Annotated in this window: 53 protein-coding genes (1 of these 53 cut by a window edge); 26 read left to right on the top strand and 27 right to left on the bottom strand. The window is 69.3% G+C overall.

The annotated features are described in order from the left end of the window. Window positions 1-124: 124 nt before the first annotated feature. On the top strand, window positions 125-817 hold the full coding sequence (locus AQY21_RS17995; RefSeq protein ID WP_065169955.1) for a GntR family transcriptional regulator: 693 nt from the start codon (window positions 125-127) through the stop codon (window positions 815-817). A 125-nt stretch (window positions 818-942) separates the two neighbouring features. Here AQY21_RS17995 and ychF read toward each other — a convergent pair whose 3' ends face one another. Further along, the gene (gene ychF / locus AQY21_RS18000; RefSeq protein WP_058098995.1) at window positions 943-2,040 is read right to left on the bottom strand and encodes a redox-regulated ATPase YchF; all 1,098 of its coding nucleotides are present in this window, start codon (window positions 2,038-2,040) and stop codon (window positions 943-945) included. 128 nt (window positions 2,041-2,168) lie between these two features. Between ychF and trpA the strand changes: the two genes are divergently transcribed. From trpA to AQY21_RS18020, 4 genes are all read left to right on the top strand, one after another. After that, on the top strand, window positions 2,169-2,966 hold the full coding sequence (gene trpA / locus AQY21_RS18005) for a tryptophan synthase subunit alpha (RefSeq protein WP_058098996.1): 798 nt from the start codon (window positions 2,169-2,171) through the stop codon (window positions 2,964-2,966). A gap of 113 nt (window positions 2,967-3,079) precedes the next feature. Continuing rightward, entirely contained in the window at window positions 3,080-3,697 is a 618-nt protein-coding gene (locus AQY21_RS18010) for a glutathione S-transferase family protein (protein ID WP_058098997.1), read from the top strand. Window positions 3,698-3,709: 12 nt separating this feature from the next. Beyond that, entirely contained in the window at window positions 3,710-5,239 is a 1,530-nt protein-coding gene (locus AQY21_RS18015) for a VOC family protein (protein WP_058098998.1), read from the top strand. Window positions 5,240-5,489: 250 nt separating this feature from the next. After that, window positions 5,490-6,083, top strand: coding sequence for an NADPH-dependent FMN reductase (locus AQY21_RS18020; protein ID WP_058098999.1), 594 nt, complete (start codon window positions 5,490-5,492; stop codon window positions 6,081-6,083). Window positions 6,084-6,114: 31 nt separating this feature from the next. Here the strand turns inward: AQY21_RS18020 and AQY21_RS18025 are convergent, their stop codons facing one another. After that, a complete protein-coding gene (locus AQY21_RS18025) occupies window positions 6,115-6,516 on the bottom strand; it encodes a DUF1801 domain-containing protein (protein ID WP_058099000.1) in 402 nt (133 codons plus the stop codon). Between the two features lie 154 nt (window positions 6,517-6,670). Next, window positions 6,671-7,615: a ring-cleaving dioxygenase gene (locus tag AQY21_RS18030; protein WP_058099001.1), complete on the bottom strand. Its 945-nt coding sequence runs from the start codon at window positions 7,613-7,615 to the stop codon at window positions 6,671-6,673. 121 nt (window positions 7,616-7,736) lie between these two features. Here AQY21_RS18030 and AQY21_RS18035 point away from each other — a divergent pair, with 121 nt between their 5' ends. From AQY21_RS18035 to AQY21_RS18045, 3 genes are all read left to right on the top strand, one after another. Further along, on the top strand, window positions 7,737-8,711 hold the full coding sequence (locus tag AQY21_RS18035) for a LysR family transcriptional regulator (RefSeq protein ID WP_058099002.1): 975 nt from the start codon (window positions 7,737-7,739) through the stop codon (window positions 8,709-8,711). Next, window positions 8,708-9,727 carry an LLM class flavin-dependent oxidoreductase gene (locus AQY21_RS18040; RefSeq protein WP_058099003.1) on the top strand — a complete coding sequence of 340 codons (1,020 nt, stop codon included), beginning with the start codon at window positions 8,708-8,710 and terminating at the stop codon, window positions 9,725-9,727. Before AQY21_RS18035 ends, AQY21_RS18040 begins: the two co-directional genes overlap by 4 nt. A gap of 70 nt (window positions 9,728-9,797) precedes the next feature. Further along, window positions 9,798-11,570: a monovalent cation:proton antiporter-2 (CPA2) family protein gene (locus tag AQY21_RS18045; RefSeq protein ID WP_065169956.1), complete on the top strand. Its 1,773-nt coding sequence runs from the start codon at window positions 9,798-9,800 to the stop codon at window positions 11,568-11,570. Here AQY21_RS18045 and AQY21_RS18050 read toward each other — a convergent pair. From AQY21_RS18050 to AQY21_RS18080, 7 genes are all read right to left on the bottom strand, one after another. Then, a complete protein-coding gene (locus AQY21_RS18050; protein ID WP_058099005.1) occupies window positions 11,567-12,130 on the bottom strand; it encodes a HutD family protein in 564 nt (187 codons plus the stop codon). The two genes, AQY21_RS18045 and AQY21_RS18050, sit on opposite strands and share 4 nt — an antisense overlap. Window positions 12,131-12,173: 43 nt before the next feature. Then, window positions 12,174-13,208, bottom strand: coding sequence for an AbrB family transcriptional regulator (locus tag AQY21_RS18055; RefSeq protein WP_058099066.1), 1,035 nt, complete (start codon window positions 13,206-13,208; stop codon window positions 12,174-12,176). A 79-nt stretch (window positions 13,209-13,287) separates the two neighbouring features. Further along, window positions 13,288-15,054: a biotin carboxylase N-terminal domain-containing protein gene (locus AQY21_RS18060; protein ID WP_152988264.1), complete on the bottom strand. Its 1,767-nt coding sequence runs from the start codon at window positions 15,052-15,054 to the stop codon at window positions 13,288-13,290. Beyond that, on the bottom strand, window positions 15,051-16,604 hold the full coding sequence (locus AQY21_RS18065; RefSeq protein ID WP_058099006.1) for an urea amidolyase family protein: 1,554 nt from the start codon (window positions 16,602-16,604) through the stop codon (window positions 15,051-15,053). The genes AQY21_RS18060 and AQY21_RS18065 overlap by 4 nt, the downstream gene beginning before the upstream one ends. Window positions 16,605-16,606: 2 nt before the next feature. Further along, complete coding sequence (locus AQY21_RS18070) at window positions 16,607-17,398, bottom strand: putative hydro-lyase (protein ID WP_058099007.1); 792 nt, start codon at window positions 17,396-17,398, stop codon at window positions 16,607-16,609. Continuing rightward, complete coding sequence (locus AQY21_RS18075; RefSeq protein WP_058099008.1) at window positions 17,395-18,168, bottom strand: LamB/YcsF family protein; 774 nt, start codon at window positions 18,166-18,168, stop codon at window positions 17,395-17,397. Before AQY21_RS18075 ends, AQY21_RS18070 begins: the two co-directional genes overlap by 4 nt. A gap of 56 nt (window positions 18,169-18,224) precedes the next feature. After that, window positions 18,225-19,460 carry an NRAMP family divalent metal transporter gene (locus AQY21_RS18080; RefSeq protein ID WP_058099009.1) on the bottom strand — a complete coding sequence of 412 codons (1,236 nt, stop codon included), beginning with the start codon at window positions 19,458-19,460 and terminating at the stop codon, window positions 18,225-18,227. A gap of 302 nt (window positions 19,461-19,762) precedes the next feature. Here AQY21_RS18080 and AQY21_RS18085 point away from each other — a divergent pair, with 302 nt between their 5' ends. From AQY21_RS18085 to AQY21_RS18100, 4 genes are all read left to right on the top strand, one after another. Continuing rightward, the gene (locus AQY21_RS18085) at window positions 19,763-20,452 is read left to right on the top strand and encodes a GntR family transcriptional regulator (protein ID WP_238986821.1); all 690 of its coding nucleotides are present in this window, start codon (window positions 19,763-19,765) and stop codon (window positions 20,450-20,452) included. A 106-nt stretch (window positions 20,453-20,558) separates the two neighbouring features. Continuing rightward, on the top strand, window positions 20,559-21,743 hold the full coding sequence (locus AQY21_RS18090; RefSeq protein WP_058099010.1) for an HPP family protein: 1,185 nt from the start codon (window positions 20,559-20,561) through the stop codon (window positions 21,741-21,743). An 88-nt stretch (window positions 21,744-21,831) separates the two neighbouring features. Then, the gene (locus AQY21_RS18095; protein ID WP_058099011.1) at window positions 21,832-22,794 is read left to right on the top strand and encodes a glycosyltransferase family 2 protein; all 963 of its coding nucleotides are present in this window, start codon (window positions 21,832-21,834) and stop codon (window positions 22,792-22,794) included. A 9-nt stretch (window positions 22,795-22,803) separates the two neighbouring features. After that, complete coding sequence (locus AQY21_RS18100; RefSeq protein ID WP_058099012.1) at window positions 22,804-24,888, top strand: NAD-dependent epimerase/dehydratase family protein; 2,085 nt, start codon at window positions 22,804-22,806, stop codon at window positions 24,886-24,888. On the opposite strand, the gene AQY21_RS18105 is transcribed toward AQY21_RS18100, so the two are convergent. The 5 genes from AQY21_RS18105 to AQY21_RS18125 all read right to left on the bottom strand — a co-directional run bounded on the left by AQY21_RS18105 (window position 24,889) and on the right by AQY21_RS18125 (window position 29,896). After that, on the bottom strand, window positions 24,889-25,401 hold the full coding sequence (locus tag AQY21_RS18105) for an AmiS/UreI family transporter (RefSeq protein ID WP_058099013.1): 513 nt from the start codon (window positions 25,399-25,401) through the stop codon (window positions 24,889-24,891). Between the two features lie 143 nt (window positions 25,402-25,544). Beyond that, a complete protein-coding gene (locus AQY21_RS18110; protein WP_058099014.1) occupies window positions 25,545-26,480 on the bottom strand; it encodes a hypothetical protein in 936 nt (311 codons plus the stop codon). An 89-nt stretch (window positions 26,481-26,569) separates the two neighbouring features. Continuing rightward, window positions 26,570-27,664 (bottom strand): DUF475 domain-containing protein, encoded by a 1,095-nt coding sequence (locus AQY21_RS18115; RefSeq protein WP_058099015.1) that lies wholly within the window; start codon window positions 27,662-27,664, stop codon window positions 26,570-26,572. A gap of 133 nt (window positions 27,665-27,797) precedes the next feature. Continuing rightward, complete coding sequence (locus tag AQY21_RS18120; protein ID WP_058099016.1) at window positions 27,798-29,228, bottom strand: sensor histidine kinase; 1,431 nt, start codon at window positions 29,226-29,228, stop codon at window positions 27,798-27,800. Beyond that, a complete protein-coding gene (locus tag AQY21_RS18125) occupies window positions 29,225-29,896 on the bottom strand; it encodes a response regulator transcription factor (protein WP_058099017.1) in 672 nt (223 codons plus the stop codon). The genes AQY21_RS18120 and AQY21_RS18125 overlap by 4 nt, the downstream gene beginning before the upstream one ends. Before the next feature lie 79 nt (window positions 29,897-29,975). Here AQY21_RS18125 and AQY21_RS18130 point away from each other — a divergent pair, with 79 nt between their 5' ends. From AQY21_RS18130 to AQY21_RS29390, 5 genes are all read left to right on the top strand, one after another. Further along, complete coding sequence (locus AQY21_RS18130; RefSeq protein WP_238986822.1) at window positions 29,976-31,055, top strand: ABC transporter substrate-binding protein; 1,080 nt, start codon at window positions 29,976-29,978, stop codon at window positions 31,053-31,055. Window positions 31,056-31,227: 172 nt separating this feature from the next. Further along, complete coding sequence (locus tag AQY21_RS18135; RefSeq protein ID WP_058099019.1) at window positions 31,228-32,169, top strand: tripartite tricarboxylate transporter substrate binding protein; 942 nt, start codon at window positions 31,228-31,230, stop codon at window positions 32,167-32,169. Then, window positions 32,166-32,660 carry a tripartite tricarboxylate transporter TctB family protein gene (locus AQY21_RS18140; protein ID WP_058099020.1) on the top strand — a complete coding sequence of 165 codons (495 nt, stop codon included), beginning with the start codon at window positions 32,166-32,168 and terminating at the stop codon, window positions 32,658-32,660. The genes AQY21_RS18135 and AQY21_RS18140 overlap by 4 nt, the downstream gene beginning before the upstream one ends. A 3-nt stretch (window positions 32,661-32,663) precedes the next feature. Further along, a complete protein-coding gene (locus AQY21_RS18145; protein ID WP_058099021.1) occupies window positions 32,664-34,181 on the top strand; it encodes a tripartite tricarboxylate transporter permease in 1,518 nt (505 codons plus the stop codon). A 144-nt stretch (window positions 34,182-34,325) separates the two neighbouring features. Then, window positions 34,326-34,481 (top strand): hypothetical protein, encoded by a 156-nt coding sequence (locus AQY21_RS29390; RefSeq protein ID WP_203416558.1) that lies wholly within the window; start codon window positions 34,326-34,328, stop codon window positions 34,479-34,481. A gap of 98 nt (window positions 34,482-34,579) precedes the next feature. On the opposite strand, the gene AQY21_RS18150 is transcribed toward AQY21_RS29390, so the two are convergent. After that, window positions 34,580-34,840, bottom strand: a complete 261-nt coding sequence (locus AQY21_RS18150) for a DUF1127 domain-containing protein (RefSeq protein WP_058099022.1) — start codon at window positions 34,838-34,840, stop codon at window positions 34,580-34,582. A gap of 104 nt (window positions 34,841-34,944) precedes the next feature. Between AQY21_RS18150 and AQY21_RS18155 the strand changes: the two genes are divergently transcribed. Then, window positions 34,945-35,829, top strand: coding sequence for a LysR substrate-binding domain-containing protein (locus tag AQY21_RS18155; protein WP_058099023.1), 885 nt, complete (start codon window positions 34,945-34,947; stop codon window positions 35,827-35,829). Here AQY21_RS18155 and AQY21_RS18160 read toward each other — a convergent pair. Further along, window positions 35,826-36,266, bottom strand: coding sequence for a PACE efflux transporter (locus AQY21_RS18160; RefSeq protein WP_058099024.1), 441 nt, complete (start codon window positions 36,264-36,266; stop codon window positions 35,826-35,828). The genes AQY21_RS18155 and AQY21_RS18160 overlap by 4 nt on opposite strands. A gap of 93 nt (window positions 36,267-36,359) precedes the next feature. On the opposite strand from AQY21_RS18160, the gene AQY21_RS18165 reads away from it, so the two are divergent. Beyond that, the gene (locus AQY21_RS18165) at window positions 36,360-37,265 is read left to right on the top strand and encodes a LysR family transcriptional regulator (RefSeq protein ID WP_058099025.1); all 906 of its coding nucleotides are present in this window, start codon (window positions 36,360-36,362) and stop codon (window positions 37,263-37,265) included. Here the strand turns inward: AQY21_RS18165 and selA are convergent. Further along, window positions 37,262-38,653 (bottom strand): L-seryl-tRNA(Sec) selenium transferase, encoded by a 1,392-nt coding sequence (gene selA / locus AQY21_RS18170; protein ID WP_058099026.1) that lies wholly within the window; start codon window positions 38,651-38,653, stop codon window positions 37,262-37,264. The genes AQY21_RS18165 and selA overlap by 4 nt on opposite strands. Before the next feature lie 248 nt (window positions 38,654-38,901). Next, window positions 38,902-39,111, bottom strand: coding sequence for a molybdopterin-binding protein (locus AQY21_RS18180; protein WP_058099028.1), 210 nt, complete (start codon window positions 39,109-39,111; stop codon window positions 38,902-38,904). 511 nt (window positions 39,112-39,622) lie between these two features. Here AQY21_RS18180 and AQY21_RS18185 point away from each other — a divergent pair. Beyond that, entirely contained in the window at window positions 39,623-40,030 is a 408-nt protein-coding gene (locus AQY21_RS18185; RefSeq protein WP_058099029.1) for a DUF983 domain-containing protein, read from the top strand. Between the two features lie 6 nt (window positions 40,031-40,036). Here AQY21_RS18185 and AQY21_RS18190 read toward each other — a convergent pair whose 3' ends face one another. Then, entirely contained in the window at window positions 40,037-41,407 is a 1,371-nt protein-coding gene (locus AQY21_RS18190; protein WP_058099030.1) for a PLP-dependent aminotransferase family protein, read from the bottom strand. A 413-nt stretch (window positions 41,408-41,820) separates the two neighbouring features. Here AQY21_RS18190 and AQY21_RS18195 point away from each other — a divergent pair, with 413 nt between their 5' ends. Genes AQY21_RS18195 through AQY21_RS18215 form a run of 5 tightly spaced genes read left to right on the top strand, consistent with a single transcriptional unit; the run spans window position 41,821 to window position 46,223 of the window. Continuing rightward, window positions 41,821-42,396 (top strand): carboxymuconolactone decarboxylase family protein, encoded by a 576-nt coding sequence (locus tag AQY21_RS18195; RefSeq protein ID WP_058099031.1) that lies wholly within the window; start codon window positions 41,821-41,823, stop codon window positions 42,394-42,396. Continuing rightward, the gene (locus AQY21_RS18200) at window positions 42,393-43,466 is read left to right on the top strand and encodes an acyl-CoA dehydrogenase family protein (protein ID WP_058099032.1); all 1,074 of its coding nucleotides are present in this window, start codon (window positions 42,393-42,395) and stop codon (window positions 43,464-43,466) included. The genes AQY21_RS18195 and AQY21_RS18200 overlap by 4 nt, the downstream gene beginning before the upstream one ends. After that, window positions 43,463-44,242: an ABC transporter ATP-binding protein gene (locus AQY21_RS18205; protein WP_058099033.1), complete on the top strand. Its 780-nt coding sequence runs from the start codon at window positions 43,463-43,465 to the stop codon at window positions 44,240-44,242. Before AQY21_RS18200 ends, AQY21_RS18205 begins: the two co-directional genes overlap by 4 nt. Window positions 44,243-44,253: 11 nt before the next feature. Further along, window positions 44,254-45,441, top strand: a complete 1,188-nt coding sequence (locus tag AQY21_RS18210; RefSeq protein ID WP_058099034.1) for an ABC transporter substrate-binding protein — start codon at window positions 44,254-44,256, stop codon at window positions 45,439-45,441. Next, a complete protein-coding gene (locus AQY21_RS18215) occupies window positions 45,438-46,223 on the top strand; it encodes an ABC transporter permease (protein ID WP_058099035.1) in 786 nt (261 codons plus the stop codon). Before AQY21_RS18210 ends, AQY21_RS18215 begins: the two co-directional genes overlap by 4 nt. 25 nt (window positions 46,224-46,248) lie before the next feature. Here the strand turns inward: AQY21_RS18215 and AQY21_RS18220 are convergent, their stop codons facing one another. The 7 genes from AQY21_RS18220 to AQY21_RS18250 form a co-directional block, all read right to left on the bottom strand. Further along, the gene (locus AQY21_RS18220) at window positions 46,249-47,409 is read right to left on the bottom strand and encodes an NnrS family protein (protein WP_058099069.1); all 1,161 of its coding nucleotides are present in this window, start codon (window positions 47,407-47,409) and stop codon (window positions 46,249-46,251) included. A gap of 148 nt (window positions 47,410-47,557) precedes the next feature. Beyond that, entirely contained in the window at window positions 47,558-49,609 is a 2,052-nt protein-coding gene (locus AQY21_RS18225) for an ASKHA domain-containing protein (RefSeq protein ID WP_058099036.1), read from the bottom strand. A 16-nt stretch (window positions 49,610-49,625) separates the two neighbouring features. After that, a complete protein-coding gene (locus AQY21_RS18230; RefSeq protein ID WP_058099037.1) occupies window positions 49,626-50,576 on the bottom strand; it encodes a methyltetrahydrofolate cobalamin methyltransferase in 951 nt (316 codons plus the stop codon). A gap of 31 nt (window positions 50,577-50,607) precedes the next feature. After that, window positions 50,608-51,726: a methylenetetrahydrofolate reductase gene (locus AQY21_RS18235; RefSeq protein WP_058099038.1), complete on the bottom strand. Its 1,119-nt coding sequence runs from the start codon at window positions 51,724-51,726 to the stop codon at window positions 50,608-50,610. Continuing rightward, window positions 51,723-52,304, bottom strand: coding sequence for a methylenetetrahydrofolate reductase C-terminal domain-containing protein (locus tag AQY21_RS18240; RefSeq protein WP_082658169.1), 582 nt, complete (start codon window positions 52,302-52,304; stop codon window positions 51,723-51,725). The genes AQY21_RS18235 and AQY21_RS18240 overlap by 4 nt, the downstream gene beginning before the upstream one ends. A gap of 153 nt (window positions 52,305-52,457) precedes the next feature. Continuing rightward, entirely contained in the window at window positions 52,458-53,063 is a 606-nt protein-coding gene (locus tag AQY21_RS18245) for a DUF1638 domain-containing protein (RefSeq protein WP_058099039.1), read from the bottom strand. Window positions 53,064-53,140: 77 nt separating this feature from the next. After that, complete coding sequence (locus AQY21_RS18250) at window positions 53,141-53,836, bottom strand: B12-binding domain-containing protein (RefSeq protein ID WP_058099040.1); 696 nt, start codon at window positions 53,834-53,836, stop codon at window positions 53,141-53,143. Between the two features lie 210 nt (window positions 53,837-54,046). Between AQY21_RS18250 and AQY21_RS18255 the strand changes: the two genes are divergently transcribed. Further along, window positions 54,047-55,183: the 5' portion of a trimethylamine methyltransferase family protein gene (locus tag AQY21_RS18255; protein WP_058099041.1), read on the top strand. The gene runs 435 nt beyond the window's last position; 1,137 of the gene's 1,572 nt are visible here — the first part of the coding sequence; the start codon lies at window positions 54,047-54,049; its stop codon lies beyond the right edge, outside the window.

Below are 55,183 nucleotides of genomic sequence, written 5' to 3' on the forward strand. Positions count from 1 at the left end.
ATAATAATATATTATACTTTCGACAAGCGATGATCCACGAAAGACTGTCCAGCCAGGATGCCGCCGGTTATGCTATGAACCCGGACCCCGCATATTCCTGTAACGACAATCGATGATCCATGACATGAGCAAGACCAAGGAGGACAGCCTCAGCGACCGCGCCTATGCCAAGGTCAAGGCCGACATTCTGGCCTGCCGGCTGGCGCCGGGGCAGAAGCTGAAGATCTCGGACATCGTCGCCGAGCTCGGCTACAGCCTGGGCGCAGTGCGCGAAGCACTGTCGCGCCTGACCTCGGAGGGTTTGGTGGTGCCCGAGACCAACAAGGGTTACCGCGTCGCCCCGATCACCCAGGCCGAGCTGGAGGACCTGACCCGCACGCGCATCCTGATCGAGGGTGAATGCCTGCGCAGCGCCATCCGTAATGGCAACCTAAAATGGGAATCCGGCATCGTGTCGAGCCTGTTCGAGCTGTCGCGGCTGGAACTGACCGATCCCGCCGATCCCCAGCGCGTCAACGCAGTCTGGGCCGAGACCCACAGGCGTTTCCACGAGGCCCTGGTCGCCGCCTGCGACAGCCCCTGGCTGCTGCGGATCCGCGAGATGCTCTATACCCAGTCCGAGCGTTATCGCAACTTTTCCGTGCCGCTGGACCGGGCCACGCGCGACCTGCAAGCCGAGCACAAGGCCATCGCCGATGCGGCCCTCGCCCGTGACGCCGACAGCGCGGTCGCGGCAATGACGGACCATCTCGCCCTGACCACCCACATCATCATCAACGCCAGCACCATTGACGAGGCCATCAAGGCCGCTGGGTAGACGCGCAAAAAAAAAGCGGCAACAGGAAGATGTCGGGCCCCAGGGAAAGCGGGCCCAGGTCAACCGGCGGCTGACCAAGGGCTCGCAAACGGCCGCCGTCCGGCCGCCGAAAACCGCCGGGGCGATCAGGCGTTGAACAGGAAATGCAGAACGTCGCCGTCCTGCACCACATAGGACTTGCCCTCGACGCGGAACTTGCCGGCCTCGCGCGCGCCGGCCTCGCCCTTGCAGGTGACGTAGTCGTCATAGGCGATGGTCTCGGCGCGGATGAAGCCGCGCTCGAAATCGCCGTGGATCACCCCCGCCGCCGCCGGGGCCAAGGTGCCCTTGTGGATGGTCCAGGCACGGGCCTCTTTCGGGCCCACGGTGAAATAGGTCTCCAGGCCCAGAAGCTTGTAGCCCTCGCGGATCAGGCGATCCAGGCCGGCCTCGTGCAGGCCCATCTCCTCGAGGAACATCGTCGCTTCCTCGGCGGGAAGCTGGCTGATCTCCTCCTCGATCTTGGCAGAGATCACCACATGCCCGGCACCCTGCTCGGCCGCCATCTGCGCCACGCGCTCGGACTGGCTGTTGCCGGTGGCGGCCTTGTCTTCCTCGACATTGCAGACGAACAGGACCGGCTTGGCGGTCAGCAGCTGCAGCATGTCCCAGGCTTTCCGGTCCTCGTCCGCGACCTGCACGGTCCGGGCGGGCTTGCCGGATTCCAGCGCCGCCTGCGCGGCCTTGAGCAGCTTTTCCTGCGCCACGGCCTCCTTGTCGCCGCCCTTCAGCTTGCGCTGGATATTGGCCAGCCGCCGCTCGACCGATTCCAGGTCGGCGATCATCAGCTCGGTCTCGATGGTCTCGGCATCGGCGATGGGATCGACGCGACCCTCGACATGGGTGACGTCGCCATCCTCGAAGCAGCGCAGGACATGGGCGATGGCATCGACCTCGCGGATATTGGCCAGGAACTGGTTGCCCAGGCCCTCGCCTTTGCTCGCGCCCTTCACCAGGCCGGCGATGTCGACGAAGGTGATGCGGGTCGGGATGATCTGCTTGGACCCGGCGATCCCGGCCAGCTTGTCCAGCCGTGGGTCGGGCACCGCGACCTCGCCCACGTTCGGCTCGATGGTGCAGAAGGGAAAGTTCGCAGCCTGCGCGGCGGCGGTTTTCGTCAGCGCGTTGAACAGCGTCGATTTGCCCACGTTCGGCAGGCCGACGATCCCCATGCGAAAGCCCATGATGCACCCCTTTTCCCGGATTTTCGCGCTTATTATGGGGCGATGACGCCCAAGTCCAGTGGCGGGCCGTTGATCTTGCCCCTCAAGCCGGGCTAGGGCTGGGCGGTCATGAAGGAGATCCGGGGCGCATGAGCAGAATCGACGACACTTTCGCGCGGCTGGCCGAGACGGGCGGCAAGGCCTTCGTCGCCTATATGATGGGCTGCGACCCGGATTTCGACCGCTCGCTGGAGATCATGCGCGGCCTGCCGGGCGCGGGCGTGGACATCATCGAACTGGGCATGCCCTTCACCGACCCGATGGCCGACGGCGCCACCATCCAGGCGGCGGGCCAGCGCGCGCTGGCGGCCGGCGGCAGCGTCAGCCGGGTGCTGGACATGGTGCGCGCCTTTCGCCGGGACGACGATGCCACCCCCATCGTGCTGATGGGCTATTACAACCCGATCTATGCCCGGCAGGGCGGCGTGGACCGCTTCATCACCGAGGCGGTCGAGGCCGGCGTGGACGGGCTGATCGTCGTCGACCTGCCGCCCGAAGAGGATGCCGAGCTGTGCCTGCCGGCACGCGAGGCCGGGCTGAACTTCATCCGCCTGGCGACGCCGACCACCGACGACCGGCGCCTGCCGGCGGTGGTGCAGAACACTTCGGGCTTCGTCTATTACGTCTCGGTCACCGGCATCACCGGCGGCCCCGCCGCCAATGCCGCCGAGGTCGCGCCCGAGGTCGCCCGCATCCGCGCCGCCGCCAAGCTGCCGGTCGTCGTCGGCTTCGGCATCTCGACCCCCGAGGCGGCGCAGGCCGTGGCGGGCGTGGCCGACGGCTGCGTCGTGGGCTCGGCCATCGTCAAGCTGATCGGCGAGGGCCGCCCGGTGCCCGAGATCCTGTCCTTCGTCGCGGACCTGGCCAAGGGCGCGCATAGCGCCTGAACCGATCCTCAGCCCGGTGCGTTCGACGATGCAGAACGCCGCGTTCCCGCCTTTGACGGTTGGGGAAACGCGGCGTCGCGCTATCTTGGACGCATCGCAAGACGGAGGATCCCATGCCCACCCTGTTCTACCATGCCGGCGCCTGCTCGCTCGCGCCCCATATCGTGCTGGAATGGACCCATGCGCCCTATGAGGCCGTGGCGGTCGAATTCGGCTCGGCCGAGCTTCTGGCCGTGAACCCGGCGGGTGCCGTCCCGGTGCTGCGCGAGGATGACGGCTGGATCCTGACCCAGGCGGGCGCGATCCTGCATCATCTGGCGCGCAAGCATCCCGAGGCCGATCTGGGTGGCGGCGACGACCTGCGGGCGCAGGCGGAACTCGACCGCTGGTCGAGCTTCTTCACCGGCGACCTGCATCCGGCCTTCTTCCCGCTGTTCACGCCGCAGCGCTATACCACCAGCCGCGATCAGGCCGACCGCGAGGCGGTGCAGGAAGCCGCGCGCAAGCTGGTCCGCAAGCGGCTGGCGCTGCTGGACGCACATCTGGAGGGCCGCGACTGGATCCTGGCCCGCCGCTCGGTGATCGACGCCTATGCCTTTCCGATGCTGCGTTGGGCCGCGAAACTGCTGCCCGAGGGGATCCAGGGCTGGGCCAATGTGCAGGCCCTGCATGACCGCATCGCGGCCGATCCGGCCGTGCAGACCGTCCTTGCCCGCGAAGAGGGCGCCTGAGGAGAAAAAACCATGCCCACCGGCATCCATCACGTCACCGGCATCACCCGCCGGGTGCAGGCCAATGTCGATTTCTACGCCGGCTTCCTGGGCCTGCGTCTTGTCAAGCGCACCGGCGGGTTCGAGGATGCCGAGCAACTGCACCTGTTCTATGGCGACGCGCTCGGCTCGCCCGGCTCGCTCGTCACCTTCCTGGTGTGGGAGGACGGGGCGCCGGGCCGGGTCGGCCATGGCCAGGTGGCGGAAATCGCGCTGGCCGTGCCGCCCGAAAGCATCGGCGACTGGCTGACCCGCGCCATGACCGCCCGCCTGCCGGTCGAGGGACCGCTGCGCGAGCGGGGCGAGACGGTGCTGCGCCTCAAGGACCCCGACGGCGTGATCGTCAAGCTGGTGGGGGCCGGCCTGCCCGCCGCGGCGCCCCTGCCCGATCCGATCGCGCCGACGCGGCTGCGCGGCGTCACCGTCCTGACCGAGCAGCCCGCGGTAACGCGCGATTTCCTGACCCGCTTCGGTTATCGTCCCGGCGCGGCCGAGGGCGCGGTGCAGCGCATGGAATCCGACACGGATGTCGTCGACATCCGCGACGCCACCGGCTTCTTTCCGGGCATTCCCGGCACCGGCATCCTGGATCACGTCGCCTTTCGCGCGCCGGATGCCGATGCGCTGCGCCGGATGCGGCTGGCGCTGAAGGATACCGACGCGACCAGCGTGCATGACCGGAAATATTTCCTGTCGCTCTATGTGCGCGAGCCGGCGGGAACGCTGCTGGAATATGCCACCGACGCCCCCGGGTTCACCGTGGACGAGGCGGCCGAGCACCTGGGCGAGACGCTGTTCGTCCCGCCCCATGACGCGGCCCGCGCCGAGGACCTGCGCGTGATCCTGCCGCAATTCGCCCTGCCGGGCGAGGAAAGGAGCCCGATGCGCGATCTGCATTTCATCCACCGCTTCCACCGGCCGGAAAACCCGGACGGCAGCACCATCGTCCTGCTGCACGGCACCGGCGGCAACGAATCCGACCTGATGCCGCTGGCGCATCGGATCGCGCCGAACGCCACGCTACTGGGCGTCCGCGGCCGCTCGACCGAGGAAGGCATCAATCGCTGGTTCCGCCGCTATGACGCGGTGACCTACGACCAGGCCGATATCCGCGCCGAGGCCGAGGCCTTTGCCGGCTTCATCGACGAAGCCGCGCGGGCCTACGCGCTGGACGCCAAGGCGCTGACCTATCTGGGCTATTCCAATGGCGCCAACCTGCTGGGCGCGGTCATGCAGCTGCATCCCGGCCTGATCGGGCGCGTGGTGCTGCTGCGCGCCGTGCAGGTGCTGGAGCAGCCGCCGGCGCTGGACGCGCAGACCCTGGCCGGCAGCCGGGTGCTGATGCTGACCGGCGCCCGCGACCCCTTTGCCCGCATGGCCCCGGCGCTGGAGCACGCCCTGCAGGGCGGCGGCGCGGCACTGGATGCCCGGACGATCGCGGCCGGGCATGAGCTTCAACCCGACGACCTGACTGCGGCCACCGACTGGCTGGCCCGCGACTGAGGGTCGGACCGACAGCGCGGCGCCTGTCCGCGCTGCCGCAGGGGTATTTATGCAACAGAGAAGATGGGCGGGCGGGTCGCGAGACCCGCCCGCTCTTTTCCGCACGCCAGGCAAGCTGTTTCCGATTTTCGAACGCCGCTTCCGATTCCGGTTGGCTTGCCCGAAAGCCCCGCAAGGGCCAGTTTGAGGCCACGGCATTCAACCACGCGGCCGCGACCGGCCCGCAGCACCATCACGAAGGATAAGACCCATGACCAGGAAACCGCATATCGCCATCATCATCGGCTCGACCCGCGCCGCGCGCTTTGCCGACAAGCCGACCGGCTGGCTGCTGGAGAACGCGCAAAAACGCGAGGACATGAGCTTCGAGCTGGTGGACCTGCGCGATTACGACCTGCCGCTGTTCGACGAGGTCGCCTCGAACCTCTGGGTGCCGTCGCAGGATCCGCGCGCGGTGAAATGGCAGCGGAAGCTGGCCGAGTTCGACGGCTATGTCTTCGTGACCTCGGAATACAACCACTCGGTCAGCGGCTCGCTGAAGAACGCGCTGGACCAGGCTTATAACGAATGGAACCGCAAGCCGGCGGCGGCCATGGGCTATGGCGGCGTCGGCGCCGCCCGCGCCATCGAGCACCTGCGCGGCATCGCGGTCGAATTGCAGATGGTGCCGCTGCGCAATGCCGTGCATCTGGGCGGCGGCGATTTCTTCAAGGTCTCGCCGCTGGGCGCCAATGGCGAGATGGCCGAGGTCGAGGCGAACCTGCTGCCGGCGCTGGACGCGATGCTGGACGAGCTGCGCTGGTGGGCCGAGGCGACCATGGCGCAGCGCGCGAAAACCGCCTGAGGCGATCAGATCAGTCAACAGGCGGGGGCGGTCACTTCGACCGCCCCTTTTTCTTGGCCCGGTTCAGCGCCACGGCGGCGCGGATCAGCGCCTTCAGCGCCTCGGCGTCGATCCGATCCCCCTCGCGCAGGTCGATGGCGCGGCGGGTGCTGCCCTCCAGGCTGGCGTTGAACAGGCCCGAGGGATCCTCCAGCGCCGCGCCCCTGGCGAAGGTCATCTTGACCACCTGCTTGTAGGTCTCGCCGGTGCAGAGGATGCCGTCATGCGACCAGACCGGCACCCCGCGCCATTTCCATTCCTCGACCACCTCGGGATCGGCCTCGTGGATCAGGCAGCGCAGCCGCGCCAGCATCTCGCCGCGCCAGTCGCCCAGTTCCTCGATCCGCGCGTCGATCCGTTCCGAGGCGGGCGTCTCGGTTTCCGGCTGGCTCATGCCCTGCAACTCCCTTTCGTCCTGTCGCGGAGCGGAGCATGGGGCGAAAGCCGCAACGCGGCAACAGGCCCGCCGGCTGCGGGCGGATTCCCGCGCGCAGGGAAAAGGCCGCCGGATCGCTCCGACGGCCTTGTTCGTCAGGGGTTGCGGTTCTTCAGCCCAGCGGCTTCAGCCGCGCCTCGATCTGCGCGCGCTGCCCTTCCAGGAAGGGCGGCAGGGACAACGTCTCGCCCAGGCTCTCCAGCGGTTCGTCCACGGCGAAACCGGGATCGTCGCTGGCGATCTCGAACAGGTTGCCGCCCGGCTCGCGGAAATAGAGCGAGCGGAAGTAGTAGCGCTCGACCTCGCCCGAATTGGGCACGCGCATCCCGGACAGCCGCTTGGCCCATTCGTGAATGGCCGGCTTGTCGGGCACGCGGAAGGCGACGTGATGCACGCCGCCCGCGCCCTGACGCGCCACCGGCAGATCGGGCTGGACCGCGACATGCAGTTCGGCCGCAGGGCCGCCCTGCCCCATCTCATAGACATGGACGGTGCCGTGCCCGTCGGGGCTGGCATAGTCCCGCACCTTGCGCAGGCCCATCACCTGGGTCAGCACGATCTCGGTCGGCGCCAGGTCGGGCACCGAGATGGTGATCGGCCCCAGCCCGTGGATCTGGTGCTGCGCCGGCACCGGGCTTTTTTCCCAGGGCGCGGTCACGGCATCGGGTGCATCCTCGGTCAGGCGGAAACGCTGGCCCTCGGGATCTTCGAAGTCGAGGCTGGCACGGGTGTCGATCTCGCCGATCTGCCCCACGGTCAGGCCACGATCCGCAAGCCGGCCGGCCCAGTAGTCCAGGCTGTCGCCCGCGACCCGCAGCCCGGTGCGGCTGATCGAATGGGTGCCGCGCCGCTCGGGCGCCGCCGGCCAGTCGAAAAAGGTCAGGTCGGTGCCGGGACGGGCCAGCCCGTCGGCATAGAACAGGTGATAGGCGCTGGTGTCGTCCTGGTTGACGGTCTTCTTGACCAGCCGCAGCCCCAGCGTGTCGGTATAGAACCGCTTGTTGCCGGGCGCATCGGCGGTGATCGCCGTCAGGTGGTGAATTCCGGTGAGTTCCATGATGGGCCTCCTTTCTCTCTTGGCACCAATATCGGGCATTGCCGGCGTTTCCGCCACCGGAGCGGCCGCGAACATCGCGTTCGGCTATTGCGAACGGCGCGGGACAGGGTAAGTTCGGGCCATGCGCTACGACCTGAACGACCTTGAAACCTTCCTGACGGTGATGGAGCTGGGCACCGTCACCGCCGCCGCCGCGCGGCTGAACCTGTCGAAATCCGTGGTCAGCAAGCGGATCACCGACCTCGAGGCGACGCTGGGCGCGGCGCTGTTTCGCCGCAATGCCGGCCGCATCACCCCCACCGAGGCGGCGCTGCGCCTGGCCGAGCGGCTGCGCCCGGCGCTGGCCGAGCTGGTCGCGGCCGCCGAAAGCACCGCCTGGGACATGGACGGGCTGGCGCCGCTGCGCGGCAGCCTGTCCATCGCCGCGCCGATGAGCTTCGGCGTGCTGCATCTGGGGCCGATCATCGCCCGTTTCGCCGCCCAGAACCCCGAGCTGGAGATCAGCGTCGATTTCGACGACCGCAGCCGCGACCTGGCGCGCGAGGGCTTCGACATCGGCATCCGCATCGGCAAGATGCGCGACAAGGCGCTGATGCAGCGCAAGCTGTGCGAGGATGACAGCATCGCCTGCGCCAGCCCCGCCTATCTGGACCGCATGGGCCGCCCGCAGACCCTGGCCGACCTGCGCGAGCATGAGGTGATCGGCTACAGCCACCTGCCCAACAGCCAGCTCTGGCAGTTCCAGGACCGCGACCGCTTCGTCTCGCCCTTCGTGCAGGGGCGGCTGTCGATGAACAATGGCGAGGCGATCCGCGACATGGCCATCGAGGGGCTGGGGCTGGCCATCCTGCCCGGCTTTATCGTCGCGCCCGCGCTGGCGGACGGGCGGCTGGAGCGGGTGCTGCCCGGCCATGGCACCAGACCGCTGCCCATCGTCGCGGTCTGGCCGCCGGTCCAGCCCATGCCGGCCAAGCTGCGCCGCTTCATCGACCATCTGACCGCGGAACTGCACAGCCCGGCCTGGCAGGCGGGCTGGGGCTCGGGCCGCCGCGATCCCATATCCCAGGAACCCTCAACCCCAAAGGTCGTCCCGTGAAGAAGATCGGTTTCCTGTCCTTCGGCCATTGGTCTGACGAGCTGGCCTCGCAGACCCGCAGCGCCCAGGACGTGCTGCTGCAATCCATCGAACTGGCCGTCGCCGCCGAGGAGCAGGGCGCGGACGGCGCCTATTTCCGCGTCCATCACTATGCCCGCCAGCTCGCCTCGCCCTTTCCGCTGCTGGCGGCGGTGGGCGCGCGCACCAAGCGCATCGAGATCGGCACCGCGGTCATCGACATGCGCTATGAAAACCCGCTGTATATGGCCGAGGATGCCGGGGCGGCCGACCTGATCGCGCAGGGGCGGCTGCAACTGGGCATCTCGCGCGGCTCGCCCGAGCAGGTGATCGAGGGCTGGCGTTATTTCGGCTATTCCCCGGCCGAGGGCGAAAGCGACGCCGACATGGCCCGCCGCCATGCCGAGGTGTTCCTGAACGTGATCGAGGGGCACGGCTTCGCCCGGCCGAATCCGCGCCCGATGTTCCCGAACCCGCCCGGCCTGCTGCGGATCGAGCCGCATTCGCCCGGCCTGCGCCAGCGGATCTGGTGGGGCGCGGCCTCGAACGACACCGCCCGCTGGGCGGCGCAACTGGGCATGCATCTGCAAAGCTCGACCCTCAAGACGGACGAGAACGGCAAGCCCTTCCACATCCAGCAGGCCGAGCAGATCCGCGCCTATCGCGAGGCCTGGGCGGCGGCGGGGCATGAGCGCGAGTCCCGGGTCTCGGTCAGCCGCTCGATCTTTCCGCTGCTGGACGACCGCGACCGGATGTATTTCGGCCGCGGCGGCAAGGAAGCCGACCAGATCGGCTTCATCGAGGAGACCCGCTCGATCTTCGGCCGCGGCTATACCGCCGAGCCCGACCGGCTGATCGAGGAGCTGCGCGAGGACGAGGCCATCGCCGAGGCCGACACCCTGTTGCTGACCGTGCCGAACCAGCTGGGCGTCGATTACAACGCCCATGTCATCGAGGCGATACTCAAGCACGTCGCCCCCGCGCTTGGCTGGCGCTGAGCGCGGCGCTTTGTGATCGGGGCCGCCGGGTATAGGCTTTGCCCCGGAAACCAGCGCGAACGGAGGCCGGATGGCAACAGAGATGACAGCCGCCGCCGAGGCGGCGGGGCATGGCGGCGGGGTGCCGCTGCTGAGCGTGGTCGTGCTGCTGGCGGCGGCGGTTCTGGCGGTGCCGCTGTTTCGCAAGCTGGGGCTGGGCTCGGTGCTGGGCTATCTGGCGGCGGGGCTGGCGATCGGGCCCTTCGGCCTTGGCTATTTCCACGACCCGCAGGCGATCATCCATGTGGCCGAGTTGGGCGTGGTGCTGTTCCTGTTCGTGATCGGGCTCGAGATGCAGCCCTCGCGCCTCTGGGCGATGCGGGGCGAGATCTTCGTGCTGGGCTTTGCCCAGGTGCTGCTGGCCATCGCGGTGCTGACCTGCGTCGGGCTGGCGCTCGGCTTTCCGGTCGCCGCCAGCTTCGTCTCGGGCACCGGCTTCGTGCTGACCTCGACCGCCATCGTCATGCAGATGCTGGCCGAGCGCAATGAAATGGCCCTGCCCAAGGGCCGGCGCATCATCGCCATCCTGCTGTTCGAGGACCTGGCCATCGTGCCGCTGCTGGCGCTGGTCGCCTTCCTGGCGCCGGGGGGCGAGGAGGTCACCCTGCCCCAGCGCCTTCTGGGCATCGCCGTCGGGCTGGGCTGCATCGCCGCGCTGGTGGCGGCCGGGCGCTATCTGCTGAACCCGATGTTCGGCCTGCTGGCGCGGTTCGGCGGGCGCGAGGTGATGGCCGCCGCCGCGCTGCTGGTGGTGCTGGGCGCGGCGCTGCTGATGCAATGGGGCGGGCTGTCCATGGCGATGGGCGCCTTCCTGGCCGGGGTGCTTTTGTCGGAATCCAGCTTCCGCCACCAGTTGGAGGCGGATGTCGAGCCGTTTCGCGGCCTGCTGCTGGGGCTGTTCTTCCTGGGCGTCGGCATGGCGCTGGACCTGCGGATCATCGCCGCCAACTGGGCGCTGATCGCGATCTGCGTGCCGGCCTATATGCTCTTGAAGATGCTGGTGATCTATGCCGTCGGCCGGGTGCTGCGCGCCAGCCGCGCCGAGGCGCTGGAGCGCGCAGTGCTGATGGCGCAGGGCGGCGAGTTCGCCTTCGTGCTGTATTCCAGCGCCATGCAGTTCGGCATCATCAGCGGCCAGGACAATGCCGTGCTGACCGCCATCGTCATCGTCTCGATGGTGCTGACGCCGCTGATGATCATCCTGCACGACCGGCTGGCGCCGAAACCCGCCCCCTCGCTCGACGGGGTCGAAGCGGCCGAGGGGCTGGAGGCGCGGGTGCTGATGATCGGCTTCGGCCGCATGGGCCAGATCGTCAGCCAGCCGCTGATCGCGCGCGGGCATTCCATCTCGATCATCGAAAGCGATCCGCAGACCATCCGCGATGCCGACGAATTCGGCTTCAAGGTCTGGTATGGCGACGGGGCGCGGCTGGACATCCTGCATGCCGCCGGCGCCGGCAATGCCAGCCTGATCGTCGCGGTGCCCGGCGACAGGCAGGCCGTGACCCGCATCGTCGAGCTGGCCAAGCATGAATTCCCGCTGGTCCCGGTCATCGCCCGCGCCTTCGACCGCGAACATGCGCGGGAGCTGATCGAGGCCGGCGCCGACTACCAGCTGCGCGAGACGCTGGAGAGCGCCTTCGCCATGGGGCGCGAGGCACTGTTGCAGCTTGGCGACGACCCCGACGCGGTCGAGGAGGTCATGGCCGAGATCCGCGGCCGCGACATGGAGCGGTTTCAGATGGAATGCGTCGGCGGCATCTTCGCCGGCCGCGACCTGCTGCTCGGCAACCGCAAGGCCTAGGCGCGGCCGATCTCGATCAGCCAGACATCCGGGGCGGGACCGACCGGCAGCGCGGCCTCCGGCCCCTCGCAGAACAGCGCGTCGAGCTGGTCCAGCGCCACGGTCCCGCCGGCGAAATCCAGCACCACCGGCGCCGTGGCCAGCAGCAGCCGCCAATCGGGCGCGCCCTCGGCCACTTCGGTCAGCCGCGCCAGCCGATGGGCAAAGGCGCCCCGCCGGGTCATCACGTTCAGGTCGGTGATCGGCCCCGCCAGCAGCCGCGCCGAGGTCGGCACATCCGCCGGAAAGGCCAGCGGCTCGCTGTCCGGGGTCAGCCGCTGCGTGGGCTGCCCCTGCACCTGCAACTCGACCCCCTCGCCGGTCAGCACCGCCAGCGTGCGGTCGATCTGCGGAAAGATCGAGAAATCGCCGTCCTCGGTCACCCCGGCCATGCTGACGCGCCAGCCGAAATCGGCCAGACCCGCGCCCTCAGGGTGAACGGCAATCTCGACCGTCTCGCCGCGGCCGTTCTTCCACGGCATGCGGCGATGGTCGGCGGCTTTCAGGATGCGATGGCTCATGCGGTTCCTCCTTGGATTCCGGCCCGATCGGGCCGCGGTTGCGTCAGCCGCTGCGCCGGCCCAGCACCTTGCCCACCACCGGCCCCAGCACGATGACGATGATCATACGCAAGAGGTGATGGCTGACCACATAGGCCAGGTCGGCGCCGGCGATCAGGGCGATCACCACCATCTCGGCCTGGCCGCCCGGCAGGAAGGCCAGGAAGGCGTCGAGCGCGGGGGCCAGCCGCAGAAAGACGATCACCTCGATGAAGACCAGGCTGATCGCGGCCAGCAGCAGCGCATAGACCATGCCCGCCGTGACATGCAGCCGCAATTCGCGCAGGGTGATGCCGGCGTATTTCACCCCGACGGCAATGCCGATGAAGAATTGCGCGGCCTGGATCATCTCGGCCGGCGGGCGTTGGGTGATCAGGCCCGACAGCGACAGCGCCGCCGTCAGCACCATCGGCCCCAGGATCGAGGCACCGAAGATGCCCAGCCGCTCGGCCCCCTTCCAGCCGATCAGCCCGGCAGCGACCATCAGCGCGATCTCGGCTGCGCCGGTGGCGCGCATCGGCGTGCCGGGCGGCTGCGACAGGTCCACGCCCCACCAGCCGGTCATGATCAGCGGCGCGACGGTGACGATCACCAGAACCCGCGTCGCATGGATCAGCGACAGCGCGCGGATGTCCCCGCCGGCCTCTTCGCCAAAGACCAGCATGTCCTGCAAGCCGCCGGGCATGGCGCCATACCATGCCGTGGCGTGGTCGAAGCCGAAGGCGCGGCGGAACAAGGGATAGCCGACCAGCGCGATCACGCCGATGAAGCCCGGCACGAAAAGCAGCGATGCCGCCACGTCCGGCAATTCCGCCAGCACGCCGGGCGTAATCGAGGCGCCGACCGCCACCCCCAGGATGGTGCGCATGAAGATGCCGAACTGCCCGGCCCCGGCCAGGGGCGCGCCGGCCAGCGCCGCGATCAGGCAGGCCAGCATCGGTCCCAGCAGCATGGGCAGCGGCAGGTGCAGCAGCAAAAAGGCCGCGCCGCCCAGGGCGGCCAGCGCAAAGGTCAGGAGGCGGCGTTTCGGCAGGTTCATCGTCATTCCCGGCGGGCATCCGGCGCCCACGCGCCGGCAGGCCGAATTGGCACGGCCCGCCGGGGAATGTCAAAGCGGCTCAGCCGATCCGCGCCAGGGCCGCGCCGAAACCCAGCACCTCGCCCTGCGCGGCGATGCGGGTCAGCTTGCCCGCCCGATGCGCCTCGATGCGGGTCTCCATCTTCATCGCCTCGATGACGGCGACGACCTGGCCCGGTTCGACCTCGGCCCCGTCCTCGGCCTGCCACAGCGTCAGCGTTCCGGGGACCGGCGCGGTCAGCACCGCCTCATCCGCCTCGGGCGCGGCCTGCACGGCAGGGGCGCCGCCGGCGGGCAGGGCCGAGAGCAGGTTCGCGGGCAGGCCCAGCTCGTGCCGCTTGCCGTCGATCTCGATGGCAAGGCGCAGCAGTGGCGCCGGCGCGGCCGGCGCGACGCGGGCATGGGGCGCGACCGCCTCGGCCAGCGCCTCGGCGAAATCGGTCTCGATCCAGCGGGTATGGACGCGGAAATCCCCGTCCTCGGCGCGGAAATCCGGCTGGGCCAGCACGGCGCGGGCAAAGGGCAGGACCGAGGCCACGCCCTCGATGCGAAACTCGCGCAGCGCCCGTTCGGCGCGCTGCAAGGCCTCCTGCCGGGTCGCGCCGGTCACGATCAGCTTGGCCATCAGCGAATCGAAGCTGCCCGGCACCACCGAGCCCTGGGCCACGCCGCTATCCATGCGGATGCCCGGCCCCGAGGGCGCATCGAAGACCTCGACCGGCCCGGGAGTGGGGAGGAACCCCCGGGCCGGGTCTTCCGCATTGATGCGGAACTCGATGGCATGGCCGCGCGGCTCGGGCACCGTCTCGTCGGCCAGCCTTGCCCCTTGCGCCACGCGGATCATGCCGCGCACCAGGTCGATGCCGGTGGTTTCCTCGGTCACCGGATGCTCGACCTGAAGCCGGGTGTTCACCTCGAGAAAGGAAATCGTGCCATTGGCGGACAGCAGGTATTCCACCGTCCCCGCCCCCGAATAGCCGGCATGGGCGCAGATGGCGCGGGCGGAATCGTGGATGCGGGCGCGCTGCTCGTCGGTCAGGAAGGGCGCCGGCGCCTCCTCGACCAGCTTCTGGTTGCGGCGTTGCAGGGAACAGTCGCGGGTGCCGATCACCTTGACGGTGCCGTGCTTGTCGGCCAGCACCTGCGCCTCGACATGGCGCGGACGGTCGAGGAACTGCTCGATGAAGCATTCGCCACGGCCGAAGGCGGTCAGCGCCTCGCGGGTGGCGGATTCGAACAGCTCCTCGACCTCCTCCAGCCGCCAGGCGACCTTCATGCCGCGCCCGCCGCCGCCGAAAGCGGCCTTGATGGCGATGGGCAGGCCGTGCTGCTTCGCGAAAGCCAGCGCCTCGGCGGCGCTTTCGACCGGGCCAGGGGTGCCGGCGACCAGCGGCGCACCCACGGCCTCGGCGATGCGGCGGGCTTCGATCTTGTCGCCCAAAGCCTCGATCACCTTCGGATCGGGGCCGATCCAGATCAGCCCGGCATCTTGCACCGCCTGCGCGAATTCGGCACGCTCGGACAGGAAGCCATAGCCCGGATGGATGGCATCCGCCCCGGCCGCCCGGGCGATGGCGATGATCTTGCCGGCATCTAGATAGGTCTCGGCGGGACTGTCGCCCCCCAGAGCGTGGGCCTGGTCGGCCATGCGCACGAAGATCGCGTCGCGGTCGGCATCAGCATAGACGGCGACGCTTTCGATGCCCTCGTCGCGGCAGGCGCGGATCACGCGGACGGCGATCTCGCCCCGGTTGGCGATCAGCAGGCGGCGGATCGGGCGGGTGGGGCCGGTGGCAAAGATGGTCATGCGGGCCTCTCTGGCGTGATGGGGGCGAAATCGGCGCTGGCGGTAAAGCGGATGCGGGCGCCGGGCGGGATCTGCCCGGCCAGGTCCAGCGCCTCGGGGCGCAGGGTGGCGATGACCGGATAACCGCCGGTCAGCGGATGGTCGGCCAGAAACAGCACCGGCTGGCCGGAATGCGGGATCTGGATGGCGCCGGTCTCGGTCCCTTCCGAGGGCAGTTCGGTCGCATCCACCCGCGTCACCGCATCGCCCTGCAAACGGATGCCGACGCGCGAGCTTTGCGGCGTCACCAGCCATTCCTGCGCCAGGAAATGCCGCACCATCTCGGGCGTGAACCAGTCGGCGCGGGGGCCAAGCGTCACCGGCAGCTCGACCAGATCGCCGGGTTTCGGCAGCGCGGGTTCGGCCTCGGCGGCGGCTGCGGCAACGGCGGGACGGCTCAAAGGGGCAAGCACCGTGCCCGCCGTGATCGGCTCCGGCCCGACATGGGCCAGCGTATCGGTGGCGGCCGAGCCCAGGACCGGCGCGACCCGGAACCCGCCGCGCAGGGCGAGATAGCTGCGCATGCCCGCGCCGGGCGGATCGATGGCGATCTCTTCCCCCGCATCGACGGCGAATGCGGCGCCGCGCGGGACGGCATGGCCGGCGACGCTGGCCTGCGCCGCGCCGGTCAGGGCCAGCAGCATCGGCTGGTCGGCTTTCAGGCGGACGGGGCCCAGCGTGATCTCCAGCACCGGCGCGTCCGAAGGGTTGCCGACGGCGCGATTGGCCCGGCGCGCCGCGCCCATGTCCAGCGCACCCGAGGCCGAGACACCCTGCCCGCCCTGCCCCGGCCGCCCCTCGTCCTGAAAGACGATGGGAAAGGCGGTGGACAGGACGCGCAGGCCCTGCTCGGGCTGCGGTTGCGGGACGGCGGCCGAGGCGTGGACTTCGGCCTTGCGCGCCACGAAACGGCAGCGCACGCCGGGGCGCAGCAGCGCCGGTGGGTCGCGGCTCAGGTCCCACATCGGCACCTCGGTGCGGCCGATCAGCTGCCAGCCACCCGGCGTTTCCTGCGGATAGACGCCACAGAAGCGTCCGGCCAGCGCCACCGAACCCGCCGGGATGCGGGTGCGCGGCGCCGGTCGTCGCGGCAGGTCGAAGCGCGGGTCGTCGCAGGTCATATAGGCGAAGCCCGGCGCGAAGCCGCAAAAGGCCACCTGCCAGATGGTTTCCTGATGGGCGGCGATCACCTCGGCCTCGGTCAGGCCCATATGGGCGGCGACATCGGCCAGATCCTCGCCGTCATAGGTCGCGGGCAGCTCGACCGTCTCGCTGGCGCGGGCGGCGGGCGGCGTGCCGGGGGCTGGCCGGCGGGCCAGCACCGCACCGGCCAGCCGCGCGTCTGCGGCGGTGCCGGGCGCTGTGCGGATCATCAGCGTGCGCGCGGCCGGGACGATCTCGGCCACGCCCGGCACCGGATCGGCCAGAAGCGCGTCGAACAGCGCCAGCGTCTGGTCCAGGTCGTCCAGTTCCGCCAGCAGGGTCCGGGGTCCGATGGGCAGGAAGCGCATGGTCACACCTGCCAATGCGTGTCGGGCACGTCGGTGATGAACATGTAGCCCGGCGCATGGGTGATGGCGAAGGGCGGTTTCGACGCCATCAGCGCCGCCTGCGGGGTCACGCCGCAGGCCCAGAACACCGGCACCTCGCCCGGCCGGATCGGCACCGGGTCGCCGAAATCGGGACGCGACAGGTCGACAATGCCCAGGGCCTCGGGCGCGCCGATATGCACCGGGGCGCCGTGAACCGCCGGCGTGCGGCCCGAGATCATCGCCGCCTCGGCCACCCGTCCCGCCGGGATCGGCCGCATCGAGACGACCATCTTGCCATGCAGCCGCCCCGCCGGCCGGCAGTCGCGGTCGGTCAGGAACATCGGCACGTTGCAGCCTTCGGCGATGTGGCGGATCTCGATCCCGGCCTGTTGCAGGGGCGTCTCGAAGGTGAACGAGCAGCCGATCAGGAAGGTCACCAGATCGGGATGCTCGGCCCAGGCCGCGCTGGCGTCGGGGGTTTCCTCGGCCAGCACGCCGTCGCGCCAGATGCGATACAGCGGGATGTCGGTGCGCAGGTCGGCATCGGGCGCAAGCGCGGTGCGATGGCCGCCGGGATCGGTCACGTCCAGCACCGGGCAGGGCTTGGGGTTGCGCTGCGCGTAAAGCAGGAAATCCCAGGCCCAGTCCTTGGGCAGCGCGATCATGTTGCACTGGGTGAAGCCCGGCGCCATGCCCGCCGTGGGACGCGGGGCGCCTTCGCGGCAGGCCAGGCGGGCGGCGCGGGCGGAGGCCGGATCGGGCAGCAGGGTCATGCCGCACCCCCCGCAGCCGGGGCGATGGACACGCCGCCCGCCAGCAGCACCTCGCGGATGCGGGCGGCCATGGCCACCGCGCCGGGGCTGTCGCCATGCACGCAGATGCTGTCGGCCTGAAGGCGCAGGGTGGAGCCGTCCGCCGCCTCGATCTCGCCCTCGGTCGCCAGGCGCAGCATGCGGGCGGCGACGGCCTCGGGGTCGTGCAGCACCGCCCCGGCCTCGCGGCGCGAGACCAGCTGGCCGTCGGGGCGATAGGCCCGGTCGGCGAAGGCCTCGGCAATGGTGGGCAGGCCGGCCTCGGCCGCCTGGGCCAGGATCTGCGTCCCGGCAAGACCCATCATGGCCAACCCCGGATCGACGGCTTTGATGCCCTCGATCACCGCCGCGCCCTGTTTCGGATCCACGGCGATGGTGTTGTAAAGCGCGCCGTGCGGCTTGACGTATGAGACGCGGGTGCCGGCGCTGGCGCAGAGGCCTTGCAGGGCGCCGATCTGATAGATCACATCCGCGACCAGTTCGGCATGGGTCACGTCCATCGGCCGGCGGCCGAAGCCCACCCGGTCGGGATAGGAGACATGCGCGCCCACCGCCACGCCCCGCGCCGCCGCCTCGCGCACGGTGGCCAGGATGGTCAGCGGGTCGCCGGCATGAAAGCCGCAGGCGACGTTGGCCGAACTGACGATGCCCAGCATGGTGGCGTCGTCGCCCATCTTCCAGGCGCCATAGCCCTCGCCCAGATCGCTGTTCAGGTCGATGTTGCGGGTCATGTGTTCCTCCGGGACGTTGGGGCGGCGGGCCCGCGGGGGCCTGCCGCGATCATGGCTCAGGCGGCCAGGAAGGCAAAGATCGGGCCGATGGACTTGAAGCCCATATACCAGGTCAGCGCGCAGACCACGGCGCTGGCGATCAGCAGCGGCCGGTTATAGACATGGCCGCCCATCAGGTCGGCCCGCGCGAAGCCGACATAGGTAAAGATCGTCAGGCCGATGGGCAGGATCAGCCCGTTGAAGCCGCCGACGAAGACCAGGATGGCGGCCGGCGCGGTGCCCAGCGACAGATAGACCGCCAGCGAGATGGCGATGAAGATCACCGTGGCGATGTTGCGGTCGCGGTCGCCCATGGTGCGGAAGGCGACCAGGAAGCTGACCGAGGTGTAGGCCGCGCCGATGACCGAGGTGATGGCGGCAGCCCAGAAGATCAGGCCAAAGATGCGCATGCCCCATTCGCCCAGCACCACGGCAAAGGCCTGCGCGGCGGGGTTCGCGGCCTGGCCGGACAGGTCCAGCGTCACGCCCGAGGCGACGACGCCCAGGATGGCCAGGAACAGGATGAAGCGCATGACGCCCGTGACCGCGATCCCGGTCAGCGAGGCGCGGGTGACGGCGGCAAGGTTCTGCTCGCCCACCAGCCCCTTGTCGAGCAGCCGGTGCGCGCCGGAATAGGTGATGTAGCCGCCGACAGTGCCGCCGACGATGGTGGTGATAGTGGCGAAATCGACGATCTCGGGCAGCACCATCTGCCGCATCGCATCGCCAACCGGCGGGTTCGAGACCACGGCGACGACCAGCGTCATGCCGATCATCAGCAGGCCCAGCCCGATCAGCGACCGGTCGAGCAGCAGCCCGGCCCGGCGCGACAGGAAGATGCCGATGGCCAGGGCCGCCGACAGCGCGCCGCCGATCTTGGGCTCCAGCCCGAACATGGCGTTGAGGCCCAGCCCCGCCCCGGCGATGTTGCCGATGTTGAAGGCCAGCCCGCCGACCAGCACCAGCACCGCCAGCAGATAGCCCGCGCCGGGAATAGCCGCGTTCGCGGTGTCCGAGGCGTTGCGCCGGGTCAGCGCGGTGATGCGCCAGATATTCAGCTGCACCACGAAGTCGATCACGATCGAGGCGAGGATGGCAAAGGCGAAGGCGGCGCCCAGCTTTGCCGTGAAAGTCGCGGTCTGGGTGATGAAGCCCGGCCCGATGGCCGAGGTCGCCATCAGGAAGATCGCCGCCATGAAACCGCCGCGCGCGGCAGCCGAGGCGGCAGAGGGGGAGGTGACGGATTCGGCCATCAGTCTGCTCCTGCTGCAAGGGTGGAGTGCGTCTTGGGAATGGCTCGACTGTGAATTCAACAAGACAATCCGTCAACGATAATTTGACATGCATGATTAAATTGTTGAACAAAGTATGATAAAAGCAGGGATAATCTGTGCGGATCATGGGCAGTCCGGCGGCTTCCTGCCCGCTCATGGGGCGGCGATGGTCCCTGCAAGGCGCCGGAAAAGCCGGCGAATCGGCGCGGCACGCCTTGCCTGCCCCGGGCCTCTCGGCCAAGATCGCCCGACCCCTGACGTTCGAGCCATGATCCCCGCCCATGACCAAGGAACCTGCCGCGATGGCGGACCCCCGCGAACCCGCCCCCAGTCCCGCCGCCAGCCTTGCCGAAGGCGTCGCCGCCCGGCTGCGCGACCAGGTCACCGGCGGCGCGCTGGTGCCCGGCCAGCGCCTGTCCGAGGCGCGGCTGGCGGCCGAGCTGGACATCTCGCGCAATACGCTGCGCGAGGTGTTCCGCCTGCTCACGCGCGAGGGCATCCTGCGGCACGAGCCGAACCGGGGCGTCTTCGTCGCCGTGCCCTCGATGGCCTCGATCCTCGACATCTACCGGGTGCGCCGGCTGATCGAGGTGCCGGCCCTGGCCCAGGCCTGGCCCGGCCATGCCGCCGTGGCCCGGATGCGCGCCGCCGTCGAGCGGGCCGGGGCGCTGCAAGCCATCCCCGACTGGCGCGGCGTCGGCAGCGCCAACATGGAGTTCCACGCCGCCATCGTGGCGCTGACCGACAGCCCGCGGCTGATCCAGTTCTTCACCCAGATCATCGCCGAGCTGCGGCTGGCCTTCGGCCTGCTGGACAGCCCCGAGCTGCTGCACCGCCCCTATATCTCGCGCAATGCCGAGATTCTGGGCAGGCTGGAGGCCGGCGACCCGGCCGGCGCTGCCCGGATGCTGGAAGATTACCTGACCCAATCCGAGCGCGCCGTGCTGGAGGCCTTTGCCCGGCTGGGCTGACGATGCCGCAGCTCAGCCTTTCCGGGGACTTGCAACCTGCCCGTTCCTGCGACAATTAGGCGCATCGGAAGCCCGTTTTGCGGGCAGGCGCGAAGGACAAGCTCGGATGACCAGACCGGCCGGGGCCGTGCTGCACCAGATCACGCAGGCCCTCGGCCCGGCGATCGCGCCCGGCTCTGCGCGCGAGGCGCTGCGGGCGGGGATCGGCGCGCTGGTGGGGCTGGGCGTCTCGGGCCTGTTCCTGCTGTCGCCGGCGACCGACCTGCGGCTGGGGCTTTACATGATCGCGCCCTTCGGCGCGACCTCGGTGCTGGTCTTCGCGGTGCCGAACAGCCCGCTGGCCCAGCCCTGGTCGGCGGTGGTCGGCAATTGCATCGCCGCCACCGTCGGGGTGCTGGCCTGCATGCTGACGCCGCATTCGGCGCTTTGCGTGGCGCTGGCGGTAGGGCTCAGCATCACCGCGATGATTCTCTTGCGCGCCGTGCATCCGCCGGCCGGCGCGGTCGCCATGACCGCCGCGCTGAACCCCGAGGCGATCCGCGAACTGGGCTTTCACTTCGTGCTGGCGCCGGTGCTGGCCGGCACGCTGGCGCTGGTCGGCTTTGCCATGATCTATGCCCGGCTGACGGGAAGGCGCTATCCTTTCCGCCAGTTCGACGAGCCGGGCCCGCACGGCACCGCCGACCATCCGGCGATGGAGCGGTTGGGCCTGTCCAGGGAGGAACTGACCGAGATCCTGCAACGCTATCGCCAGTCGCTGAACCTGGGCGTCGAGGATCTGGCCCGGCTGATCGGCGCCGCCGAATTGCAAGCCGCCACCCATCGCACCGGGCCGCTGACCGCGGCGGACGTGATGTCGCGCGACCTGGTCACCGTCGGCCCGCAGACCCGGCTGGTGCGCGTCGCCGACATCTTCCGCAAGCACGGCTTCACCTCGCTGCCGGTGGTCGAGAACGGCGACCATTTCCTGGGCGTGATCTTCCAGCTGCATCTGATCCGCCGTGCCCGCGACGACGCCTTTCGCCACGACCGCCGGTTTTCCGTCGCCATGTCGGACCTGCTGACCCCCAGGCGCGGCATGCCGACCCGTGCGCGCGAGATCATGCAGACCGACCCGCCGCATGTCGCGCCCGACACGCCCATCGGGGCGCTGCTGCCGATGCTGGCCTCGGGCGAATGCGACGCGGTGCCGGTGCTGGACGGGCCGCGCATCGTCGGCATCGTCACCCAGACCGACCTGATCTCGGCCCTGGCCCGGCAAAGCCTGCGGCAGGACCTGCCGGCGCATTGAACATGCCGATAACGACAGGCCGCGCCGCATTGCGGAAAGCGGCCGGGCAGGGATAGGTTTCCTTGACCGGAACAACCCTGAGGGAATCATGACCCGTCCCACGCTGGGCGCCGTGGCGATCGGCCGCAACGAGGGCGAGCGGCTGAAAGCCTGCCTGCGCTCGCTGGTGCCGCTTTGCGAACGGGTGGTCTATGTGGACAGCGGCTCGCGCGACGACAGCGTCGCCTTTGCCCGCAACCTCGGCGTCGCCGTGGTCGAGCTGGACAGCTCGGTTCCCTTCACCGCCGCCCGCGCCCGCAATGCGGGGGCAGAGGCGCTGCTGGCCGGGGGCGATCTGGATCTGGTGCAGTTCGTCGACGGCGACTGCCGGGTCGAGCCCGGCTGGCTGGAGGCCGGCATCGCCGCCATGCAGGACGACCCGGGGCTGGGCCTCGTCACCGGCTGGCGCTCCGAGATCCACCCCACGGCCACGGTCTACAACCAGATGTGCGAGGTGGACTGGCACCGGCCCGCCGGCCCCATCGTGGCCTGCGGCGGCGACATGATGGTGCGCGTCGCGGCCTTTCGCCAGGTCGGCGGCTTCGACCCGGCGGTGATCGCCGCCGAGGATGACGAATTCTGCCTGCGCCTCGGCAAGGCGGGCTGGAAGCTGCTGCGCCTGCCGGTGCAGATGACCTGGCATGACGCGGACATGACCCGCTTTGGCCAATGGTGGCAGCGCACCATCCGCAACGGCCACGGCTTCGCGCAGGTGGGCCGCATGCACCCGCCGCATTTCAAGCGCGAGCAGATGCGGGTCTGGGTCTATGGGCTGGCGCTGCCGCTGCTTTTCCTGCTGGGGCTGTTTACCAGCCTCTGGCTTTCGCTGGCGGTGCTGGGGCTTTACGCATTGTCCTTCTGGAAGACCCTCAAGGGGCTGAAGGGCCAGCCGATGGCGGCGAAACAGGCCGCGCTGCTGACGCTGGCCAAGATCCCCAACCTCCTGGGAATGCTGACATATTTCCGTCGCCGCCAGCGGGGCGACGCCATGCATATTATCGAGTATAAATAGGAGCTTGCCATGACCTCGGACCTGCGCGTCGCCATTCTGGGGGCCGGCTACATCGCCTCGTGGCATGCCGATGCGATCAAGGCCGCGCCGGGCGCGCGGCTGGTCGCGGTCTGCGATCCCGCCCGCGACGCGGCCGAGGCGCTGGCCGCCAGCCATGGCGTCGCCGCCTTTGCCGACCTGGACCAGATGATCGCGGCCGGGATCTGCGACGTGGTGCATATCCTGACGCCGCCGAACCTGCACCGTGACCTGGCGGTCGAATGCCTGAACGCCGGCCTGCATGTGCTGGTCGAAAAGCCCGTGGCGCTGTCTGTCGCCGAGATCGACGAGATGGAAGCGGCCGCCACGGCCGCCGGCCGCCAGCTTGGCGCCTGCCACAATTTCCTGGGCCTGCCCGGTTACGAGCGGCTGAAGCGGGCGGTGCGGGCGGGCGATCTGGGCCTGGTCTCCAGCGCGCAGATCAACTGGTCGCTGCCGCTGGTGCCGCTGCGCTCGGGGCCCTATGGGCTGTGGATGCTGCGCGAAACGCGGAACCTGCTCTTGGAGCTTGGCCCGCACCCCTTCTCCTTCGCCGTGGACCTGTTCGGCCCGCTGGAGGTCGAGCATGTCAGCCTGGGCCAATGGATCACCCTGCCCGGCGGCGAGCAGCGGCCGCAAAGCTGGCGCATCCTGGCCCGCGCCGGCAAGGTGGACGTGACCATCGCCCTGTCGCTGGTCGAGACCTTCGACGACCGCTCGGTCAGCTTGCGCGGCTCATCCGGCATGGCGCGGCTGGACTATGCGGCGGATGCGCTGGTGCTGACGCGCGACAATACCGCCGATCTGGTGCTGAACCCGCTGGTCAAGGAACTGTCCCGCGCCGGGGCGCATCTGCGCGAAGGGGCGCGGAACGCCTTGCGCCAAGCCGCCTCGCTGAACCAGAAAAGCCCCTATGGGCTCAGCTTCCGCGCCACCATCGCGGCCTTCTACGACGGCATCCGCGCCGCGCGGCCCGACCCGCGCTTTGCGCCCGCCTCGGCCCGCGCGGTGATGCGGGGGGTCGAGGATGCGCTGGTCCGCCTGCCCGCCCTGCCCCCGGTCCCGGCCCGGCCTGTGGGCACGCCGCGGCCGCGCGTCATGGTGATCGGCGGCACCGGCTTCATCGGCCGCAACCTGACCCGGCGGCTGGTCCAGCGCGGCCACGACGTGCGGGTGCTGTCGCGCGGACGCAACGGTCCCTTTCCCGACATCGCCGACCATGTCGAGACGCTAGCCGTGTCGATGCGCGACGAGGACGGGCTGGCCCAAGCCATGCAGGGCATGGATTGCGTCTTCAACCTGGCGAAATCCACCGACAAGAGCTGGCAGGCGGCGCTGGAAAACGACGTGGCCACGACCGAGCGCATCGGCCGCGCCGCGATCCGCGCCGGCGTCGGGCGGCTGGTCCATACCGGCACCATCGCCTCCTACGACATGTCGGACCCCGCCCGCACCATCACCGAGGCGACCGGTTTCGGCGCCATGGACAGCCGCAACATCTATGCGCGGTCCAAGGCCGAGGGCGAGCGCCGGCTGATCGCCATGCAGGCGCAGGGCCTGCGGCTGGCGATCGCGCGGCCCGGCATCGTGCTGGGCGACGGCGGCCCCTTGCAGCATTGGGGCATCGGCCGCTGGCACGGCGCCGGGGCGGTCCGGCTGTGGGGCAACGGCCGCAACATCCTGCCCTTCGTGCTGGCCGACGACGTCTCGGACGGGCTGATCGCCATGATGGAGCGCGACGAGGCCATCGGCGAAAGCTTCAACCTGATCGGCGAGCCGATGTTCTCGGGCCGCGACTATTTCGACGCCATCCATCGCCGCACCGGGGCGCGGCTGAAGGTCAGCGGTTCGAACCTGACCGCGCTCTGGGCGGTCGATGCGGTCAAGCAGGGGCTGAAGCGCCATGCCCTGCGCCGCAAGGGCACAGCGCCGGCCTCGCTGGCGGACTGGAAGTCGCGCGGGCATCTGTCGCCTTTCGACAATGCCAAGCCCAAGCGCCTGCTGGGCTGGGCGCCCGAGGCCGACCGGGACGCCTTCTGGCGCCGCGCCATCGACGAGGCGCACCTGTTCTGGTGATCAGATCAGGCCGTCCAGAAGCAGGAAACCCGGCAGCCAGCCGGTGAAGATCCCGGCCAGCAGCGTGACCCAGGCGGTCTGCCGCTGGATCGGGCGACCAAGCGCCAGCAGCAGGAAATACATGAGCCACAGCACGCCCCAGACGGCCCAGTTCGCCGCCAGCCACAGCTCGGTCGCGGACCTCGCCGCCGCCAGCGCGCGCAGGAACACCGGCACGGTCGTCACCGCCACGAACAGGCTGAACCAGCCCAGGCCGCGACCATCCGCACCGCTGAGCCGGTTATAGGCGACCCACAGATAGGTGGTGCAGAACAGCAGGCTCAGCGCGCCGTTGCGGATGCTGGCCGCGCTGGCGCCATCGCCGAAGGCGTCATGCAGCACCGCCGCGCCCGAAACCAGCGCGGTGACGACGTTGATGACGACGATCTCGCGATCGGCGATCCGGCCCAGCAGCCAAAGGCCGTTGAGAAACAGCACGGCTCCGACATAGAACAGCACGAACCCGGTAAGCATCAGACCTCCTGCGCAAGCCTGACCGCGGTTCGGGCAGTTGCCCGGAATGCGATCAGCCATGCCTGCCAAGAGGGCAGAATCGGCGCCGGATCAATGGGAATATTTTCAATAATCCGTAAAATCAGAATTTTGATTCTGCACGGTTACAGCCCGGTCAGCGGGTTTGTGCTGACAACCTCCCACACCACCTCCTGCATGCGCCGCGCCAACTCGGGCGTGGGCGCGTCGGCGGGACTGCCATCGGCGCGCATCAGTTCATGTGGCAGGCCGACCGGGCTTTGGCCGTAAAGCACCGCGTAATGGGTCAGCGCCACCAGATAGACGCCCAGGTCGTTCGGGTGGATGGTGTCGAGCGTGCCGTCCGGGCTGCGGGCGAACAGGTCCTCGCGCGATGCCAGCTCGGCGATGCCGCCCTTGGCCTCGGCCTCGGCCACCAGCCGGGCCATGACCTGCCCCACGGGGATCAGCCAGACCGGCTTGCCGGCGGCACGCGCGGCGGGCCAGAGCAGGCCGGGCTTCCACATCGTCTCCAGATCGTCGGGCAGCCGCGCCAGCCAGTCCGGCTGGTCGTCCAGCGCGTGCCAGCTTTCGTAAAGGAAGATCTCGCCGCCGGGATTGCCTGCCGCCGCCTCGGCCGCCCATTTCCCGGCATAGAGGCGGCTTTCCTTGTATTGGATCGCATCCTTCAGCCGCACCATCTCGGTCATGACGAAGGCGTCGTAATCGCCGCTTTGCAGCGCCTGATGCGCGTCGCGGTAACGGGGCGTGGCGTTTTCCTGATCGAAGCCATTGACCGCTTCGCGGCCCTGGAAATGCTCGCGCAGCGCCGTGCCCCAGCCCAGTTGCAGCGCATAATCGTGCCCGGCCAGTTGCGCCAGCATGGCCGGCATGTCGCGCCCGACCAGGCTGTGACCCAGGTGATAGACCCGCAGCGGTCCCTGCGGCGGCACCCGGCCGGCCTGGTAAAGCGCCTGCACATCGGCGCCATCGTCCTGCACCGCCCAGGCCCTTTGCACATGGCGCCAATAGAACAGCGCCGCCAGCGCGACGACGATCAGCAGGGCAAGCAGGTAACGCATGACTGTCCTCGTTCCGAACCACCGGGACAGACATAACAAAAAGGCCGCCGCCTCGAAAGGCGGCGGCCGTTCCTGTCGCTTCGGTGGACTTACGCCTCGACCGCGTGGTTCTTGCGGTTCCAGCGGATCGAGGACCAGAACGAGATGCCGATCAGCGTCGCGCCGCCCAGGCCGGTGATGACCTCGGGGATATGCACCAGCGGCTGCACGAACATGATGACCGACAGCGCGATGATGGCATAGAAGGCGCCATGTTCGAGGAAGCGGTATTCGGCCAGCGTGCCGCGCTCGACCAGCATGATGGTCATCGAGCGCACATACATGGCGCCGATACCCAGACCGATAGCGATGACGAACAGGTTATGGGTCAGCGCAAAGGCACCGATCACGCCGTCGAAGCTGAAGGACGCGTCCAGCACTTCCAGGTAAAGGAAGGCGCCGATGCCGCCCTTGGCGCCGGCCTGCATCGCCTCTTGCGAGCTGTCCAGCAGGCCGCCCAACACCTCGACCAGCAGGAAGGTCAGAAGGCCCCAGATCGCGGAATGGAAGAACACCTGCGAATCGGCGCCTTCGAGGAAGCGCGAGAAGATCAGCACCGTGACCAGCACCACCGCGACCTCGATGCCGCGGACGGTGGCATAGCGCTGCATGCGGCGCTCGAGCCAGCGCACCCAATGCACGTCCTTCTCGTGGTCGAAGAAGAAGCTGAGGCCGACCATCATCAGGAAGGTGCCGCCGAAGGCCGCGATGGGCAGGTGCGCGTCATGCATGATGCGCGAATATTCGTCGGGCTGGCTTGCGGCCAGGACCATCGCCTGCCAGGGGCCGATATTGGCGGCAACGACCACGATGAGCAGCGGAAAGACGATCCGCATGCCGAAGACGGCGATCAGGATGCCCCAGGTCAGGAAGCGGCGCTGCCACTTCGGGGTCATCTCCTTCAGCTTGTTGGCGTTGACGATGGCGTTGTCGAAGGAAAGCGAGATTTCCAGCACCGCCAGCACGGCACAGATGAAAAAGATCGTCAGCGTGCCGCCGACGGTCCCGGTGGTCTGCCATCCCAGCACCGCGCCCAAGGCCAGGCCAAGCACGGTGACGATGAAAGACCACTTGAAATAGTGCAGGGTCGGACGATGGGTTCCATTCGTCGAGCCCCCCGCGGACGGGTTGTTTCCTTGCTGCATGTCAGAACATGTCCAGGCGGCTGGTCAAAGATCGATGCCGACATCACGGACGTGCCGCCACGTCCGCCAGAGGGGCCCGGCCATCAAACTGCGTTCACGAAGACGCGAACGGCCAAAAGATGGCGAATCCGGATCACGATTGCAAGAGCTCCGTATCGCTTGCGGCATTTTCTTGCGCGGACCGGGCCGGCACCAGCGCCGGCAGGGTGATGCGCGCCAGCAGGCCGCGCCCGCCGGCCCCCTCGTCCAGCACCAGCCGGCCGCCGAACAGGCCGGCGATCTCCAGCGCCACCGGCAGGCCCAGGCCCATGCCCGGCCCCGAGGTCTCGCCCCGGGCGAATCGGCTGACGGCGGCGGCGCGCGCCTCGGCCGGGATGCCGGGGCCGTTGTCCTCGACCTCCAGCACCGCGTCGCCGGCCTCGCGCCGGACGCGCACCGTCACCACCGCCGCGCGGCCGGCATGCAAAAGCGCGTTCGAGATCAGGTTGCTCAGCGCCTCGCCCATCAGCAGCGGCTCGGCCCGGACCGTGACCGGCCCCTCGCCCTCGAAGCCCAGGTCGATGCCGGCCTCGGCGGCGGCGGGGATGTGCTCGGCGGTCAGGTCGCGGGCCAGCGCCGCCAGGTCCAGCGGCGCGGCCAGCGCGGCGCCCTCGGCGGTATCGACCCGGGCCAGCAGCAGCAGTTGCGCCAGGATGCGCTCGGCATGGGCGACGGCTGCGTCGCCCTTGGCCGCGGCGGCCTGCGCCTCGGGCAGGGTCGCGGCCCGCGCCGCCAGCGCCAGCTGGGTGCGCACCACGGTCAGCGGCGTGCGCAGCTGGTGCCCGGCATTGCCGGTAAAGTTGCGCATCCCGTCCAGCGCCGCACCCAGCCGCCGCATGAAGCCGTTCACCGTGCCGACCAGCCCGCGCACCTCGGACGGCACCGGCGTCTCGATCGGGCTCAGGTCGTCGGGGCTGCGCGCGGCGATCTCCTCGCTCAGCCGATAAAGCGGGCGCAGGGACAGCGTCACCGCGATCCAGACGATCAGCGCCGCACCGGCGATCATCAGCACCAGCCGCAGGGCCGAGCGCATCAGGATCGCCCGCGTCAGCTCGCGCCGGGCATTGGTGGTCTCGGCCACGGTGACGACGAAGGGCACCTCGTCGATGCCGGTCGAGGCGGCGCGGGCCAGGCTGGCGACCCGCACCGGCTCGCCCCGGAACACGTCATCGGCATAGGCCGGCCCACCGCCCGGCCGCGCCGGCGCCATCGGCAGGTCGCCATAGCCGGTGACGATATGGCCGGGCGGGCCGTCCACGCGATAGAACACCCGGTCCTGCGCGGCGGAGCTCAGCATCTCCAGCGCGCCATAGGGGATTTCGATGGCGATGCGGCCCTGATCGTCCAGCGAGGCGCGCTCGGCGATCACCAGCGCCGAACCGGCCAGCACCCGGTCGGCCAGCGCATTGGCCATGCGCACCGCCTCGCGCCAGGTGTCGATCAGCGCCGCGGTTCCCAGCACCAGCGTTCCCATGAGCAGCCAGCCAAGCAGCCGGCGGCGCAGGGAAAACGGCCGCCGGATCACGGCGCCGCCCGGTCGAGGAAATAGCCGATGCCGCGCGCCGTCCTGACGGTCAGCCCCGCCGGCGCCAGCCGCTTGCGCAGCCGGCTGACATATTGCTCGATGGCATTGGCGGACAGGTCATCCTCCAGCGAGGTCAGCGACTGCACGATCGATTCGCGCGCCACCACCTTGCCGGCGCGCATGATCAGCAGCTCCAGCAGCCCGCGTTCGCGCGCCGGCAGGTCCAGCGGCTGGCCCGCCAGCAGAAAGCTGCGCGCGGTCTGGTCCAGCACCAGATCGCCGAAGCTGACCGTGGAGTTGCGCAAGCCCGCCTGACGGCGCAGCAGCGAGCGGATGCGGGCCTCGAACTCGCCGATGTCGAAGGGCTTCACCATGTAGTCGTCGGCGCCCAGGTCCAGCCCGCGCACCCGCTCCTCGGGCGCGCCGCGCGCGGTCAGGATCATCACCGCCGCCGGGTTGCGCCGCGCCCGCATGGCGCGCAGCACCTCCAGCCCGTCCATCTGCGGCAGGTTCAGGTCCAGGATCACCAGATCGAAACTTTCCGCCGCCGCCAGCGCCTCGGCCGAGGCGCCGTCATGCACCACGTCCACTGCATAGCCCGATTGCCGCAAAAGCGCGGTCAGCCCCTCGGCCAGCGACAGATTGTCCTCGACAAGCAGGATGCGCATGGTTCCCCCCTTCCGCCCGCAGCCTAGCGGGGCGGCGCAGGCTTGTGAACGGGCTGCCGCTTTGGCAAAGTCGCCCATCATGCGCCTGCTCGCCCGCCTCATGCCAGCCATCGCCGCAGCACTTGCGCTGTGGCCGGGCGGGGCATCGGCGCAGGTGACGCTGTTTCCCGCCCCGGCCGGCGACGGGCGTGAGCTGTCGGTCTATTCCTCGCTCGACGACGATCTGGCCGCACCGCTGATCGCCGCCTTCCAAAGCCGTCATCCCGGCGTCGCCGTGCGCTACGAGAACCTGCTGACGACCGAGCTTCACGACCGCATCGTTGCCGAGACGCAGGCGGGCGGCGGCACGGCGGATTTCGCCTTTTCCTCGGCCATGGACTTGCAGGTCAAGCTGGCCAATGACGGCTTCGCCCGGCCGGTCGAGACGCCGGACACCCCCGACTGGCCCGGCTGGGCGAACTGGCGCGACACCGCCTATGCGCTGACCTTCGAGCCGGCGGTCTTTGCCTATCACAAGCCCAGCTTCGCCAGACAGGAACCGCCCGCCACCCGCGCCGACCTGATGCAATGGATGGCCGAGCACCCGGACGAGGCGCAGGGCCGGATCGGCACCTATGACGTGGCGCGCTCGGGCGTGGGCTATCTGTTCCTGGCCCGCGACCAGGAGCTTTATCCCGGCATCTGGTCGGTGGTGCAGGCGATGGGCCAAGCGGGCGTGCAGCAATTCCCGACCTCGGCCGAGCTGCTGGAGCGGATCGCCGACGGACGGCTGGCGGTGGGCTACAACCTGCTCGGCTCCTATGCCGCCGACTGGGCGCGCCGGCATCCCGACGTGGGGGTGATCCTGCCCCGCGACTTTACCGTGGTCGTCTCGCGCGTGGCGCTGGTGCCGGCGGCGGCCCGCCAGCCCGGGCTGGGCGCGGATTTCCTGGCCTTCCTGATGTCGCCCGAGGGGCAGAGCCTGCTGTCGCGCACCCTGCGGCTTTCGGCCGTCAGCCTTGAGGTCGCGGGCCAGCCCGGCCCGGCGGGCGGCATGCAGGACCTGGCGGGGCTGCGGCTGAAACCGGTGCCGGTCAGCCCCGGGCTTCTGGCCTATCTGGACCAGGCGACGCGGGCCAGGCTGCTGGCGCGCTGGAACAAGGCGCTGGCCGGAGAATAATTTTCGCCGCGATGTCAGGTCCATGACAGCTTTCTGTGCTGGAAAGGCACGGGGCCCGCCTGCGTGCGGGCCTGCGGAGGACGCCCGCATTCCGGGAGAGATGCGGGCCAGAGCCAGAAAATACGGATAACGGGACCGGCGCAGATGCGTCCGGCCGATGCGGAGGAAGACCATGAAGCAATTCGTTCTCGCCAGCCTGTTCGCGGCCGCCACGGCCCTGCCGGCCATGGCCGATTACACCATCATCGCCCCGGCCAATCCCGGCGGCGGCTGGGACCAGACCGCGCGCACCATGCAGACCGTGCTGCAAGAGGAAGGCATCTCGAAATCGGTGCAGGTGCAGAACGTGCCCGGCGCCGGCGGCACCATCGGCCTGGCCCAATTCGCCAGCCAGAACAAGGGCAATCCCAGCGCGCTGATCGTCGGCGGCTATGTGATGGTCGGCGCCATCCTGACCAACAATTCGCCCGTCTCGCTCAAGGACGTGACGCCCATCGCGCGGCTGACCGGCGAATACGAGGCGATCGTGGTTCCCGCCGCCTCGCCCATCCAGGACATCGCCGGGCTGATCGAGGCGCTGAAGGCCGATCCCGGCGCGGTCAGCTGGGCGGGCGGCTCGGCCGGCGGCACCGACCATATCGCCGTGGGCCTGATCGCCAAGGCGGCCGGCGTCGATCCGACCAAGATCAACTACATCGCCTATTCCGGCGGCGGCGAGGCGCTGGCGGCGATCCTGGGCAACCAGGTGACGGCCGGCATCTCCTCGCTGGGCGAGTTCGAGGCGCAGATCCAGGCCGGCACGCTGCGCCTGCTGGCCGTGACCGCGCCCGAGCGGCTCGAGGGCGTCGATGCCCCCACCCTGCAAGAGGCCGGTCTGGACGTGGTGCTGGAGAATTGGCGCATGGTCGCCGCCGCGCCGGGCCTGTCGGACGAGCAGAAGGCCCAGGTTACCGCCGATATCGAGAAGATGGCCAAGTCGGAAAACTGGCAAAAACAGCTGTCCGACAAGGGCTGGATGGACACCTATCTGGCCGGTCCCGATTTTGAGGCCCAGCTTGAACAGGACGTGACCTCGACCGAGGCGATCCTCAAGGACATCGGTCTGGTGAAATGAGCGTCAATCGCCATGAACCGCCGCGCCGCCGGGATACGGCGGCGCTGATCATCGCCGCCGGGCTGGTGGTGATCGGCGGCGTGATGCTGTGGGACAGCGCACGCCTTGCCGATCTGGGCGGCTATTCCGGCGTCGGCCCCGCCAGCGTGCCGCGCGTCGTCGGCTTCGCGCTGATGGGCCTTGCGGCCTGGACCGCCATCGAGGCGCTGCGCGGCGATTTCCCCCAACGCGCGCCGCAGAACGCCCCGCCGGTCCTGTGGATCGTGGCGGGTCTGGCGGCGCAGCTGATGCTGCTGCATGTCGCGGGCTTTTCCATCGCGACCGGCATCCTCTTCGCCTTTACCGCGCGGGCCTTCGGCAAGCGCAACCTGGCGATGACCATTCCCATCGGCATCGTCTTCGCCTTCGTGGTCTGGGCGATCTTCTCGCAACTTCTGATGCTGCACCTGCCCGCCGGGCCGCTTGAGCATCTGATCTTTCCGCGGGGCTGAGCGATGAGCGCGTTCGAATTCCTGATGCAGGGGCTCGGCACCGCCGCTGACCCGATGATGCTGCTTTACGCGCTGATCGGCGTGACGCTGGGCACCGCCGTCGGCGTCCTGCCCGGCATCGGCCCGGCGCTGACCGTGGCGCTGCTGCTGCCCGTCACCTACCGGCTGGACCCGGCCGGCTCGCTCATCATGTTCGCCGGCATCTATTACGGCGGCATGTATGGCGGCTCGACCACCTCGATCCTGCTGAACACGCCGGGCGAAAGCGCCTCGATCATCACCGCGCTGGAAGGCAACAAGATGGCCCGCAAGGGGCGCGGCGGACCGGCGCTGGCCACTGCCGCCATCGGCAGCTTCATCGCCGGTCTGATCGCGACGCTGCTGCTGGCCTTCCTGGCGCCCAGCATCGTCAAGCTGGCGCTGGTCTTCGGCCCGCGCGAATATTTCGCGCTGATGGTGCTGGCCTTCGTCACCGTCTCGGCCGCGTTCGGTGATTCGGCGCTGCGCGGGCTGACCTCGCTGTTCCTGGGCCTGGCGCTGGCCTGCGTCGGCATCGACCAGCTCACCGGCCAGGCGCGGCTGTCCTTCGGCGTGCCCGAACTGCTGGACGGAATCGAGGTCACCACCATGGCCGTCGCCATGTTCGCCGTGGGCGAAGCGCTGTTCATCGCCGGCCAGCGCGTGCAGGTCGAGGACGAGGTGACCGCCGTCAAGGGCTCGATCTGGATGAACCGCCGCGACTGGGCGCGGTCGTGGAAGCCCTGGCTGCGCGGCACCTTCATCGGCTTTCCCATCGGCGCCATGCCGGCGGGCGGGGCCGAGATCGGCACCTTCCTGTCCTATGCCACCGAAAAGAAGCTGACCAAGCACCCCGAGGAATTCGGCAACGGCGCCATCGAGGGCGTCGCTGGTCCCGAGGCCGCGAACAACGCCTCGGCCGCCGGCACGCTGGTGCCCTTGCTGACGCTGGGCCTGCCGACCTCGGCCACGGCGGCGATCATGCTGGCCGGTTTCCAGCAGTTCGGTCTGCAACCCGGCCCGCTGCTTTTCGCGACCAACCCGACGCTGGTCTGGGGACTGATCGCCTCGCTGCTGATCGCGAACGCGATGCTGCTGGTGCTGAACCTGCCGCTGATCGGGCTGTGGGTAAAGCTGCTGACGGTGCCGAAACCCTGGCTTTACGCCGGCATCCTGCTGTTCGCGACGCTGGGCACCATCGGCGCCAACCCCTCGGCCTTCGAGCTGGGGATGCTCTTGGCCTTCGGCGTGCTGGGCTATGTGATGCGGCTGTTCGGCTATCCGATCGCGCCCATCGTCGTCGGCCTGATCCTGGGCCCGATGGCCGAGCAACAGCTGCGCCGGGCGCTGTCGATCAGCCAGGGCGACTGGACCACGCTGGTGCAATCGCCCATCGCCGCCGTGCTTCTGGGCATCGCCGCGCTGGCGCTGATCGTGCCGCTGATCCTGCGCGCCCGCGGCAAGGGCGAAGTCCTGAGCCAACTGGCCGGCGAGGAAGACTGACCGAAAGAACCGCCCCGGCCCCGCAAGGGCCGGGGCCTGCCATGTGCTGGCGGCATGGCCGCCTTGCCCTTTTGCCGCGTTGCGGCAAGGCTGCGCAGAGCCCATCTGTCTGTCATCGGAAACGATCTACAGACAGGCAGAAAAATGCACCGCGCTTATCATTCCATCGCCTCGGCCCTCTCGACCCTGCGGGCCGCCATCGCCGTCGCCTCGGCGACAGAAGCGCATCGCCACCCCGCCGCCGCCGACCTCCGCCGCCTGGGCATCGACGCGACGAAATTCAACGCGATCCACCTCTGATCCGCCCGTCGCTCCGGTACTGACCGCACCAGAGCCGGCCCCACCCCGTCCGTCCGCTTGCCTCGCGCCCCTCGCTTGGGGACGCGCGGCAGAGCGGTTCACCACAGATGGCGGCGCAATGCGTCGCCTTCCTGCGAAGGGCTGGCCGTGTCGCTGCGCGTGTCGGCCACGCCGATGTCGCGCAACAGATGCTCCGGCAGATCGGCCAGCGCCTTGCGCGTCGCGGGATGGTCCAGCGCCGCCATGCGGTCGATACAGGGCGATAGGCTGGGCTTATCGCGACGCAGCACACCGAAAAGCAGCCGGGTCAGGCCCGGCAGGAAGGGGCGTTGGCGCTCGCATACGGAATTATTGGACATTTTTGCCCTCCTTTCGGTGATCATGGTTGATCCACGACCCGATCATGCTAGGTTTCCGCGGCAATGACCAACAAAGCCTCGGCAAGCACATATAAGGCAGGCTTATGTCCATTCCTCCGCTCGCCGCCCTGCGCGCCTTCGAGGCGGTGGCGCGGCATCTGAGCTTCACCCGCGCCGCCGAGGAACTGGGCATGACCCAGGCCGCCGTCAGCTATCAGATCCGCCTGCTGGAGGAACGGCTGGCCACGCCGCTATTCCTGCGCAAGCCGCGCGGGATCGTGCTGACCGAGACCGGGGCGCTGTTCGCCCGGCCGACCATCGACGCCTTCGACATGCTGCGCGAGGCCTATGCCGACCCTTCGGCGGATTCGGTCTCGACCCTGTCGATCTCGACCGTGCCGACCTTTGCCGGGGCCTGGCTGTCGCCGCGGCTGGGCAAGTTCCAGATGAACCACCCGAACCTGGCCGTGCGGCTGGAGACCAGCGACAATCTGGTCGATTTCGGGCGCGAAGACATCACCGTCGCCATCCGCGCCGGCGAGGGCGGCTGGCCGGGGGTCGAGGAGCATTGCCTGATGCCCATCGAATACACGCCCATGCTGTCGCCCGAACTGGCGAAAAAGCATGAGCTGCGCGAACCGGCCGACCTGCTGAAGCTGCCGCTGCTGGACCGCGTGGACCCGAACTGGGCGGTCTGGATGCGCGAGGCAGGGGTGGATTTCTGGGAAACCCCGCCCCGGCCGGGGCTGACGCTTTCGACCGACCTGCACGAGGCGCGGGCGGCGCTGGAAGGTTACGGCGTCGCGCTGCTGACGCCACGCTTCTTCCGCTTCGAGCTGGCGACGGGCAGCCTGATCCAGCCCTTTCCGCTGGTGGCGAAGAACGGCCGCAGCTTCTGGCTGGTCTATCCCAAGGGCCGCCGCAACCGTCCCGCGATCCGCAAGTTCCGCGCCTTCCTGCTGGACGAGATCGCCCGCGATCCGGGCTAGGCCGGCTGCCCGCGCGGCATCTCGGGCAGCGGAAAGACCCGGTCATAGACGACGTTGAAGACGAAGTTGTAGACCAGATAAAAGGCCACGATGAACAGGTCCAGAAGCAGCGTCTGCCACAGCGTCATGCCCAGATACCAGGCCATCGGCGGCAAGAGCATGACCAGCAGGCCCAATTCGAACAGCACGGTATGCAGCAGCCGGTGATGCACCGCCTTGTGGACATGCCCCACCCAGCGCCGCATGGCGTGGTCGAAGCCCAGGTTGAAGACAAAGGTCCAGACCGTGGCCAGCGTCGCGGCTCCGATCCCCACCACGCCCATGTCCAGCATCGGCTTGTCGTAAAGCCAGGCGGCTGCCGGAGTGATGATCGCAAGGCCGATGATCTCGAACATCAGCGCATGCCGCACCCGGTCGGGGAAACTGCGCATCGTCATATTCCGAATCTTTCCGTTGTTTCGTGTTGCGCCGTTTCTATCTTGATTCTCCGCAGGGCAAAGTTAGCTTCCATCTGAAAACAAGATGGATCGATGACCGTATCGCTGGACCAGCTGGAAGCTTTCGTCGCCGCCGCGGAACATGGCTCGTTCTCGGCCGCCGGTCGGGCGCTGCGCAAGGCGCAGTCCGCGATCAGCACCCAGGTCTCGAATCTCGAGGACGACCTGGGCGTGATCCTGTTCAGCCGCGAGGGGCGCAATCCCGTGCTGACCCCGGCGGGCGAGCGACTGCTGGCCGAGGCCAAGGTGGTGCTGGACCGCCGCGAGCACCTGATCGGCGTCGCCGCCAGCTTCGAGGCGCATGTCGAGCACCGGCTGGTCGTCGCCATCGACGAGCTTTATCCCGAACAGCCCCTGGGCACGCTGTTCGCCGATTTCGCCGCGAACTTCCCGCATGTCGAACTGGAGCTGCTGTTTCCGATGATGGAGGATGTCAGCCGGCTGGTGCTGGACGGCAAGGCCGATATCGGCGTGATGTGGCGGCAGGAGATCCTGCCGACCGAGATCGCCTTTCACACGCTGGGCTGGGTGCCGCTGAAGCTGGTCTGCGGCAAGGACCACCCGCTGGCCAACACGGTGGTCGATTGGGAGGAGCTCAAGCGCCACCGCCAGCTGATGGTCGCGGTGCGCAGCGAGGGGCCGGAGAAGCAGCGGCTGCGCACGGCGGCCGAGGTCTGGTGGGTCGAAAGCCACTGGGTGATCCTGCAAATGGTCCGGCAGGGCATCGGCTGGGCATTGGTGCCCGACCATATCATCGAGGATTCTCCGGTCCGGGACGATCTGGTGACGCCACCGCTGCAATTCGACGGCGCCGGCTGGCCGGTGGCGCTGGAACTGGTCTGGCACAAGCAGCGGCCCAGCGGCCCGGCCGCGCGCTGGCTGCGCCAACGCTTTGCCGCCATGCGGATCAGCGGCCTGCCGGGCTTAAGCCTGGGCTAGGGCCGCGCCGGGCCGGCAAGCGCCAGCCGGCCGAGCTGGGCCAGGAAGGGCGCCTCGTCCTCGAGGCAGCGCAGGTCCAGCAGGAACTGCCCCTTGTGCACCCGGCCGATCACCGGCAGCGGTAGGGCGCGAAACGCCTGCGCGATGCGCGCGGCCGAGACGGCGCCGGTTTCCGCAAAACCCAACCCCGCGCTTGGCAGCAGGTCCACCGGCTGCGCGCCGCTGCCGATCTGGCTGAGGCAATCGACCACCCGGACCTCGGCCAGACCCGACAGCGCGGCGCGGACCGGCGGGCAAAGCCGCTCGGCCAGGGCGCGGATCTCGTCCTGCGGCCGGGTCAGCAGGCGCAGGGTCGGGATCTCGGCGCGCGCGCGCTCGGGATCGCCATGGCTTTGCAGCGTCTCGGCCAGCGCGGCCAGGATGATCTTGTCCACCCGCAGCGCCCGTTTCAGCGGATTGGCCCGCATCCGGTCCACCAGCGCGCGCGCGCCGGCGATGATGCCGCATTGCGGCCCGCCCAGCAGCTTGTCGCCGCTGAAGGTCACCGCATCGGCACCGTCGCGGATCGCCTGCCGCGCCGTCGGCTCGGGCGGCAGGCCGAAGGCGTCGAGGTCGATCAGCGAGCCGCTGCCCAGGTCGATCAGGAAGGGAATGCCGTGCCGCCGGGCCAGCGCCGCCAGATCGGCCTGCGGCACCTCGGCGGTGAAGCCCTCGATGGCATAATTGCTGGCATGGACCTTCATGAAGGCGGCGGTGTCCTCGTTCACCGCATGGGCGTAATCGCGCAGATGCGTGCGGTTGGTGGTGCCGACCTCGTGCAGGCGACAGCCGGCCCGGGCCATCACGTCGGGCACCCGGAAGGCGCCGCCGATCTCGACCAGCTCCCCGCGCGAGACGACGACCTCGCGCCCCAGGGCCAGGGTGTTGAGCATCAGCATCACCGCGGCGGCGTTGTTGTTCACCACCGTCGCCGCCTCGGCGCCGGTCAGCCGGCAGATCAGCGCCTCGACATGGCTGTCGCGGTCGCCGCGCGTGCCGCCCTCGAGGTCGTATTCCAGGTTCGTGGCGCTGACCATGGCCTGGAAGGCGGCCTCGGCGGCGCGGCGCGACAAGAGCGCGCGGCCCAGATTGGTGTGGTTGACCGTGCCGGTCAGGTTCAGCACCGGCCGCAGCGAGGGCCGGGCCTGCGCCGCCAGCCGCTCGGCGCATTCGGCCAGCACCCCCTCGCCCGCCGCCGCCTCGCCCCGGCCCGCCGCCATGCGCCGGTCCTGCAACAACCGGCGCAGCACTCCGACGACGGTGTCGCGGCCGTGATGCGCGATCAGTTCCCGCGCCTCGGCCTGGCGCAAAAGCTTGTCGATCGAGGGAAGGGCGCTGCGCGGGTCCATGGTTCTTCCGGTCTGGCGGCTCTGGTTGTCGATCAGGTCGGGCTGACGAAACCTGCACGCTCCCCCAGGTTTCGGCCATCGTCGCCGCGGATGATCGGACAGGACGGAACGATGTGCAAGGACCGCCGCAGAAACGCCGACAACCGCGCCGGCGGCACGGACATGCCGCCCGGAGCCGGCAGGCGCGAGGCCTTGACGCCTTCGGGGCGCGCGTAACCGCCCGCTTCCGCCGGCGGCATCGCCCCGGCTCAGTCGTCCACGCCGACCATCACGTCCGAAGCCTTGATTACGGCCGAGGCGCGACCGCCTTCCCGCAGGCCCAGTTCCTCCACCGCCGTATTGGTGATCGAGGCGGTCACGATCGTCCCGCCGATATCGATGCGGACATGGCTGGTGACGGCGCCCTTCACGATCTCCGTAACGGTGCCGGGCAGAACGTTCCTTGCACTCAGTCGCATGGCAGAGCCTCCAAGATATGTTGCACAGGATATATCGCCCGCGGCAAGCGCCCCGGTCAAGCGCCGCGACGGACAGCCGGGCCCCGCCGCGCCGGGCGGGGCGACGCAGGCGATAACGCCGCTGCGGGCCAGCCTCGCGCGCGAGCGGGGCAAGACGGTGATCGTGATGCTGCATGAGGTCAACTTCACCATTCCCACCGCATCGCCGCCATGCGACAGGGCCGTATCCCCGCCGCCGGCCGCCGCGCTTCCGGGTGAGCTTCACGAGATGCGATCGCGGTGCGCGAGATCTACGGGCAACGGATCGCGCTTTTCTACCGCTGACCCCTCGCGCTGCTTTTGCGGACTTCCGGCACAGCGCAAGAGGGCGATGGCAGCGGCGTGGCATAGTCATAATTGATTGGATTATTGTATGCAATCAATATGTTTTGATTTTGCCATGCAATCGGCTATATAATAGCAAAGCGCGGCCCGGAACGGCGCGGCGCGAAGCTCTCTTGAAGGAGAAGACATGGATCCGCAGAACATCCTGGCCCAGGAGACCGGCGCCACCAAGCCCGCGCTGCGGCGCGGCGCCTGCCTGAAATGCCCACGCTGCGGCCAGGGGAAACTGTTCAGGGGCTATCTCAAGGTCGCGGACCGCTGCGGGGCCTGCGGGCTGGACCTGACGCCGCAACGCGCCGATGACGGCCCGGCCTATATCGTCATCCTGGTCGTCGCGCATCTGATCGGCTTTTCGCTGGCGCCGATGTTCGGCCTGCTGGGCGACAGGCCGGCGCTGATCGCGACGATCCTCGGCCTGGCCTCGGTCGCCTTGTCGCTGGCGATGCTGCCGCCGGTCAAGGGCATGTTCGTCGCCTTCCAATGGGTCAGGGCCATGCACGGCTTCGGCCCCGGTCGCGAGGCTGTCCGGCCCTGACCGGGATCAGCCCATCCAGCCGCCGCCCGACAGGGTGTTGGCCAGGAACAGCAGGCCGGCGCGCAGCTCATCGCGCGAGATCGCGCCGCCCAGGCAAATGCGCAGATGCTCGCCCGGCTCGCCGGCCACGGTAAAGGCATCCGAAGGCATCAGCCCGATATGGCGCCCCGACATCCGGCCCATCAGCTCGGCGCGGCCGGCGCCGGCGGGCAGTTTCAGCCAGATGTTGAAGGCATGGGGCTGGGCCTCGAAGGCGAAGCCGCCAAGGACCGAGGCGGCGACCTGCTGGCGCGCCTCGGTTTCCAGCCGCAGGGCATGGCGGATGCGGTCGGCGGTACCGTCCTCGATCCAGCGCGTTGCCAGCGCCATGCAAAGCGGCGAGGGCATGACCGAGATCGCCCGCAGCGCCTGCGCCAGCGCGAAGCTCCCGCGTGCATCCGGGGTCACGCAATAGGCCAGCCGCAGCCCGGCGCCGATGCATTTCGCCAGCCCGCCGATATGCCAGGCCTGCTCCGGCGCAAGCGCCGCAAGCGGGGTGGGCGGCGAGGGCGGGACGAAGCCATAGGCGTCGTCCTCGACCAGCGGCAGGCCGCGGCGGGTGACGATCTCGGCGATCTCCAGCCGCCGCCATTCCGGCATGGTCCGCGTCGTCGGATTGTGCAGCGTGGGATTCAGATACAGCGCCTTGGGCGCATGCTCGCGGATCGCCACCTCGAGCAATTCGGGAATGATGCCGGCCTCGTCCATCTCGATCCCGACCAGGCGCAGGTCCAGCCGCGCAGCGATGGCGCGCAGACCGGGATAGGTAAGCCGCTCGCACAGCACGGTATCGCCGCCATGCGCCAGGGTGGACAGGATCGCGGTGATCGTCGCATGCGCGCCCGGGGTGACGGCGATCCGCTCCAGCCCCGGCGCCAGGCCGCGCTGGGTCAGCCAGGCCGATGCCGCCGCCTTGTCCTGCTCGCCGCCCGTGGCCGATTGATAGCGCAGCAGCGGCACCAGATTGGCCGAGACCGCCTGCAACCCCTCGCGCATCTGGCCGAGCAGTTCGGGATCGCGCAGGTCGGGCGGCATGTTCATCGACAGATCCGCCTCGCGCATGCGGCGGGGATCGGCGCTTTCGGCGGCGCGCGCAGTGCCGCGGATGAAGGTGCCGCGGCCGACATGGCTGTCCACGAGGCGCCGGGCATGCGCCTCGGTATAGGCGCGGCTGACGGTGGTGAAGTCGATGCCCAGCCGCTCGGCCAGCTTGCGTTGCGGCGGCAGGCGGTCGCCCGCCTTCAGTTCGCCGGCACGGATGCCGGCCTCGATCGCATCCGCGATTTGCAGGTAGCGGGGCCTGCCATCCGAGGCGAGAACGGGGGTCCAGAGGATCATGGGTCCGGCTGCGGGAAATATTGCTGCGGATTGTATGTATCGGATCGCTGCCCGATGCAAGCGCGGCAATGGCGGCGCGACGAAAGGAACTGCTTCGGAAAGAAGCCGGGGCATAACCCCATCGCTGCAAGGCCACGGCGGCTCTGGTTATTTTATCGCGGGCGGGCCGGGCTTGGCGCTTCGGACGATTCGCCCCAGCTGCGCCGCTGATCACCAGCGCCGCAGAGGCGCGAAAATGAATGTATCGCCAACCATGGCTTGCCGAGAACATCGTCCGGAATCCATTCAAAAATCAAGAATATATGTCTCATTGTAAGGCATTGATTATGGGCGTATGCATTTGCCAGCCACACTCACACCGGCAAGTCCCGTGACCGTGAAAGCCCCCTCTGATCCACAGGAAAGGCCCGCCCATGTCCCGACTTCCCCTTCGCAGCATCGACGACGCCCCGGCCGAAGCGCGCCCGCGCCTTGAGACCGCCCAGCAGAACAACGGCTTCCTGCCCAATCTCGTCCGTCTGCTGGCCAATGCGCCCGTGGCGCTGGAAACCTATCAGACCGTCTCGGCGATCAACGGCCGCGCCTCGCTGAGCCTGGCCGAGCGCGAGGCGGTGCAGATCACCGCCGCCGCCACCCATGGCTGCGGCTTCTGCGTCGCCGGCCACACCGCCATCGCCGAGAAGAAGGCGAAGCTGGACCCCGCCGTGATCGGCGCGCTGCGCGACACGGCCGCGGTGCCGGACGCGCGGCTGGATGCGGTGGCGCGCTTCACCAAGGCGGTCATCGCCTCGCGCGGGGCGGTCAGCGATGCCGACCTGGCCGATTTCAAGGCCGCCGGCTTCGACGATCAGGCCGCGCTGGAGGTGGTGCTGGGGGTCAGCCTGGCGACGCTGTGCAACTTTGCCAACAATCTGGGCCAGCCGGCCCTGAACCCCGAGCTTGCCGCCTATGAATGGAAAGGCGCGGTCGCGCCTGCTGCGGTGCAATGACGGCGGCGCTGCCCGACGATCTGCGCGTCTGGCTGGCCGAGGCGGCCGAGGGCATCGACCTGGGCCGGGTTCCGGCCAGCGAGATCCTGCCCCGGCTGGCCGCGGCCGGGCTGACGCGCAAGGGCGTGCCCGAGGCGATGGGCGGCACGGGCGGCGATGCGACGGATGCCGTCGTCGCCGTCACCGCCGTGGCCGAGGAAAGCCTGGCCGCGGCCTTCATGCTGTGGGGGCATCGCTGCTATACGGAATTCCTGGTCCAGACCCCGAATGCCGGCCTGCGCGACCGGCAACTGCCCGACATCCTGTCGGGACGCGTGGCCGGGGCCTCGGGCCTGTCGAACGTGATGAAGTTCCTGGCCGGGCTGGAGCCCTTGCAGATCACCGCGCGCCAGGATGGCGAGGAGCTGGTCCTGGACGGCAAGCTGCCCTGGGTGACGAACCTGCGCAGTGCCGGCTTTCACGTCGCCGCCGCCGCCGACCGGGCCGAGGGCGGGCCGGCGATGATCGTGGCGCTGTCGCATGACGATCCGGGCCTGACCCGCAGCGACGACCTGTCGCTGATGGGCATGCGCTCCTCGGACACGGCGGCGATCAGGCTGGAAGGCGTGCGCATCCCGCAGGGCCGCATCCTTGCCGCCAATGCGCAGGACTGGCTGCCGGGGGTGCGGCCGCTGTTCATGGCGTTGCAATGCGGCATGTCGATCGGCCTGGCCCGCCGGGCGCTGGCCGAGGCCGAGGCTTATGCCGGCGCCGGCCGCAACGTGCTGGCCGCCGACATCGCCGCCGAGCACGAAAAGCTGGCCGCCGAGACCGAAGCGCTGTTCGCCGGCCTGCGGGGCGGCAGCTTTGCCGCCAATTGCGCGCCGCTGTTCCGGCTGCGCATCCGGCTGGCCGAGATCGTCACCGCCGCCACCACGCTGGAATTGCAGGCCGGCGGCGGGCGCTGCTACCTGGCCGAGCCCGGCCGCGACTTCGCCCGCCGCTGGCGCGAGGCCGCCTTCATCCCGGTCATCACCCCCAGCATCGTGCAGCTGCGCACCGTGCTCGCGGCCGCGAAAGAGGCCGCATGACCACCCCGGAGGCCCGGCCCGTGCTGCGCGCCATCGAGGTGGCGCTGCGCTATCCCGACGCGCCGGCGCCGGTGCTGGCAGGGTTCAGCCTCGATCTGGCGCCGGGCGAGGTGGTCGCGCTTCTGGGCCCCAGCGGCGTGGGGAAATCCAGCCTGCTGAAGGTTCTGGCCGGCTTGCAGCCCCCCGACTCGGGGCGCATCGAAATGGAGGGCGCCGTCTTGAACGGCGTCCATCCGCGCCTTGCCATGGCCTTCCAAAGCCCCGGACTGCTGCCCTGGCTGGACCTGGAAAGCAATGTCGCCTTCGGCCTGGACTTCAAGCGCCAGCCCCGCCTGTCGGCCGCGGAGCGGCGCGAGCGCATCGACCGCGCCATCGCCGAGGTCGGGCTGAGCCATGCCCGCCACTTGCGCCCCGCCGCGCTGTCGGGCGGCATGGCGCAGCGCGCGGCGCTAGCCCGCTGCCTGGCGCGCAAGCCGCAGGTGCTGCTGCTGGACGAGCCCTTCGGGGCGCTGGACGAGGTGACGCGCGCCGACATGCAGGACCTGCTGGTCAAGGTCGTGGCCGATTACCAGACCGCCGCGGTGCTGGTCACCCATGACATCGACGAGGCGCTGCTGGTCTCGGACCGCATCATCCTGCTGGGCGGCAGCCCGGCGGGCAAGATCGGCGAATGGCGCATCGACCTGCCGGCCCCGCGCGAGGACCATCTGGCCGAACTCGGCCGCATCCGCATCGACATCGTCGGCACGCTGCGCAGCGTGACCCGGCGCCACTGAAGGAGCCTTACATGCCGACCGAAGACAGCCTGTTCTCGCGCCGCGACATCATGCGCCTGTCGGCGCTGCTGACGGCCTCGGGCGCCCTGCCCTTCCTGCGCGCCCGCGCCGCCCGCGCCCAGGACCCCGACGAGCCGGTCCGCATCGGCTACCTGCCGATCACCGACGCCACGCCGCTGCTGGTCGCCCATGGCAGGGGCTTCTTCGAGGCCGAGGGGCTGAAGGTCGAAAAGCCCGTGATGTTCCGCGGCTGGTCGCAGATCGTCGAGGCCTTCCTGGCCGGCCAGGTCAATGTCGTGCACCTGCTGTCGCCGATCACCGTCTGGGCGCGCTATGGCAGCCAGACCCCGGCCAAGGTGGTGGCCTGGAACCACACCTCGGGCTCGGCGCTGACGGCGGCGAACGACATCGGCTCGGTCGCGGATCTGGGCGGCAAGACCGTGGCGATCCCCTATTGGTATTCGATCCACAATGTCGTCTTGCAGCGGCTGCTGCGGGAAAACGGGCTGAAGCCGGTGACCTCGGGCACGCCCGCCGCGGATGAGGTGGCGTTGTCGCTGATGTCGCCCGCCGACATGGTGCCGGCGCTGGCCGCCGGGCAGATCGCCGGCTATATCGTCGCCGAGCCCTTCAACGCCGCGGCCGAGATCAACGGCATCGGCAAGGTGCTGCGCTTTACCGGCGACGTGTGGCGCGACCATGCCTGCTGCCTGGTGTTCATGCACGAGGACCATCTGACCAACCGCCCGGAATGGTCGCAGAAAGTGGTGAACGCCATGGTCAAGGCCCAGCTCTGGACCCGCGACAACCGGGCCGAGACGGCGCAGCTGCTGTCCTCGGCCGATGCGCAGAAATACACGCCCCACAGCCCCGAGATCCTGGCCCGGGTGCTGACGCCCTCGGAGGCCGACATCCAGGGCTATGTGGAAAGCGGCGCCATCCGTCATCCCGACTGGCGCGACCGGCGCATCGACTTCCAGCCCTATCCCTTCCCCTCCTATACGGAGGAGCTGGTGCGGATGCTGAAGGACACCCAGGTCGCGGGCGAGCGCGGCTTCCTCGACGCGCTGGAGCCGGGCTTCGTCGCCGGCGACCTGGTCGACGACAGCTTCGTGCGCAAGGCGCTGGAGGGCATCGGCGGGCTGCCGGCCTTCGGCCTGGCCGAGGGCTGGACGCGGCAGGAGGTCATCGAGGCGTGACCGGAACGCAAGCCGCAGCGCAGGGCCGCCCGGCGCGGCTGGGCGCCCTGTTCCTCGGCCTGGCCGGGCTTGCCCTGCTGGTCGCCGCCTGGTGGCTCGCCACCGACGTGCTGGCCGCCGAAGGCAGCTTTGCCAGGCGCTTTTCGCCGACCAGCACCTTCCCGGCGCTGATCGGGCTGCTGGGCGGGTCGGACCTGTGGACCCATGTCGCGGTCAGCCTCAAGCGGGTGCTGGTCGGGCTGGCGGCGGCGCTGCTGGTGGGCGTGCCGCTGGGCCTGCTGGTGGGCGCCTCGCGGCTGGCCGAGGCGGCGACCACGCCGGCCTTCCAGTTCCTGCGCATGATCTCGCCGCTGTCCTGGATGCCGGTGGCGGTGATGCTGTTCGGCGTGGGCGACAAGCCGATCTATTTCCTGCTGGCCTTTGCCGCGGTCTGGCCGATCCTGCTGAACACCGCCGCCGGCGTGCGGCAGCTGAACCCGCAATGGCTGCTTCTGTCGAAAAGCCTGGCCGCGACGGGGTGGGAGACGCTGTCGCGGGTGATCCTGCCCGGCGTGCTGGGTCAGGTGGTGACCGGGCTGCGCCTGGCCATCGGCATCAGCTGGATCGTGCTGGTGCCCTGCGAGATGCTGGGCGTGCAGGCGGGCCTGGGCTATTTCATCCTCGATACCCGCGACCGGCTGGCCTATGACCAGTTGATGGCCGTGGTGCTGGTGATCGGCGTGATCGGCTATCTGCTGGACAGCCTGGCCCGCGCCGTGATCCGTCGCGTGGGGCCGGCGTGAGGGTCGCGGCGGATCGGCCGCCCCGTCAAGGCCGGCTGCGCGCGCTCAGGACCGGTCTCGGGATCGGCCCCCGCAATGCCCGGCGGAAGTCCCACAGGAAAAGCGCCCATCCCGCCATCCAGCACAATGTCGCAAGGGGCAGCAGCACCGTGTAACCGCTCGCGCCGGCGCAGCACATCAGCAGGCGGGTCAGCACCGACAGGTTGACCAGGCAAAAGGCGCCGCCGAGCCGGCGCGACACGCAAAGCCGTGTCCCCTGCCGGACCATGGCCGCCCGCGCCATGATCGCAAGCATCATCGTGCCCATGGCCCCCATGGTGAGGGCGTGCAGGGCCGTCGCGGCATCGAGACCGAGCGGCAGAACCTGCGACATGCCCGCCAGGATCAGCCCAAGCGGCAGCCAGAGCCAGGCCAGATGCAAAAGCAGCAGCGCCGGATAGCGGGCGCTGCGCCAGCTCCGCCAGGCCAGAATGCGGGCCAGTTGCAGCAGCCCCGAGACGACGAGAAGCGCCCCGGCAAGCCCGGGCGTCCCAAACGCCGCCATGGCCGCCAGCAAGGCCAGCAAGGCGGCGGCCGCCAGCCAGCGCGGGTCGGCGAAGGGCGGATCGTCCGGGGATGCCGCGAGCCGATGGCGGGTGAAGGCGGCAACGGCGCGGCCGCCGACAAGGCTGATCAGCAGCGCAAAGAACAGCGGCGCCAATTGCGGCGCGCCGCCTTGGGCCACGGCACCGAAACCGCCCGTCGCGCCTGTTGCGAGGCAGCCGAGAACGAAGGGGGCAAGCGCAAGCGGCATCTTGCGCCAGGCCTTGGCCCTTGCGACCTGCTGCGAAAGCAGGCCGCCCAGGACGACGAAATAGGCCGCGCCGGCAATGGAGCCCCATGGCGGGGGCATTTCAAGGGCAAAGGCCAGCCGCCCGGCGAACCATAGCGCCACCATGATCGCGGTTGTGGCGGGCGCGACCCGCGGCCGCCCCGTCCATGCCGGCAGCGCGGTCAGCAGATAGCCCCCGACGGCCGCCCCGCCCATGCCGAACAGCAACTCGTGCCGGTGCCACGAGACCGGGTCGGCGACCAGCCCCGAGGGCGCCAGCCAGGCTGACGGCACCAGAACCGCCCATAGCCCGGCGAGAAGGAACAGCGGGCGATGCGGCGCCAGCCACAGCTCTTGGGTCGGATAGCAAAGCATCGGCGGCCGGCATGGTTGCGTGAAGGCATGGGCGAGCCATCCCGGTTCCTGATCTGCATGCCGGCAGGGAGCCTTGTCCATGGGCGACAGGCATCCGCCGGCATGCCAGGACCTTTTGTCGCAAACCGCGGCCCGGCGGGGCACGGGATTACCGGCGCCGGCGCCGTGCCATGCGCCCCTGACGCGCAAGGCCGTGCGGCGCGTTGTCCGTCGCCTCCTGACGCCGCGGCAGCGCCACCTCTTCCGCAAGCTTGGGAAACGGATCGACCCGGTTCGGCAGGGCCATGGCGTCCACGAAAAGCTGCTGGAAATGCGGCTCCAGCGCGGTCTCGATCTTTTCGATGCGCCGAACCGTCCGCTCGATCTCGCGCCGGTGGCCACGGTTGAGCAGCGCCATCATCGCACCGGTTCCGGCGGCGTTGCCGACGGCCCGGACCTCGGACAGCGCGCAATCGGGGATCAGCCCCAGCACCATGGCATATTTCGGGTCGATGAACGCGCCGAAGGCGCCGGCCAGACGGATCGTGTCCACCTGGGTCACGCCCTGCTTTTCCATCAGCAACCGGATGCCGGCGTAAAGCGCCGCCTTGGCAAGCTGGACGGCGCGCAGGTCGTTTTGCGTGACGGCAATGCGGGGCTGGCCCTCATGCAGCAGGTAAGCGAAGGTGCGGCCGTTCGCGACGATGCGCGGGCTGCGCGAGGCCAGCGTGCCGTCGATGGCACCGTCCGCCGAGACGATGCCGGAAAGATACATCTCGGCCACCGCCTCGATGATCGCCGAGCCGCAGATGCCGGTAACGCCGAGCCTTGCCGCATCCGCGCCGAAACCCGGCTCGTCGGACCACAGCTCGGAGCCGATGATGCGCAAGCGCGGCTCCAGCGTCTCGCGGTCGATCCTGACCCGCTCGATGGCGCCGGGGGCGGCGCGCTGGCCGCAGGAGATCTCCGCGCCCTCGAAGGCCGGGCCGGTGGGCGACGAGGCGGCGACGATCCGGCCGCTATTGCCCAGCACGATCTCGGCATTGGTGCCGATATCGACCAGAAGCATCATCCGGCCCTGGCGGTGCGGCCCCTCGGCCAGCGTGGCACCGGCGGCATCCGCCCCGACATGGCCGGCGATGCAGGGCAGCAGATAGGCCCGCGCGCCCGCATTGGCCCGCAGGCCGAGTTCGGCCGCCGTCGTGTGAACCGCGCCGGACACGGCCAGCGCGAAGGGCGCCTGGCCCAGCTCGGTCGGGTCGATGCCCAGGAACAGGTGATGCATGATCGGGTTGGCGACGAAAACCGTGTCGAGGATGTCGCCGGCATCGACGCCGCCCTGGGCGCAGGCCCGGCCGATCAGCCCGTTGACGGCCTCGCGCACCGCCCGGGTCATCGCCTCGCACCCGTCCGGGTTCATCATCACATAGGAAACGCGGCTCATCAGATCCTCGCCGAAGCGGATCTGCGGGTTCGCGGCGCCCGCGGATGCGACCACGCGGCCCGACAGCAGCGAAACCAGGTGCAGCGCGATGGTGGTGGAGCCGATGTCGCAGGCGATGCCGTAAGCCTGGTTGTGCAGGCCCGGCCAGAGGGCGAGGATTTCGGGACGCTCCGCCTCCTCGTCCTGATGGATGGCGACGGTGACGCCCCAGTTGTCCTTGCGCAGCATCTTCTGCACCTGCGGCATCAGCCGCAGCGGCACGGCCGGGTCGCGGATGCCCCAGTCGCGGGCCAACGCCGCCTTCAGCCGGTCCAGATCGCCCAGCGGCTGCTGCATGTCGGGCTGGTCCACCTCGACATAGCAGAGCCTGACCGCCGGCTCGCGCCGGATGGTGCGGTCGCTGGCGGCCTTGCGGATCACCTGCGCGTCGACGACCGTATCCTGCGGCACGTCGATCACCAGATCGCCCCGGATGGTGGCCGAACAAGCCAGCCGCCTGCCTTCCGGCAGGCCGCGGATGCGGTCGTATCGCGCCTCCTTCTCGCCCCTGGGCGAGATGTGGTCCCGGGACGAGGTGATGCCGAACTTGGCAAAACGGCCTTCCTGCACCGCGATCTGGCAGCGCCCGCAGGTGCCGCGGCCGCCGCAGACGCTTTCGACAGGAACGCCCAGCTGGCGCGCGGCCTCCATGAGACCGGTGCCGACCGGAAAGCGCCCGCGCTTGCCGGAGGGCATGAACAGGACCAGCGGGTCCTTGGGGCCGGAGGGGGCGGCCATGGCGTCCCCGCCGCCTTCAGCCCTGCGCGCCCAGACGCGCGGCGCGGCCGCCGCGCCGGCGCGCGCCGGCCTCCGGCGATGCCGCGGCGGGGGTCGCGTGTTCGCCCGGCTTGAAATCCTTATAGGTGCGGATCCAGGTCGCACAGTCCCTGTCAGCCCCGGCAAGCACGTCGGCGGCGCGCACGGCCTCCATTTCCTGCGGGCGGCAGGGGTTCATGATGGCGCTGGTCATGCCCGCGCCGATCACCATGGGGATGAAGCCGGCATTGATGCCGTGGCGATGCGGCAGGCCGAAAGAGATGTTGGACAGGCCGCAGGTCGTGTTCACCTGCAATTCCTCGCGCAGCCGGCGCAGCAGCGCAAAGACCTGGCGGCCCGCATCGCCCAGCGCGCCGATCGGCATCACCAGGGGATCGACCACCACGTCCTCGGGCCTGATGCCGTGATCCATGGCGCGCTGCACGATCTTTTTCGCCACCGCGAATCGCACGTCCGGGTCCATGGAAATGCCGGTCTCGTCGTTCGAGATGGCGACGACCGGGACGTCGTATTTCCGCGCCAGCGGCAGGATCGCCTCCAGCTTTTCCTCCTCGCCGGTGACCGAATTGATGAGCGGCCGGCCCTTGGCGACCTTCAGCCCGGCCTCGATGGCCGCCGTGACCGAGGAATCGATGGCCAGCGGGACGTCCACCAGATCCTGCACGATCTGGAGCGTCCGGACCATCAGCCCCGGCTCGGTCGCGTTGGGATCGACGGCGGTGACGCCGGCGTTGATGTCCAGCATGGTCGCGCCCGCCGCCACCTGTTCCAGCGCATCCTTGCGCACGGTGTCGAAATTGCCCTCGACCATCTCGGCGGCGAGCTTCTTGCGCCCGGTCGGGTTGATGCGCTCGCCGATGACGCAGAACGGCCGGTCGAAGCCGATGGCGATTTCCCGTGTCGCCGAGGCGACGATGGTGCGGGTCATGGATCTGTCCTCCGGGATGGATGGGGCTGTTTCATGGGATGGTTTTCGCCGGCTGGGGCGCCGCCTGCGCCTCGCGCAGGATCTGCTGCGGCGTCTCCGGCCGGGGGTCGTGGAGAATGCGGTCGAGCCGGCCGACCACAAGCGCGTCGTCGGCCCTCGGCTCGGGCCGCCACGGCTTGCGGCCTTTCAGGATGCCGGATTCGTGGACGATCTCGGCGACATATTCCTCCTGCCGGTAGGCCATGACGTGGATGCCCGCGACGCCGGCGATCTCCTTGACCTCGTCGATGATGTCGATGCAGAGCCGCTTGCCCTCGCGCTTCTGGTCGGCGGCGCCTTCCAGCCGCGCGATCACCGCATCGGGAATGTGCACGCCGGGCACATTGGCGCGCATCCAGCGCGCGGTCCGGGCCGAGGTCAGCGGCCCGACGCCGCACAGGATGAAGCAGCGCTCATGCAGGCCCAGGTCGCGGACGCGGGCCATGTAGCCGCGGAACATCGGCACGTCGAAGCAATACTGGCTTTGCACGAATTGCGCGCCGGCGGCGATCTTCTTGGCCAGCCGCAGCGGCCGGAAGTCGTAGGGCGGCGCGAAGGGGTTGATCGCCGCGCCCAGGAACATCGCGGGCGGGGTGGTCAGCTTGCGGCCCGACAGGAACGTCCCTTCGTCGCGCATGCTGCGCACGGTTTCCAGAAGCGACATGCAGTCGAGGTCGAAGACCGGCTTGGCGCCGGGCTGGTCGCCGGCCTGCACGCCGTCGCCGGTCAGGCACAGCACGTTCTGCACCCCCATGGCGGCCGCGCCCAGCACGTCGCCCTGGATGGCGATGCGGTTCCGGTCCCGGCAGGAGATCTGGTAGATCGGCGCATAGCCCATTCGCGTCAGCAGCGCGCAGATCCCGACCGAGGACATGTGGCAATTGGCGCCCGAGGCATCGACGGCGTTGATGCCGTCCACCCAGCCGTCGAATATAGCGGCGCGTTCATAGACGTCCTCGGGGTCGGCGCTGTCGGGCGGGTTCAGCTCGGTGGTGACGGCGAATTCGCCGCGCCGCAGCACCCGCTCCAGCCGCCCGCGCGAGGAATGGCCCGGCAAGGGGTCCAGCGGCAGGTGCGCGCCCGCCGGGTTCTCGTCCCGTTGCTGGGTCATGCCGCTTCTCCGCTGCGCGATCTGTCGCGCTCGGCTGCGGCATTCGCGGTCACGCGCAGCCAGGAGGAGGAGGAGGCGAGAAGCGATTGATCGACCGGCTTTTGCACCTGCAATATGGCGTCGCCCTGGACCATCCGGCGCGAGCCCTCCCAGGCCTTGACCCAGACGCAGGGCATGTCGGGCCTGACCTCGCAATGGCCGCTGGCCCGGACGCCGCCGCAGGGGCCGTTGCGCAACTGCTTGGGGCAGTTCATCGGGCAGGACATGCCGGTCGAGGACAGGATGCATTGTCCGCACATCCGGCAGTCGAACAGAAGGCCCTTGACGGTCTTTTCGACGAAGCGGACCGGCCTTTCGGCGCGCGAATATCCCAGCGCGTTCCAGAGCGGATGCAGCCGCAGGAAGATGTCGGCGAAAATGCCGTAGAACCATTCGAGGCCGCGCGCATGGCGCACCGACCACAGCCGCAGCGCATAGCGCCGCCGCGCCCGCCGGGCCGAGGCGGGCCTGGGCGCCGCCGCCGCGGCCGGCCGCTTTCCGGCCGCCGGGATCGTCGCGATAGCGGTTTCCTCAGCCATTCCCTGTCCCGCCTGCGTCACCGAGCGCCGCCCGCCCCGATCTCCGTTTCGCCAATGGATCACGATCATCTCCCCCTGTATCCGGAAGCATCGCCGAATGAGCCTGCGTCCCGCTTGCCGACGCGCGACGGCGACCGTTTCAAAAGCGACGCGTCATGTTTCCGGCCGCGCCGCCGCGCGCGCCAGCGCAGGCCCCAGATCGCCGTAGAAGGTGACGCGCTTTTCATAGGCGAGGCCCAGCATGGCCGCCGCGTTCCTGGCCACCCGCTCCAGCGCGGCATCCTCGGTCTGGGCCAGATAGACGACCTTCTGGTAATTGGCGAAGAAGTCCCGCGCCAGTTCGGGATGGCGGTCGAGGCCCAGCGGCCGGGTAAAGAACGCATCGAACTGGCGGCAAAGGAAATCCGTCATGTAGAACGAGGTCACGTCGGCCTCCGCCAGCGCGGCGAAGGCGGCCATGCCCTGGTAGAGGGCAAAGCAATGCGGCCCCTCCAGCCGTTCGACGCCTTGCCTTTCCAGCACCTTGTCCAGCATGCCGCCGCTGCCGCAATCGGCATAGCCGACGAAGATGTGCCGGTAGCCCTGGGCTTTCGCCTTCCCGATCGCCGCATCGACGGCGGCGGCAATGCGCTGGGGCTGGAAATGCAGCTCGGCCGGCAGGCATTTCAGCACCAGATGCGTCAGGCCCAGCCTTTCCCTGATCGCCAAGATCTCGCGCGCCAGCATACCGCAGGCGATGACGAGAACCTGCCGGGGCATCGGAGGGCCGCATGGCGGCGCCGGGATGGGATCCTCCGTCGGCCCTGCCGCGTGCCGCCGCCTGCCCATGTCATGCCTCAGACCGCATGGATGTTGTGCTTGCGCTTCATGAAGTCCTTGGCCATCTCGACGGTGATGGCGGCATCGCGGCAATAGGCGTCGGCGCCCACGGCCCTGCCGAAATCCTCGTTCAGCGGCGCGCCGCCGACCAGCACGACATAGTCGTCGCGGATGCCCCTTTCCTGCATCGCGTCGATCACCACCTTCATATAGGGCATGGTCGTGGTCAGCAGCGCCGACATGCCCAGGATGTCCGGCTGGTGTTCCTCGATGGCGGCCAGGTAGCTTTCCACCGGATTGTTGATGCCGATATCGACCACCTCGAAACCGGCGCCCTCCATCATCATGCCGACCAGGTTCTTGCCGATGTCGTGGATGTCGCCCTTGACGGTGCCGATCAGCATCTTGCCCTGCTTGGGCGCGCCGGTCTCGGCCAGCAGCGGGCGCAGGATGGTCATGCCGGCCTTCATGGCATTGGCCGACAGCAGCACCTCGGGGACGAAGAGGATGCCGTCGCGAAAATCCTCGCCCACGATGCGCATGCCCTCGACCAGCGCCCTGGTCAGCACGTCATAGGGCGTCCAGCCCCGTTCCAGCAGGATGTTCGTGCCTTCCTCGATCTCGTCCTTCAGGCCGTCATAGAGGTCGTCATGCATCTGCTGCACGAGATCGTCATCGGAAAGCTCGGAAAGGCTGATTTCTTCGTCGGACATCTTCAGGACTCCAGAAGGTGTTGAGGCGCGGGCTGCCATATCCGGCCAACGCGCCGGCAGGCCATGGGTCGAACATAGCCCGCAGGGTCCTCGGCCCACTGTCCGGTTTGCGACAGTCTCTGGCGCAGGCAAGCCGCCGCACCGGCGCGCCGCGGATACAATCCGAAACCGGCACGGCGATGCGCCGTGGGCGAGACGGGGATGAGGTGCATGATGGATAATGTCACATCGGCGGAAGAATCCGGCGGCAGGCGCGGCCGCGGCGATCGCGGCGGGGCGGCGGCGCGCCGGGCGGCACGGGCGGGCGGCGGCCCCGGCGGACAGCTGACCCATATCAGGCGCCAGGTGCCCTGTTACGAGGTTCTGGACGAGGAGGGGCTGGCGCTGATCGAGGCCAATGCCGACATAGTGCTGGAGGAGGTCGGCATCGAGTTTCGCGACGATGCCGAGGCGCTGGCGATGTGGAGGGAGGCCGGCGCCGACGTGCGCGGCCAGCGCGTCCATTTTCCCAAGGGCCTGCCGCGCGCGCTGCTGAAGACCGCGCCCTCGGTCTTTACCCAACATGCGCGCAACCCGGCCCGCTCGGTGCAGATCGGCGGCGATGCCACGGTCTTCGCCCCGGTCTACGGCCCGCCCTTCGTGTGCGACCTGGAGGGGAACCGCCGCTATGCGACGCTGGAGGATTTCCGCAATTTCGTGAAGCTGGCCTATCTGGCGCCGTCGATCCACCATTCCGGCGGCACGGTCTGCGAACCGGTGGACGTGCCGGTCAACAAGCGCCATCTGGACATGCTGCTGGCGCATATGACGCTGTCGGACAAGCCCTTCATGGGATCGGTCACCGCGCCCGAGCGGGCCGAGGACACGGTGGCGATGGCCAAGCTGCTGTTCGGCGAGGAATTCGTCCAGAACAACACCGTGACCATCAGCCTCATCAACGCCAACTCGCCCATGGTGTTCGACGACACCATGCTGGGCGCGGCCAAGGTCTATGCCCGCGCCAACCAGGCCTGCATCGTCACGCCCTTCATCCTGGCCGGCGCCATGAGCCCGGTGACGGTGGCGGGCACGCTGACCCAGGTGCTGGCCGAGGTGCTGGCGGGCGCCGCCTTCACCCAGCTGGTGCGGCCCGGGGCGCCGGTGCTGTTCGGCACTTTCGCGTCCTCGATCTCGATGCAGTCGGGGGCGCCGACCTTCGGCACGCCGGAACCGTCGCTGGTCTCCTATGGCGCAGCGCAGCTGGCCCGGCGGCTGGGGCTGCCCTTCCGCACCGGCGGCTCGCTCTGCGCCGCGAAGATCCCGGATGCGCAGGCGGCCTATGAAAGCGCCAATACGCTGAACTCCACC

The organism is Paracoccus sp. MKU1, assembly GCF_001447385.1.
Taxonomy (GTDB): domain Bacteria; phylum Pseudomonadota; class Alphaproteobacteria; order Rhodobacterales; family Rhodobacteraceae; genus Paracoccus.

Coding starts and splice junctions, on each gene's coding strand:
- AQY21_RS18185 (WP_058099029.1), top strand. CDS start 39,623: ATGGATCCGCAGAACATCCTGGCCCAGGAGACCGGCGCCACCAAGCCC.
- AQY21_RS18050 (WP_058099005.1), bottom strand. CDS start 12,130: ATGAGCCATCGCATCCTGAAAGCCGCCGACCATCGCCGCATGCCGTGG.
- AQY21_RS18020 (WP_058098999.1), top strand. CDS start 5,490: ATGACCAGGAAACCGCATATCGCCATCATCATCGGCTCGACCCGCGCC.
- AQY21_RS18025 (WP_058099000.1), bottom strand. CDS start 6,516: ATGAGCCAGCCGGAAACCGAGACGCCCGCCTCGGAACGGATCGACGCG.
- AQY21_RS18240 (WP_082658169.1), bottom strand. CDS start 52,304: ATGGCTGAGGAAACCGCTATCGCGACGATCCCGGCGGCCGGAAAGCGG.
- AQY21_RS18110 (WP_058099014.1), bottom strand. CDS start 26,480: ATGCGTTACCTGCTTGCCCTGCTGATCGTCGTCGCGCTGGCGGCGCTG.
- AQY21_RS18080 (WP_058099009.1), bottom strand. CDS start 19,460: ATGGCCGAATCCGTCACCTCCCCCTCTGCCGCCTCGGCTGCCGCGCGC.
- AQY21_RS18150 (WP_058099022.1), bottom strand. CDS start 34,840: ATGTCCAATAATTCCGTATGCGAGCGCCAACGCCCCTTCCTGCCGGGC.
- AQY21_RS18135 (WP_058099019.1), top strand. CDS start 31,228: ATGAAGCAATTCGTTCTCGCCAGCCTGTTCGCGGCCGCCACGGCCCTG.
- AQY21_RS18075 (WP_058099008.1), bottom strand. CDS start 18,168: ATGACCCGCAACATCGACCTGAACAGCGATCTGGGCGAGGGCTATGGC.
- AQY21_RS18060 (WP_152988264.1), bottom strand. CDS start 15,054: ATGACCATCTTTGCCACCGGCCCCACCCGCCCGATCCGCCGCCTGCTG.
- AQY21_RS18045 (WP_065169956.1), top strand. CDS start 9,798: ATGGCAACAGAGATGACAGCCGCCGCCGAGGCGGCGGGGCATGGCGGC.
- AQY21_RS18065 (WP_058099006.1), bottom strand. CDS start 16,604: ATGCGCTTCCTGCCCATCGGACCCCGGACCCTGCTGGCGGAACTGGAC.
- AQY21_RS18210 (WP_058099034.1), top strand. CDS start 44,254: ATGCCGACCGAAGACAGCCTGTTCTCGCGCCGCGACATCATGCGCCTG.
- AQY21_RS18070 (WP_058099007.1), bottom strand. CDS start 17,398: ATGACCCTGCTGCCCGATCCGGCCTCCGCCCGCGCCGCCCGCCTGGCC.
- AQY21_RS18090 (WP_058099010.1), top strand. CDS start 20,559: ATGACCAGACCGGCCGGGGCCGTGCTGCACCAGATCACGCAGGCCCTC.
- AQY21_RS18195 (WP_058099031.1), top strand. CDS start 41,821: ATGTCCCGACTTCCCCTTCGCAGCATCGACGACGCCCCGGCCGAAGCG.
- selA (WP_058099026.1), bottom strand. CDS start 38,653: ATGGACCCGCGCAGCGCCCTTCCCTCGATCGACAAGCTTTTGCGCCAG.
- AQY21_RS18245 (WP_058099039.1), bottom strand. CDS start 53,063: ATGCCCCGGCAGGTTCTCGTCATCGCCTGCGGTATGCTGGCGCGCGAG.
- AQY21_RS18015 (WP_058098998.1), top strand. CDS start 3,710: ATGCCCACCGGCATCCATCACGTCACCGGCATCACCCGCCGGGTGCAG.
- ychF (WP_058098995.1), bottom strand. CDS start 2,040: ATGGGCTTTCGCATGGGGATCGTCGGCCTGCCGAACGTGGGCAAATCG.
- AQY21_RS18125 (WP_058099017.1), bottom strand. CDS start 29,896: ATGCGCATCCTGCTTGTCGAGGACAATCTGTCGCTGGCCGAGGGGCTG.
- AQY21_RS18190 (WP_058099030.1), bottom strand. CDS start 41,407: ATGATCCTCTGGACCCCCGTTCTCGCCTCGGATGGCAGGCCCCGCTAC.
- AQY21_RS18235 (WP_058099038.1), bottom strand. CDS start 51,726: ATGACCCAGCAACGGGACGAGAACCCGGCGGGCGCGCACCTGCCGCTG.
- AQY21_RS18105 (WP_058099013.1), bottom strand. CDS start 25,401: ATGCTTACCGGGTTCGTGCTGTTCTATGTCGGAGCCGTGCTGTTTCTC.
- AQY21_RS18130 (WP_238986822.1), top strand. CDS start 29,976: ATGCGCCTGCTCGCCCGCCTCATGCCAGCCATCGCCGCAGCACTTGCG.
- AQY21_RS29390 (WP_203416558.1), top strand. CDS start 34,326: ATGCACCGCGCTTATCATTCCATCGCCTCGGCCCTCTCGACCCTGCGG.
- AQY21_RS18200 (WP_058099032.1), top strand. CDS start 42,393: ATGACGGCGGCGCTGCCCGACGATCTGCGCGTCTGGCTGGCCGAGGCG.
- trpA (WP_058098996.1), top strand. CDS start 2,169: ATGAGCAGAATCGACGACACTTTCGCGCGGCTGGCCGAGACGGGCGGC.
- AQY21_RS18100 (WP_058099012.1), top strand. CDS start 22,804: ATGACCTCGGACCTGCGCGTCGCCATTCTGGGGGCCGGCTACATCGCC.
- AQY21_RS18030 (WP_058099001.1), bottom strand. CDS start 7,615: ATGGAACTCACCGGAATTCACCACCTGACGGCGATCACCGCCGATGCG.
- AQY21_RS18155 (WP_058099023.1), top strand. CDS start 34,945: ATGTCCATTCCTCCGCTCGCCGCCCTGCGCGCCTTCGAGGCGGTGGCG.
- AQY21_RS18220 (WP_058099069.1), bottom strand. CDS start 47,409: ATGCTTTGCTATCCGACCCAAGAGCTGTGGCTGGCGCCGCATCGCCCG.
- AQY21_RS18225 (WP_058099036.1), bottom strand. CDS start 49,609: ATGGCCGCCCCCTCCGGCCCCAAGGACCCGCTGGTCCTGTTCATGCCC.
- AQY21_RS18140 (WP_058099020.1), top strand. CDS start 32,166: ATGAGCGTCAATCGCCATGAACCGCCGCGCCGCCGGGATACGGCGGCG.
- AQY21_RS18180 (WP_058099028.1), bottom strand. CDS start 39,111: ATGCGACTGAGTGCAAGGAACGTTCTGCCCGGCACCGTTACGGAGATC.
- AQY21_RS18230 (WP_058099037.1), bottom strand. CDS start 50,576: ATGACCCGCACCATCGTCGCCTCGGCGACACGGGAAATCGCCATCGGC.
- AQY21_RS18085 (WP_238986821.1), top strand. CDS start 19,763: ATGACCAAGGAACCTGCCGCGATGGCGGACCCCCGCGAACCCGCCCCC.
- AQY21_RS18145 (WP_058099021.1), top strand. CDS start 32,664: ATGAGCGCGTTCGAATTCCTGATGCAGGGGCTCGGCACCGCCGCTGAC.
- AQY21_RS18165 (WP_058099025.1), top strand. CDS start 36,360: ATGACCGTATCGCTGGACCAGCTGGAAGCTTTCGTCGCCGCCGCGGAA.
- AQY21_RS18055 (WP_058099066.1), bottom strand. CDS start 13,208: ATGAACCTGCCGAAACGCCGCCTCCTGACCTTTGCGCTGGCCGCCCTG.
- AQY21_RS18035 (WP_058099002.1), top strand. CDS start 7,737: ATGCGCTACGACCTGAACGACCTTGAAACCTTCCTGACGGTGATGGAG.
- AQY21_RS18160 (WP_058099024.1), bottom strand. CDS start 36,266: ATGACGATGCGCAGTTTCCCCGACCGGGTGCGGCATGCGCTGATGTTC.
- AQY21_RS18115 (WP_058099015.1), bottom strand. CDS start 27,664: ATGCAGCAAGGAAACAACCCGTCCGCGGGGGGCTCGACGAATGGAACC.
- AQY21_RS18010 (WP_058098997.1), top strand. CDS start 3,080: ATGCCCACCCTGTTCTACCATGCCGGCGCCTGCTCGCTCGCGCCCCAT.
- AQY21_RS18205 (WP_058099033.1), top strand. CDS start 43,463: ATGACCACCCCGGAGGCCCGGCCCGTGCTGCGCGCCATCGAGGTGGCG.
- AQY21_RS17995 (WP_065169955.1), top strand. CDS start 125: ATGAGCAAGACCAAGGAGGACAGCCTCAGCGACCGCGCCTATGCCAAG.
- AQY21_RS18250 (WP_058099040.1), bottom strand. CDS start 53,836: ATGTCCGACGAAGAAATCAGCCTTTCCGAGCTTTCCGATGACGATCTC.
- AQY21_RS18095 (WP_058099011.1), top strand. CDS start 21,832: ATGACCCGTCCCACGCTGGGCGCCGTGGCGATCGGCCGCAACGAGGGC.